The organism is Saccharothrix sabaoui (assembly GCF_051756985.1).
GTDB lineage: Bacteria > Actinomycetota > Actinomycetes > Mycobacteriales > Pseudonocardiaceae > Actinosynnema.
On the sequence record NZ_JBPKJK010000051.1, the window covers coordinates 1 to 54,906 of the forward strand.

Here is a 54,906-nt window from a genome sequence, read left to right on the forward strand (position 1 = left end):
GTGCCGAACGCCGGCACGGTCTCGCGCGGCGGTGTGGTGCGACGCTGGCCCTCCGGTCGCGGACCCGACCGGAGGGGGAGGTGGCCGGCGTGGTGACGCCCGAGCCGACCGGGGCCGACGAGCCCCGGTCCGCCGACCGGGACGGCCGACCGGGGGCGCGCAACACCGCCTCCGGGACCGTGGCCGGGGTGGTGCAGGCCGGTGTCGTCCACGGTGACGTGCACCTGCACGCGCCACCGCCGTCCGCGCCGGTGGTGCCGCGCCAGCTGCCCGCCGCGCCGGTGTCGTTCGCCGGGCGCGAGGCGGAGCTGACCGCGCTGGACCGCGCCCTGGCCGCCGATCCGGGCGCGGGCGCGGCGATGGTGATCTCGGCGATCGGCGGCGCGGGCGGGATCGGCAAGACCTGCCTGGCGCTGGCCTGGGCGCACCGCAACCTGCACCGGTTCCCCGACGGGCAGCTGTTCGTCGACCTGCGCGGGTTCAGCCCCACCGGGCGGCCCACCGCGCCGGGCGACGCGGTGCGCGGCTTCCTCGCCGCCCTCGGCGTCGCCCCCGACCGCCTGCCGCCGAACCTGGCCGCGCAGGCGGCGCTGTACCGGGGGCTGGTCGCGGGCAGGCGGGTGCTGGTCGTGCTGGACAACGCCGCCACGAGCGAGCAGGTCGTGCCGCTGCTGCCCGGCAGCCCGACCTGCACCGTGCTGGTCACCGGGCGCACCGGCCTGGCCTCCCTGGTCGACCGGCACGGGGCCCGCCACCTGCCGCTGGGCGTCCTCGACCGCGACGAGGCCCACGCCCTGCTGGCCCACCGCCTCGGCGACCGGCGGGTGGACGCCGAACCCGACGCGGTCGACGCGCTGATCGGGCTGTGCGGCCGGCACCCGCTGGCGCTGGCGATCACCGCCCGGCACGCCGCCGGCCGCCCGCACGTCCCGCTGGCCGAGTTCGCGGACGAGCTGCGCGAGTTCGGCCTGGAGGTGCTCGACCACGACACCGACCCCGCCGCCAGCCTGCCCGCCGTCCTCTCGTGGTCCCTGCGCCGCCTCACCGAGCCCCAGCGCCGGGTGTTCGCGCTGCTCGGGGTCGCCCCCGGCCCGGACGTCGACCTGACCGCCGCCGCCGGCCTCACCGGCCTGTCCCGGGCCGAGGCGCGCAAGGCCCTGCACGCCCTGGCGGACGCCTCCCTGCTCGACCGGCACCCGCGCGGGCGCCACTCGATGCACGACCTGGTCCGCGCCTACGCCGCCGGCCTCGCCCACGACCTGCCCGAGCCGGTGCGGCGGGCGGCGCTGGACCGGGTGGTCGACTCCTACCTGCACACCGCGTTCGCCGCCGCCCGCCTGCTCAAGCCGCAGCGCACGCCGATCCGGCTCGACCCGCCCGTCCCCGGCGCCCACCCGCACCCGCTGCCGGACCACGCCGCCGCGCTGCACTGGCTGGACGCCCACCACGCCCACCTGCTGGCCGCCCAGCGCACCGCCGCCGCCCTGCACCGGCACGCGGCGGTGTGGCAGATCGCCTGGACCCTGCACACCTTCCACCGGCGGCGCGGGCACCGGCACGACGCGCTGGCCGCGTGGTCGGCCGCGGCGGACGCCGCCGACCACCTGCCCGACCCCGCCGGGCGCGCCCTCGCCCACCGGCTCCTCGGCGGCGCCCACGCCGACCTGGGGCAGCACGAGCAGGCCGTCGTCCACCTGCACCGGGCCCTCGCGCAGACCGAACAGGACGGCACCCCCGCCCAGCGGGCCCACGCCCACCACGCCCTCGCCCGGGTCTGGGAGCAGCGGGGCGACGACCACCGGGCGCTGGAGCACGCCCGCCGCGCCCTGGACCTCTTCCGCGCCCTCGGCCAGTCGGTGTGGGAAGCCGACGCGGGCACCGCCGTGGGCTGGTGCGCCGCCCGCCTGGGCGACCACGACACCGCCCGCGAGCACTGCCTCGCCTCCCTCGCGCTGCACCGCCGGCACCACAACCCCGAGGGCGAGGCGGACGCGCTGGACGGCCTGGGCTTCATCGACCACCGCACCGGCCACCACGACCGGGCCGCCGACCACCACGAGCAGGCCCTCGCCCGGTACCGCGCCCTCGGCCACACCGCGGCCGCCGCCGACACCCTCGACCGCCTCGCCCGCGCCCGCGCCGCCCTCGGCCACCGCGCCCGCGCCCGCGCGGCGTGGGAGGAGGCGCTGGAGCTCTACCGGCGACTGGGCCGCGACGGCGGGGCCGACGGCGTCCGGCGGCGGCTCGCCGACCTCGACCCGGCGCCGGGGGCCGAGGGGGCTCAGAACGGCAGGCCCGCGTAGTTCTCCGCCAGGCCGGTGGCCGCCGCGGTGGACGAGCACACGTACCGCAGTTGGCTGAGCTGCAGCTCCCGGTCCAGCGGGTCGCCGGTGGTGTGCAGCATCGTGGTCATCCACCAGGAGAAGTGCGTGCACCGCCACACCCGGTGCAGCGCCCGCTCCTCGTAGCCGTCGAGCAGGTCCGTGCGGCCGTCGCCGAAGAACGCCTCCAGCGCCCGCGCCAGCACGGCGACGTCCGCGACGGCCAGGTTGAGGCCCTTCGCGCCGGTCGGCGGCACGATGTGCGCGGCGTCGCCCACCAGGAACAGCCGACCGTGCCGCATCGGCGTGCTGACGAAGCTGCGCATCGGCGTGATGCCCTTGTCCACCACCGGGCCGTGCTCCAGCGACCACCCGTCCAGGCCCAGCCGGGTGTCCAGCGCGGACCAGATCCGCTCGTCCGACCAGTCCTCGATCCGCTCGCCCGGGTCGACCTGGAGGTAGAGCCTGCTCAGCACGGGCGACCTCATGCTGTGCATGGCGAACCCGTCCGGGTGCCAGGCGTAGATCAGCTCGTCGGTCGACGGCGGCACCTCGGCCAGGACGCCCAGCCACGCGAACGGGTAGTGCCGCTCCCACTGGGTGCGCAGCGCCACCGGGATCGTCTCCCGGCTCACGCCGCGGAAGCCGTCCGCGCCCACCACCACGTCGGCGGTGACGCGCCGCGGCGTGCCGGAGGCGTCCACGTAGGACACCGAGGGGTGGTCGGTGTCGAGGTCGTGCAGCGCGGTGCCGCTCACCTCGAAGCGCACGTGCTCGTGCCGCGCGGCCAGCAGGTCCTTCACGACCTCGGTCTGCCCGTACACCCACACCGAGCGCCCGGTCAGCTCGTGCAGGTCGAGGCGGTGGCGCGTCCCGGGCCACTGGAGGTGGAGGCCGTCGTGCCGCAGCCCCTCGGTCTTGAGCCGGTCGCCGAGACCGGCGTCGGTGAGCAGGTCGACGGTGCCCTGCTCCAGCACGCCGGCCCGGACGCGGGCCTCGACGTAGGCGCGGGAGCGGCTCTCCAGCACGACCGAGTCCACGCCGTGCAGGGAGAGCAGGTGGGAGAGCAACAACCCGGCGGGACCGGCACCGACGATGGCTACCTGTGTGCGCATGGCGGCCAAGCCTGCTCCGCGCCCCCGCCGCGGCCAAGGCGCGGCTTCCGCTCAGCGGCAGTCGGGGCGGGGGAGGGTTTTCACGGTCGGGCGAGCACCCGCGAGATGCCGCCCGCGGCGACGCGCAGCGCCGTGACGTGCCGCTCGGGGTCGCGGTGGGTCGCCACGACCAGGCCGAGCGCGGCCACCACCGCGCCCGCCGGGCCGGCCACCGGGACCGCCACCGAGCAGGAGCCCAGCGTCATCTCCTGCGCGGTGCGCGCGTGCCCGCGGCGGCGCACCTCGGCCAGCTCGCGCAGCAGCCGGCCCGGCTCGGTGATCGTGTACGGCGTGCACCGCTCCGGCCCGGCGACGACCTGGGCGACGACCTCCCGCGGCGCGTGCGCCAGGAGCACCTTGCCGACGCCGGTGGCGTGCAGCGGCAACCGGCCGCCGGGCCGGCTCACCACCGGCACCGAGCCGTGGCCGTGGATGCGCTCCAGGTAGAGGGCGGAGGTGTCGTCGCGCACGGCGAGGTGCACGTTCTCCCTGGTCGCCTCGTACAGGTCCTGCATGAACGGCAGCGCCGCCTCGCGCAGCTCGACCTGCACGCGGGCCAGCAGCCCGAGCTGCCACAGCCGCCGGCCGACGACGTACCGGCGGTCGGGGAGGCGTTCCAGCACCTGCTGCGCGACCAGGTCGCGGACCAGCCGGTGCGCGGTGGACAGCGGCAGGCCGCCGCGCCGGGCCAGCTCGGCCAGCGGCAACCCGTCCGGGTGCCCGTCGAGGGCGCCCAGCACGGCGAGCGCGCGGGCCACCACGCTCCTGCCCGAGGACCCACCCGCCACCGGCCGAACGTAGGGGCCGCCCGGGCGCGCGTCAACGCCGGAGGGGCCGGCGGGCGCACCCGCCGGCCCCCGGACTAGCGGGTCACGCCGCGGTGACCGAGACGTCGTCCAGCACGAACGAGGTCTGGTAGGACCAGTCCTCCGCGCCGGTGAAGCTCAGCGCCACGCTCTGGCCCGCGAAGGCGCCGAGGCTGAAGGTGCGCACCTCGTAGCCCGACGGGGTCAGGTTGGTGTAGGTCGCCAGGGTGGTCGAACCGGCCTTGACGGTGAAGGTGTCGAACACCTCCGGCTCGTACTCCGACGTGCTGACCTTCAGCCAGATCGACAGCGTCGTGGCGGTGCACCCGGCCGGGACGGTGACGGTCTGGCTGAGCGTCTCCGTGGCCGTGTAGCCGTAGCCGCCGATCCAGGACGACTGACCGCCGGTGCGCGGCGCGCCGGCCCCGGTCCACGGGCCGATCGTCCAGGTGGCGTTGGACCAGCCCGCCGTGCCGCTCTCGAAGCCGCCGTTGGCGACCTTCTCACCGGGCGCGGAGCAGGAGCCCCCCGTCGGGGTGACCGTCCAGGTGAACGACGCCGAGCCGGTGCCGCCCGCCGAGTCGGTGGCGGTCGCGGTCACCGGGTAGGTGCCCGCGGTGGTGGGGGTGCCGGAGACCAGGCCGGTCGAGGTGTTGACCGACAGGCCGGGCGGCAGGCCGGTGGCCGACCAGGTGTACGGCGGGGTGCCGCCGCTGGCCTTGAGCTGGAGGCTCGTGGCGGTACCGACGGTGCCGGTCTGGTTGCCGGGCGGGGTGACGGACGGGTTGCCCGGGCCGGGGCCGCCGCCGGTGTTGGTGAACAGCAGCCGGTTCGGCGAACCGGTGCCCGGCGAGGTGATCTTGTTGGGGGTGGAGTTGGTGACCATCGTGCTCGCGACCTGCGCGGGCGTCAGCGACGGCGTGGCGCCGAGCAGCAGGGCCGCGCCGCCCGCGACGTGCGGGGCGGCCATCGACGTGCCGCTGATGGTGTTGGTCGCGGTGTCGTTGGTGTTCCAGGTCGAGGTGATGTTCTGGCCGGGCGCGAAGATGTCGCTGCACGTGCCGTAGTTGGAGAACGAGGCGCGGGCGTCGGCGTTGGTCGAGGCGTTGACCGTGATCGCCTCGGCGACGCGCGCCGGGGTGAAGTTGCAGGCGTCGGCGTTGGAGTTGCCCGAGGCGATGGCGTAGGTGACGCCGTCGGCGATCGAGTTGCGCACCGCGGTCTCGCCGGTCACGTCGCTGCCCTGGCCGCCGAGGCTCATGTTCGCCACGGCCGGGCCGGAGGTGTGGTGGCCGGTGACCCAGTCGATGCCCGCGGCGACGCCCGCGAACGAGCCGGAGCCGGCGCAGTTGAGCACCTTCACGGCGATGAGCGTGACGCCCTTGGCGACGCCGTGGGCGGTGCCGCCGACCGTGCCGGCGACGTGCGTGCCGTGGCCGTTGCAGTCGGTGTTGTTGGTGTCGACGGTGTTGGTGCCCCAGGTCGCCCGCCCGCCGAAGTCGGAGTGGGTCGTCCGGATGCCCGTGTCGATGATGTAGGCGGTGACGCCGGAACCGGTGTTCGGGTAGGTGTAGGACGAGTCCAGCGGCAGGTCGCGCTGGTCGAGTCGGTCCAGGCCCCACGACGGCGGGTTGGGCTGGGTGTCGGTCGCCCGGACCTCGCCGTTCTGCTGGACGTAGGCGACGCCGGGTTCGGCGGCGAGCGCCCGGGCGTCCTTCTCGGACAGCGCGCCCGCGAAGCCCTTGAGCGCGTGGCGGTAGGTGAAGTCGACCCGCGCGTCGTACTTGGCGCTCAGGTCGGCGGTGAGCGCGTCGGCGCTCTGGGCGGACAGCTGGTCGTAGACGACGATGTAGCTGTCCGGGATCGCGGTCGGGTTGTTCGCGCCGAGGATCTCTCCCTCGGCGGCGGCGGGTGTGGCGCCGGTGGTCAGGGCCAGTGCCGTGAGGGCCGCTGTGCCTAACGAGACCAGGGCGCGCCTGGGTGCGCGAACGTCTCCCATCGCAGGGTTCTCCCTCGTGCAGGGGTTCCGGCTGACCCGATGCGGCTCGGGCCCGCCGGGATCGGGGTGGTTCCCGGTCACGTTCGCGCGGACGTGGTCGGGAACGTTAGAGGAGCCCTCCTACCTGGACAATCGGCCGCACGTGGGAACACCGTGCGGGGTGCCGAACCCCGGTCGGGTGAACGCCGCCGGCTTGGTACCACTGGTCCCTATTACTTCAGTGTTGACAAAAAGAAATCCTCGGTGTCACGCAGGTCAGGGCGGTCAACCACAGCCGCGAACTGAAGGACGCCCGAGAAGAACCGGGGCCACGGGGGCGAGGTGGGCGGGGGCCGGTGCGGGCCCCCGCCCACGGGCGTCACCGGCCGACGTAGGCGCGGAGGTGTCGGGCGGTGAGGGTGTCGGCGGTGTCGACGAGGGCGGTGGGGGTGCCTTCGAAGACGACGCGCCCGCCGTCGTGGCCGGCTCCCGGGCCGAGGTCGACGATCCAGTCGGCGTGGGCCATGACGGCCTGGTGGTGCTCGATGACGATGACGGTGTCGCCGTTGTCGACGAGGCGGTCGAGCAGGGCGAGGAGCTGGTCGACGTCGGCGAGGTGCAGGCCGGTGGTGGGTTCGTCGAGGATGTAGGTGGACGCCTTCTCGGCCATGTGGATGGCGAGCTTGAGGCGTTGGCGCTCGCCGCCGGAGAGGGTGGTGAGGGGTTGGCCGAGGGAGAGGTAGCCGAGGCCGACGTCGACGAGCCGTTCGAGGACGGCGTGGACCTGCTTCTCGGTGAAGAAGGCGCGGGCTTCGGTGACGGACATGGCGAGGACGTCGCTGATGTCCTTGCCGCGCAGGGTGTAGGTGAGGACCTCGGGGGTGAACCGCTTGCCGGCGCACTCCTCGCAGGTGGTGGCGACGCCGGCCATCATGGCGAGGTCGGTGTAGACGAGGCCGATGCCCTTGCACTTGGGGCAGGCGCCTTCGCTGTTGGCGCTGAAGAGGGCGGGTTTGACGCCGTTGGCCTTGGCGAAGGCGGTGCGGACGGGGTCGAGGAGCCCGGTGTAGGTGGCGGGGTTGGAGCGGCGGGAGCCGCGGATGGGGGACTGGTCGACGGTGACGACGCCGGGGCGGCCGGCGAGTGAGCCGTGGACGAGGCTGGACTTGCCGGAGCCGGCGACGCCGGTGACGACGGTGAGGACGCCGAGGGGGATGTCGACGGAGACGTCCTGGAGGTTGTGCAGGGTGGCGCCGGTGATGGGGAGGTGGCCGGTGGGGGTGCGGACGTGGTCGCGGAGTCGGGCGCGGTGGTCGAGGTGGCGTCCGGTGAGGGTGTCGGAGGCGCGGAGTTCGGCGACGGTGCCGGTGAAGGTGATGTGCCCGCCGCGGGTGCCGGCGCCGGGGCCGAGGTCGACGACGTGGTCGGCGATGGAGATGGTCTCGGGTTTGTGCTCGACGACGAGGACGGTGTTGCCCTTGTCGCGCAGGAGGAGCAGGAGGTCGTTCATGCGCTGGATGTCGTGGGGGTGCAGGCCGACGGTGGGTTCGTCGAAGACGTAGGTGACGTCGGTGAGGGCGCTGCCGAGGTGGCGGACCATCTTGACGCGTTGGGCCTCGCCGCCGGAGAGGGTGGCGGAGGGGCGGTCGAGGCTGAGGTAGCCGAGGCCGATGCCGACGAGGGAGTCGAGGAGTTCGCGCAGGGTGGTGAGCACGGGGCCGACGGAGTGGTCGGTGATCTTGTCGATCCAGGCGGCGAGGTCGCTGATCTGCATGGCGGAGCAGTCGGCGATGGTGGTGCCGTTGATGGTGCTGGAGAGGGCGGCGGCGTTGAGGCGGGCGCCGCGGCAGTCGGGGCAGCGGGTGAAGGTGACGGCGCGGTCGACGAAGGCGCGGATGTGGGGTTGCATGTTCTCGCGGTCCTTGGCGAGGTAGAGGCGTTGGACCTTGGGGAGGAGGCCTTCGTAGGTGACGTTGGTCTTGCCGAGCTTGACCTTGGTGGGTTCGCGGTGGAGGAGGGCGTCGCGCTCGTCGGGGGTGAAGTCGGCGATCTTCTTGTCGGGGTCGAGGAAGCCGGACTGGATGTAGGTCTGGACGTACCAGTTGTCGACGGTGAAGCCGGGGACGGTGATGGCGCCGTCGTTGAGGGACTTGGTGTGGTCGACGAGTTGGTCGACGTCGATGGTGGAGACGCGGCCGAGTCCTTCGCAGCGGGGGCACATGCCTTCGGGGAGGTTGAAGCTGAAGGCGCCGCTGGTGCCGATGCGGGGTGTGCCGAGGCGGCTGAAGAGGATGCGGAGCGCGGTGTTGGCGTCGGTGGCGGTGCCGACGGTGGAGCGGGAGTTGGCGCCCATGCGTTCCTGGTCGACGATGATGGCGGCGCTGAGGTTGCGCAGGGCGTCGACGTCGGGGCGGCCGAGGTTGGGCATGAAGGACTGGATGAACGCGGTGTAGGTCTCGTTGATGAGGCGTTGTGATTCGGCGGCGATGGTGCCGAAGACGAGGCTGGACTTGCCGGAGCCGGAGACGCCGGTGAAGACGGTGAGTCGTCGTTTGGGGATGTCGAGGGAGATGTCGGCGAGGTTGTTCTCGCGTGCGCCGCGTACTTCGATGACGTCGTGGCTGTCGGCGGGCATGCCCATGGCTGTCTTCCCCCAGGTTTGTTTATGGCGTAAAGTGATCCCGGGAACAGTACTTTACGTTGTAAGGAGTCGCAAGTGGTGGTGTACGCCGGGCAGGGTGACCCGCGTCGGTCGATGCGGCTGCTGTGGCGGGCCGCCGAGGGCGGTGGTGAGGGCGGGGCGGACGGGGGCGGGACGCGGCCGGGGCCGAAGCAGGGCCTGAGCGTGGACGCGGTGGTGCGCGCGGCGGTGGAGGTCGCCGACGGCGGGGGGATGGCGGCGCTGTCGATGCGGGCGGTGGGGGAGCGGCTGGGGCGCACGGCGATGGCGCTCTACACCTACGTGCCGAACAAGGCCGAGCTGGTCGACCTGATGTACGACCAGGTGCTGCGGGAGCTGCCCGCGCGCTACCCGTCGGACGGCGGGTGGCGCGCGGCGCTGGAGGCGTGGGCGGCGGACACCCGGGCGTTCTACCTGCGCCACCCGTGGGTGTTGCAGGTGTCGCAGGCCCGGCCGGTGCTGGGGCCGGGGGAGTTCGGGGCGCTGGAGGCGTTGGTGGGGGTGCTGCGGGGGACGGGCCTGCCGCGGCGGGAGCTGCGGGGTGTGGTGGCCGCGTTGACGCAGTTCGTGCGGGGCGCGGCGGCGGGGGTGTCGGACGCGCGGCGGGCGGCGGCGGAGACCGGGGTGTCGGACGAGGAGTGGTGGTACGCGCGGTCGCCGCTGCTCGACGAGGTGGCGGCGGACTTCGCCGACCGGTTCCCGCTGGCGACGTGGGTCGGGGAGGAGGAGCCGCCGCCGGTGCCGGACGACCCGTGCGCGTCCTACCCGGAGCGGGGGGCGCTGGAGGGCTTCACCACGGGGTTGGCGGTGCTGCTGGACGGCATCGGGGTCGCGGTGGCCCGCCACCGAGACCGGCCGCCGGCGGGTTCCGGGCGGGAGGCGCTCCGCCCGTGATCGTCACCGATGTCGTCGCCCGGCTGCGCGCCGCCGGGTGCGTGTTCGCCGAGGACGAGGCGCGGTTGCTCGTCGAGGCCGCCGCGGACGAGGCGGAGCTGCGGTCGTTGACCGAGCGGCGCGTCGCCGGCCTCCCGCTGGAGCACGTGCTCGGCTGGGCCGAGTTCGACGGGCTGCGCGTCGCGGTGGACCCCGGCGTGTTCGTGCCGCGCCGCCGCACGGGGCACCTGGTGCGGCTGGCCGTGGCCGCGGCGCGGCCGGGCGCGGTCGTGCTCGACCTGTGCTGCGGTTCGGGCGCGGTGGCCGCCGCGGTGGCGCGCCGGCTGCCCGGCGCGGAGGTGCACGCGGCCGACGTCGACCCGGCCGCGGTGGCCTGCGCGCGCCGCAACCTGCCGTCCGGGCAGGTGCACCTGGGCGACCTGTACGGGGCGCTGCCCGGGTCGTTGCTGGGGCGGGTGGACGTGCTGGTGGCCAACGCGCCGTACGTGCCGACCGACGCGGTGGCGCTGATGCCGCCCGAGGCGCGCGACCACGAGCCGCTGGTGGCGCTGGACGGCGGCGCCGACGGGCTGGACGTGCAGCGGCGCGTGGTCGCCGACGCGCGGCGGTGGTTGGCGCCGGGCGGGACGCTGGTGGTGGAGACCGGGCGTCGCCAGGCGCCGGCGACGGCGGCGGCGTTCACCGGGGTCGGGCTGGAGGCGCGGGTCGTCGTGGACGACGACCTGGACGCCACCGCGGTGGTCGGCCGCGCCGCCCGCTGACCCGGTGCCGGGCACGCGGTCCGGTCAGGTGCCGAGCACGCCGTCGCTCAGCTCGCGCGCGACGTCGAGGTGCCCGGCGTGGCGCGCGTACTCCTGGAGCAGGTGGAACAGCACCCAGGCCAGGGTGGGGCGCGGCGCGCCGGTCGACTCCCAGCGGGCGACCCGGTCGGTGAGCGCGGCCCCGGCGGCGATCTCGCGGGAGCGGGCGCACTCCTCGAGGTAGGAGGCGCGGATGCCCTCGGTGGTGTCGCCGTCCTCGACGACCCACTCGGCGTGCGGCACGCGGGGGTCGCCGTACGGGTGGACGACGTCCTCGCCGCGGAAGCAGTGGCGCAGCCAGCGCCGTTCGACGTGCGTGAGGTGCTTGAGCATCGCCAGCGGCGCCCAGCCCGAGGGCAGGCGGCTGGTGCGCAGCTCCTCCTCGGACATGCCCTGCAGCTTGCGCAGCACCGTGTCGCGGTGGAAGTCGAGGTAGGCGTGGAGGAGCTCGGCGGGGTCGGCCAGGTCGGGGGAGGGTTCGGCGGGCACCCGCAGCCGCGCCGAGACCCGGTCGCCGGTGGTCTCCAGCTCCGCGCCGGCCTTGGTCAGCAGCGCCAGCGCCGCGGCGTTGTCCGCGGTGGTCTCGGCGACGACGGTGGGCACGCCCCGGCCGGGCGCCCGCTCCAGGAGGCGGTGCAGGGCGGCCAGGCCCACGCCGGCGCCCCGTGCGCGCCGCGCCACCCAGATGCCGGTCTCGCCCGCGTCGGTCAGCCGGATCATGCCCACCGTGCGGTCGTCGTCGAGGATCTCGTAGGCGTCGCGCCGGAAGCCGCGGTAGAACTCGCGGAACTCGTCGGGCCGGTCCGGTGCCCAGCCGGCCGGCATGACGTCGGCGGGGTCGGCGTCCTCGACGGCCAGGGCGAGCAGCCGTTCCACGCCCGCGTCGTCCACCTGCCGCAACCTGATCACGTCGTCGACCCCTCCTCCGGGTGCGTGCGGGAGCGCGGCGCGCGTGCCGCCGGCCGTCGCCGGCACCCATCCTGCGCGATCTACCCTGTGCGCGGGAACGGGATTACGCGGCGACCTCGGGCACCGCGGGACGAGGACGCGATGTCGGCGACGCGGTTGCTGGTGCTCGGGGTGGTGCGCGGTTACGGGCGCGCCCACGGCTACCTGATCGGCAACGACCTGATGGCGTGGGGCGCGGGCGAGTGGGCCAACGTCAAGTGGGGCTCGATCTACCACGCGCTCAAGCAGCTCACCAAGGACGGCCACCTGATCGACTCCACCGTGCCGCCGGGGCGCACCGACTACGAGATCACGCCGCGCGGCGACGCCGAGCACGGGCGGCTGCTGCGCGACGCGCTGCGCCGCCCCGAGACCCGTCCCGACCTGCTGGCCGCCGGGCTGGCGCTGCTGCCGTCGCTGCCGCGCGCGGACGCGGTCGAGCTGCTCGGGCAGCGCCTCGCCGCCCTGGAGGCGCGCCGCGACGCCGCCCGCGAGCAGGCCGCCGGGTGGCGCGAACCCGCCCACGTCGCCGAGCTGTACCGGCTGTGGGAGCACGCGGCGGCCGGTGGCGCGGAGTGGACCAGGGGGCTGCTCGACCGGTTGCGGGGCGGCGCCTACCCCATGGCGGGCGAGCCGGGTTCGCCCGGTGAACCCGGCAGCTGGGGTAGACTCAAACTTGAATAGCCAGGGGGAGCGCTGAACACAGGGTTGGAGCGGTACGCGGCCGTCTTCGAGGCCGCCGACCCGCCGCGGACGTCCACGATCGCCTTCTACACCCACCCCGACCAGGGGCCGCCCGACCCGTCCGCGCCCGCCGACCCGCCCGTGGACGGGAACCCGCCCGCGCACGGTGACGTGCCCGTGGACGGGGGCCTGCCGGCGGACGCCGAGGTGGTCGTGGCCACCGCGGACGGTTCCCGCCGCACCGCGCCCGCCGCGCGCGTGCCGCTGACCGAGGCCATCCCCCTGCTCGGCCGGGCCCGCCGCACCGGCCGCGCGCACCCCGCCACCGCCTTCTGGGGCGCCGCCGTCGTGCTCGCCCTCGGCCTGGTGGCCCGCGGCCGGGTGCGGCCCGCCGTCACCGACGGCGACTTCGACGCCTGGCGGCTCGGCCCGCTCGACGCCGCCGACCACGCCCGCGTGCGCGACCTCGCCCGCGCCATGCCGCCGCACGCCCGCGCCGTCCCGCTGACGGGACGCGACCCCGCCGAGCTGCCCGACGCCGAACCCCTCCTGCGGGCCTTCCTCGACGCCGTCGCCGACACCGTGCCGCGCGGCGCGGCGGCCGCGCGCGCCGCCGGAGCGCCCGCGTTCGCCTCGCCCGAACCCCAGCGCGTGCCGCACCTGCGCGGCTGGGCCGACCAGGGCGTCCGCATCTCCCTGCGGGTGGAGGGCGCGGAGGCGTTCCGCGTCGTCGTGCAGGTCCACGACCTCGCCGACCCCAGCCTCGTCGTGGACGCCGCCGAGCTGTGGGCGGGCGCCGGCCACCGCCTGCGCGCCGACGCCACGGTCGCCCTGCGCCGCGCCGCCCGCGCCTACCCGCCGCTGGAACCGCTGCTCGACCGGCCCGTGCCCGACGCGACCGCCCTCACCGACGGCGACGTCGAGCTGCTGCTCACCACCGGCGCCGTGCGCCTGGCCGGCGCGGGCGTCGACGTGCACTGGCCCAAGGACCTGGTGCGCGACCTCACCTCCCGGGTCGTGCTCGGCGGCGACCGCGCCGACCGGCCGTCGTTCTTCGGACCGGACCGGCTCACCGCGGTGAACTGGCAGCTCGCCCTGGGCGAGGACCCCCTCACCCCCGAGGAGCTGGACCTGCTCGCCGAGGCGCACCGGCCCGTCGTGCGGCTGCGCGACCGCTGGACCCTCGTCGACCCCGAACTGGCCCGCCGCGCCCGCGACCGTGTCCTCAAGCCCGTCACCGCCCTCGACGCGCTCGGCGCCGCCCTCACCGGCACCACCGAGGTCGACGGCGTCGAGGTCCCCGTCACCACCACCGGCTGGCTCGACGACCTCAGGGCCGACCTGGCCCGCGACGAGCCGATCGGCCGGCCCGCCGCGCTGGCCGCCACCCTGCGCGACTACCAGCTGCGCGGCCTGCGGTGGCTGCACCGCATGACCTCCCTCGGCCTGGGCGGCTGCCTGGCCGACGACATGGGCCTGGGCAAGACCGTCACCCTCATCGCCCTGCACCTGCACCGCCGCGCGCACCTGCCGGACGCGGACGGCCCCACCCTCGTGGTGTGCCCGACGTCGCTGCTGGGCAACTGGCAGCGCGAGGTCGAGCGCTTCGCGCCCGGCGTGCCCGTGCGCCGCTACCACGGCCCCGGCCGCGACCTGGCCCGCGACGCCGACCACACCGGGTTCGTCCTGACCACCTACACCACCATGCGGCTCGACGCCGACGCGCTCGCCGGGCACGGGTGGGACCTGGTCGTCGCCGACGAGGCCCAGCACGTCAAGAACCCCGCCTCCGACACCGCCAAGGCCCTGCGCCGCGTCCCCGCCCGCGCCCGCGTCGCCCTCACCGGCACCCCGGTGGAGAACACCCTCTCCGAGCTGTGGGCCGTGCTCGACTGGACCACCCCCGGCCTGCTCGGCACGCTGCCGCGCTTCCGCGCCCGCTGGGCCAAGCCCGTCGAGGTCGACCGCGACGCCGCCACCGCCGCCCGCCTCGGCCGGCTCGTCGCGCCGTTCCTGCTGCGCCGCCGCAAGTCCGACCCCGGCATCGCGCCCGAACTGCCCGCCAAGACCGAGACCGACCACCCGGTGGCGCTCACCCGCGAGCAGGCCGCCCTCTACGAGGCCGTCGTCCGCGAACTCATGGCCGACATCGCCGGCTCCGACGGCATCGCCCGCCGCGGCAAGGTCGTGCGCCTGCTCACCGCCCTCAAGCAGGTGTGCAACCACCCCGCCCAGTACCTCAAGGAGGGCTCGCCGGTCCTGGCCGGGCGCTCCGGCAAGCTCGAACTGCTCGACGAGCTGCTCGACACCATCCTCGCCGAGGACGGCTCCGTGCTCGTGTTCACCCAGTACGTCGCCATGGCCCGTCTGCTCGAACGCCACCTCGCCGCCCGCGGCACCACCACCGCGTTCCTGCACGGCGGCACGCCCGTCGCCGCCCGCGAGGAGATGGTCCGCCGCTTCCAGGACGGCGGGGTGCCGGTGTTCCTGCTCTCCCTCAAGGCCGCCGGCACCGGCCTCAACCTCACCCGCGCCGACCACGTCGTGCACTACGACCGGTGGTGGAACCCCGCCGTGGAGGACCAGGCCACCGACCGCGCCCACCGCATCGGCCAGACCCGGCCCGTGCAGGTGCACCGGCTCGTCGCGGAGGGCACCGTCGAGGACCGGATCGCCGCCATGCTGCGCGCCAAGCGCGACCTCGCCGACTCCGTGCTGGCCCGCGGCGAGGCCGCGCTGACCGAGCTGACCGACGCCGAGCTGGCCGACCTCGTCGCGCTGCGCGGCCCGGAGCGGGGGAGCGGCCGGTGACCGAGCGCGTGAAGGGCTTCCCCGCGTTCGGCAAGGGCGTGCGCCACGCCCGCAGCTGGTGGGGCCGGGCCTGGCTCCAGGCCCTGGAGGACACCTCCCTGGACCAGGCGCCGCTGCGCCAGGGCCGCAAGTACGCCCACGCCGGGCTGGTCGGCACCATCACCGTCAGCCCCGGCCGGCTCGACGCCGTCGTGCACGACCCCGACGACACCTACCGCACCACCGTGCGCCTCACCCCGCTCACCGACGCCGAGTGGCGGCGCTTCCTCGACCGCGTCGCCGGCAAGGCGGGCCACCTGGCCGCGCTGCTCGACCACGAGGTGCCCCGCGACCTCGTCGACACCGCCGCCGACGCGGGCGTGCCGCTGCTGCCCGGCATCGGCGACCTCGACCCCGAGTGCACCTGCCCCGGCTGGGAACTGCCCTGCCGCCACGCCGCCGCCCTGTGCCACCAGGCCGCGTGGCTGCTCGACGCCGACCCGTGGGTGCTGCTCCTGCTGCGCGGGCGCGACCGCGACGAGGTCGTCGCCGGCGCCCGGCCCGCCACCACCGGCACCCCCGCCACGACCGCCTACGCCGCGCCGCCGGTCGCCCTGCCCGACGACCCGCCGGCCGCCGACCCGGACCCGCCGCCCGACTTCGACCCCGCGCCCGGCGTGGAGCCCGCCGTGCTGCGCCTGCTCGTCGCCGACGCCGCCGCCAAGGCCCGCGACCTGCTGGCCACCGGCCGGTGGCCGGCCGACGACGAGCGCCGCGACCGGGTCCGCCTGGTCGCCGCCCACCCCGCGCTGCGCGACCTGCCCGGGGCGCTCGACCGGCTCGACGCCGACCCGCGCGCCGTCCGCGCGTGGCGCCAGGGCGGCCCGGCCGCGCTCGACGTGCTGGAACGGCCCTGGACGCCCGACCGCGCCGAGACCAACCGCGCCCGCGCCGCCTGGGACCGCGCCGAGCTGCCCGCCCCGACCGTCCGCGCCAACCGGTGGACGGTGCGCGCACCGGGCGGCGACCGGCAGCTGCGCTACGGCCGCGACGGCCTGTGGTACCCGTACCGCGCCCGCGCCGGCCGCTGGTGGCCCACCGGCACCCCGACCCGCGACCCGGCCGCCGCGTACACCGCGTTCACCGACCACGACTGACCGTCGACACCCGGGAGCCCGTGGACCGGGAAACTGTCGACGCACGCCCGTACCACCACAGGTGTGGTACCACACCTGTGGTGGAAAAGCGGGGGCCCGCCCGCACGACCCCGGCGGCACTGGGGGTTGCCGCGGACGCCGTGCGGGCGGGGGAGGCGCGCGGGACCGGCCGGGGTTCCGAGCCGACGGCCGCTCCGGGACGCGCCCCTGGACCGCACGGGGCGAGGCGCTCACCCCGTGCGGGAGAACGAACGCGCGACGCCCCGCCGCGCGGTGCGATCGGCCCTCCCCGGCGACCCCGCACCACGATGCAGGGAGTCTTGTCCCGCCCCCGGTGAGGGTTCAACGGACGCATCGGACCGATAACACTCACCCCGGTGTGCGAACGCTCCCCCGGCGGGTGAGTGTGCAATACCGTGATCGCCACGGCGGGTATGCGCCGTGGGTCGGGGACACGCCGAGGGGGGAGTGCCCACGTGGTACCGGTACGGGAACGGCTGCTCGACGCAGGGGTGGCGCTGCTGTTCGACGACGGGTTCAAGGTCCTCAACCGGGGGCTCAACGTCGCCGAGATCGCCGCCCGCGCCGAGGTCAGCGAGAAGACGTTCTTCGCGACCTTCGGCGACAAGGCCCGCTACGTCGACGAACTGCTGCTGCGGTTCAACCGCCCGGTCGCCCCGACCGCGCCGGGGACGCTCGTCGACGTCATCGACCACGCCCTCGCCGAGACCAAGGGCGACCCGAGGCGGATGCTGCGCGCGGTGTCCACCTGGAACTACGAGCAGGTCCGCGGCGACCCCGCCACCCTCATGCAGTTCGCCACGGTCGTCCTGGCCCGCAACCACCAGGGCGCCATGCGGCGCCTGCGCCAGACCTACGCCGCCTACGACCGGGCGAGCGTCCAGGCGTACCGGTCGATGCTCGCCCGCTGGAGCGCGTCGCTGCGCGCCCCGTTCACCCTCGACCAGCTCGCCGTCGTGCTCACCGCCCTCGTCGAGGGGCTGTCGCTGCGCCACCTCGCCGACCCCGACGCCGTGCCCGACACCCTGCTCGGCGACACCGTCATCGCCCTCGTCGGCACCCTGCTCGACCCCGAGCAGGGCCACAGCCACATCGACGACGTCATCGCGCCCCTGGCCGACGAGGTCGTGCGCGCTTACCGCGCCGACCGCCTCGACGGCCTGCCCGAGCACCCCCGCAACGCGGTCGTCGCCGCCGCCCGCCAGGAGTTCGCCGCCCGCGGCTACTACGCCACCACGCCCGCCCACATCGCCGCGCGCGCCGGCGTGCCCCTCGTCGTGCTCCGGCAGCTGTTCCCGGTGAAGGCGTCGATCGTCGTGGGCGCGCTGCGCCCGGAGTACGCGGAGCTGCGCTCGCTGCTCGACGACGACCTCGCCCTGGGCGTCGCGCCGCGCCGGCTGCTGCGCCGCCACCTCGAACGCCTGGCCGCCTTCACCCTGCGCAACCGCGAGTTCGCCGAGGCCCTGCTGATGGCCGTCGTGCAGGACACCGACGCCGCCGCGGCCGACGCGGTCCACCGCGAGATCGACCTGGCGGCCCTGCTCGTCCCGGTCCTCGACGCCGGGCGCGCCGGCGGCGACTTCAGCGCCGACCACGACCCCGCCGCCCTGGCGGGCACGCTCACCCACGGCACCCTGCTGCGCTGCCTCACCCACCGCGGCGGCACGCCCGCGCAGCACGTCGACGCCGTCGAGGCCCTCGTCCTGCACGGCCTGCTGACCCGCGCCTGACCCCGACCCCGCGAAGCACCGACCCCGCGAAGCCCCGGTCCGGCGAAGCCCGGTCCCGCGGCGACCGGGAGGGCTAGGTGATCAGCCCGGGCACGACGGCGGCGGTCCGCTTGCGGCGCAGCCAGACCTTGCGCGAACCGTCGCCGAACAGCAGCGTCCGCGACAGCTCCCACCCGGCGAACTCGGCGTGGATCGTCAACTGCGTCGTCGCCGTGCGGCGGGAGACCCCGGCCGGCAGCCGCAGCGGCCGGTACTCCCAGTCCCCGTCGACCACCGCTTCGTCCATCACCCGATCACCTGCATCCCTTGGCCGTCCCCGGACGCGACGAACACGCGCCCGCTGGCTGGATCAACCGCCACGGAGTCCGGCTGGCGGACCGCGGCGTACCGGTGGCGCTCCACCGGCTCGCCCCCGGCGACGTCGAGGGCCACGACCTCGTTGCGCGCGGTGAGGGTCACCCAGAGCAGGTCGCGCTCGGCGTCGTAGGCCATCCCGTACGGCGCGCCCGGCAGGGGGTGGCGCATCCGCATGATCAACGGCGAGGTGGAGAACGCCATCAGCTCGCCGCCCCGGGTGTCCACGACGAACACCCGGCCGAACCGGTCGGCCACCGCGTTCGTCGCGCCGTCGCCCGCGCGCAGCCCCGCGCCGGGGCGCTCGGCGGTCGGGTCCAGGTCGAACACCGCGCTGCGCGGCCGGTCCAGCACCACGGCCGCGTCACCCGCCACCACCAGCCGGTCGGGGCTGGAGATGCCGCCCACCACGTGCTCGCCGCCCGAACCGTCCCGCACCGACACCTGCCCGGCGTCGCGCCGGGCCACCAGCTCCCGGTCACCGAGCCGCGCCACGTCCACCGGCCCGCCGGTCACCGGCCGCGACGACGTCGAGCCGTCCGGCCGCACGGTCACCACGGCGCCGGCCGACGGCACGGTGGCCTCCACCGAGCCGTCCGCCGCGACCAGCCGCTCCGCCGGCCCCGGCAGCACCGCCGTCACCGGGGCCGCCGTCGCCGGGTCGGCCGGGGACGACGGGTAGAGCAGCACCGAGGGCGGTTCGGCCACGGCCACCGCGACCAGGTCCCCGACCACCGCCACCGACGTCGCGCGCCCCAGCGGCAGCACGACGCCCTCGGGCGCGGCGGTCCGGGCGGGGGAGACGGCGGGACGGGCGGGTTCCAGCGTGGCGGCCACCTGGAGCGGGTCGGCCGGGTTCTCCTCGGACGCACACCCGGACACCACCAGGGTCCCGGCGAGCACTGCCGCGGCCACTCGGCGCAACGTCTGACCTCCTACGCGTAACCCGTTCGCTCACTGCCCTCCCAGCATCCATCACCGAACCACCATCGTCACGCAGGGGGGCGGGTGTTGTCGTTGGTCCGCGAAGGTGATAGTCGGACCCCGCCCGCGGCCCGCGGCCGGCGGCGACGACCATCGCGGGTGACACGGGAGGAGCCGGATGACCGTCGAGGAACTGCGCGACCGCCACGTCGCGCTGCTGCGCGACCGGCGCGTCGTCGACCACCTCGACCCGCCCGTCGCGCCCGGCGACCACGTCGACCGCTACCGCACGTGGACCCAGGTCGCCTCCGACCCGCTGACCCGCAGGTTGGGGCGGCTCGTCGACGCCCGCGTCCGCCCCGCCCCCTACCGGTCCGCGCACCTGCACGAGCAGCAGCGCACCCTCGACGCCCTGCAACCCGAGGTGCTGCACCTGGCCCGCGCCGCCGGGTGGCGGCCCACCACGCCGGTGCTGGCCGGGGTGTTCCCCACCGGCGCGCTGAACGCGCTGAGCGTGCCCGTGCCGGGGCGCGGCGTCCTCGTGCTGGTCAACACCGCCGCGCTGGACCTGCTCGGCGGTGTGCTCAAGATCATGACGGGGGCGTTGCCGCACTACGGCACGCCGCCGCTGCTGAGCACCTCCCAGACCTCCTACGCCCTGGCCGAGGCGGTCAACGCCTACCTCTACGGCAACGGCGCGGTCGAGGCCCGCCGGCTGCCCGAGCTGTCCGGCCAGCGGCAGGCGCTGGTGGGGCTGATGACGCGGCGCGCCACCCAGTTCCTCGTCGCCCACGAGGTCGGGCACGTCCTGGCGGGGCACCTGGTGCACGCCCGCCGCCGCACCGACCCCGACACGCCCGTGGGCGCCCTCGACGCCCAGGAGGTGGGCTGGTCGCGCGAGCACGAGGCCGACCGGCTGGCCGCGTCGATGCTGCTGCACAGCCTCGACGGCCTCGCCCCGCGCGAGCTGGACGTGCGCGAGCCGTACCTGGTCGCCGCCGTGCTGCTCGTGCTGTTCCTGCACGAGGTCACCGACCGGCTCGCCGACGAGCGCGGCCTGGCCGTGCCGTTCGCGGGCACCCACCCGCCGCCGGTGCGGCGCGTGCAGAGCCTCGTGGGGCACCTCGCGGCCCACGTCCGCTCCCCGCGCGCCCTCGACCTGGCCGCCGACGTCGCCACCTGGCTGGAGGACCAGCTCGGCGGCGTGCGCGAGTGGCTCCGCCGCGTCGACGAGGTCATGGTCTGACCCCTCGTGGTCCGGCCCCGCGCGGGGTCAGACCAGCGGGCGCTCCGGGTAGCCGAACACCACCGCGCTCACGTCGTCCAGGGCCGAGCGGATCGCGGTCGGCAGCACCAGGTCCTCCGCCGCCAGGGAACCCAGCAGCTGCGACGTGTCGCGCGCGCCCACCACCGGGGCCACCACGCCCGGCCGGTCGCGCACCCACGCCAGCGCCACGCACAGCGCGTTGGTGCCCAGCCCGTCCGCCGCGGTGGCCACCGCCTGGGTGATCCGCGCCGCCCGCTCCGTGCGGTGCTGCTCCACGTACCCGGCGAAGTGCGGCGACGCGCCGCGCGAGTCCGACGGCGTGCCGTTGCGGTACTTGCCGGTCAGCACGCCCCGGCCCAGCGGCGCCCACGGCAGCAGGCCGATGCCGTGGTGCTGCGCGGCGGGCACGACCTCGCGCTCCACGCCGCGCTCCAGCAGCGAGTACTCCACCTGCGTGGACACCAGCGGGGTGTGCCCCGGCAGCGCCGCCGCGGTGCCCAGCTGCCAGCCCGAGTAGTTCGACACGCCCGCGTAGCGCACCTTGCCCGAGGACACCGCGGCGTCCAGCGCCGACAGGGTCTCCTCCAGCGGCACGTTCGCGTCCCAGGCGTGCAGCTGCCACAGGTCGACGTGCTCCACCCGCAGCCGGCGCAGCGAGCCGTCCAGCGCGTGCAGCAGCGCGCCCCGCGACGCGCCGCCGCCGAACGGGCCGTCGTTGCGCCGCGCGACCGCCTTGGTCGCGATCACGAGCTCCTCGCGCGGCACGACCTCGCCGATCAGGCCGCCCAGGATGCGCTCGCTCTCGCCCTCCACGTACACGTCGGCGGTGTCCACGAGCGTGCCGCCCGCCTCGGTGAAGGCCATGAGCTGGGTGGCCGCCTCGTCGGCGTCGGTGTCCCGGCCCCAGGTCATCGTGCCCAGGGCCATCCGGGAGACCCGCAAGCCGCTGCGCCCCAGGTATCGCTGTTCCACGCGGCGCAGCCTAAGGGGTGATCGACATTCCGGCGGGCCGTGGCGCGCGTTTGTCAAGGGCGAATTCCGCCGGGCCGCGCCGCCCCGGCCTGGCGAAGGGGGTTACCGACCGGTACGGTCCGCGTGTGCGACTGGGACTGAACCTCGGGTACTGGGGCGCGGGCAACGACGCCGCGAACCTCGAACTGGCCAAGGAAGCCGACCGCCTCGGCTTCTCGGTGGTGTGGGCCGCGGAGGCGTACGGCTCCGACGCGCCCACCGTGCTGGCCTGGGTGGCGGCCCAGACCGAGCGGGTGGACGTCGGCAGCGCGATCCTCCAGATCCCCGCGCGCACGCCCGCGATGACCGCGATGACCGCCGCCACCCTGGACACCCTCTCCGGCGGCCGGTTCCGGCTGGGCCTGGGCGTCTCCGGGCCGCAGGTGTCCGAGGGCTGGCACGGCGTGCGGTTCGACAAGCCGCTGGCCCGCACCCGCGAGTACGTCGACGTCGTGCGCTCCGCCCTGCGCCGCGAGCGGCTGCGCTACGACGGCGAGCACTACGTGCTGCCGCTGCCCGACGGCCCCGGCAAGGCGCTCACCCTCACCGTGCACCCGGTGCGCGAGCACCTGCCCGTCTACCTGGCCGCCGTCGGCCCGAAGAACGTCGAGCTGGCCGGCGAGATCGCCGACGGGTGGCTCGCGATCTTCTTCTCCCCGGAGCACTCCGCCGGGTCGGTCGCCGCGCTCCGGGCGGGTCGGGAGAAGGCCGGCAAGACCCTCGACGGGTTCGACGTCGTGCCCACCGTGCCGATGTCCGTCGGCGACGACTGGCGCGCGTGCGCCGACCACGTCCGCCCCTACGCCGCGCTCTACGTCGGCGGCATGGGCAGCAGGCAGAAGAACTTCTACAACGACCTCGCCGTGCGCATGGGCTTCGCCGCCGAGGCCGCCGAGGTGCAGGACCGGTACCTGTCGCGCGACTACGCCGGCGCCCAGGCCGCGCTGCCCGTGGAGTTCCTCGACTCCACCTCGCTGCTGGGCCCGAAGGAGCGCATAGCAGACCGCATGAGGGCCTACGCCGAGGCGGGGGTCACCACTCTCACGCTCTCGCCCATGCTGCAAGATCTCGAGCAGGGGATCGCCGCGCTCCGCACGGCGACCGAAGCTCTGGATCTGGCAGGAGTGGGTAGTTGAGCTGGTTGCAGGCCATCGTCCTCGGCCTCGTGCAAGGTCTCACCGAGTTCCTGCCCATCTCCTCGTCGGGTCACATCAGGATCGTCTCCACGCTGTTCTTCGGCAACGACGCGGGCGCGTCGTTCACCGCGGTCATCCAGCTGGGCACCGAGGTCGCGGTGCTGATCTACTTCGCCAAGGACATCGGCAACTTCCTCGCGGCGTGGTTCAAGGGCCTGTTCAGCAAGGCCGCCCGCGCCTCCGAGGACTACCGGATGGCCTGGTACGTGATCATCGGGTCGATCCCGATCAGCGTGCTGGGCTACCTGTTCAAGGACGAGATCCGCTCGTCGCTGCGGAACCTGTGGATCACCGCGACGACGCTGATCGTGTTCGGCCTGCTGCTCGGCCTGGCCGACCACTTCGCCTCGCACATCCGCAACAAGCTCCAGCTCAAGGACGCCGTCGGCATGGGCCTGGCGCAGGCCATGGCGCTGATCCCCGGCGTGTCCCGCTCCGGTGGGACGCTCACCGCCGGCCTGTTCCTGGGCCTGGACCGCGCCTCGGCGGCCCGCTACTCCTTCCTGCTGGCGCTGCCCGCCGTGTTCGGCGCCGGCATCTTCAGCATCCCGGACGTGCTGGAGCGCTCCGAGCCCAACGCGGCGTCCGTGCCGCAGATGGTCGTGGCCACGATCGTGTCGTTCGTCGTCGGCTACGCCACGATCGCGTGGCTGCTGCGGTACGTCTCCAAGCACAGCTACTCGGTGTTCGTGTGGTACCGGCTGCTGCTGGGCATCGTCCTGATGGGGCTGCTGTCGATGAACCTCATCAGCGCCACGTAGGGAGCGCCGCATAGGGTGGCCCCCGTGGCTACCGTGATCTTGCTGCGACACGCCCGCTCCACCGCGAACGGGGCGGGCGTGCTCGCCGGCCGACAGCCCGGTGTGCGGCTGTCCGAGAAGGGCGAGGAGCAGGCGCTCGCGCTCGTGGACCGGCTCGCCGGGGTACCGGTGCGGTCGGTCGTGACCTCACCGCTGGAGCGCTGCCGGCAGACCCTCGCGCCGCTGCTGGCCGACCGCGGCCTGGAACCCGCGGTCGAACCGGAGCTCGCCGAGGTCGAGTACGGCGAGTGGACCGGGCGCGAGATCAGGGAGCTGCTCGACGAGCCGCTGTGGAAGGTCGTGCAGCAGCACCCGTCCGCGGCCGTGTTCCCCGGCGGCGAGGGCCTGGCGACCGTGCAGGCGCGCGCGGTGGCCGCCATCAGGGCGCACGACGCCCGGATCACCGCCGAGCACGGGCCGCGCGCCGTGTGGGTCGCGTGCAGCCACGGCGACGTCATCAAGGCCGTCCTGGCCGACGCGCTGGGCGTGCACCTGGACGGGTTCCAGCGCATCGTCGTGGACCCGGCGTCGCTGTCGGTCGTGCAGTACACCGAGACGCGGCCGTTCGTGCTGCGGGTCAACGACAACGGCGGTGACCTGTCCGGCGTGGTGCCCCCGCCGGAGAAGGAGGCGGAGGCGCCGTCCTCCGACGCCGTCGTGGGCGGTACGACCGGCCCCTGACGGGGAGGACCTCGACCAGCGCGTGGCCCCCGGACAGTGCAGGGTAGTCCGGGGGCCACGGGTGTGTCGGCCGGGGCGGTCGGCCTCGTGGTGACGATCGTATTGCTGTTAATGCGCAGGTAAATGCCCTCTTGCGGGGTGGACCGCGGCGGGCCCCGCGGGCGAGCCGGGCGCCGGATCGCCGCCCGGGCACCGGAAACGGGCTAAAACCGCAGCTCAAACCATGTGGAAACAAGCGTGAAACACAGCGTGGCAAGCCTGCCCGCGCCGTAACCCGCTGGACCGTTCGGCCCGCGCCGATGGTCTGGCCGGTGTTTACAGTTAACAACGGACCGTGCGCCCTTGATCACAGTCCGAGGCGGGTGACGGCGTTGTCCTCCAGCGGGTTGGCCGTCCGGATGTAGCGGTGCACGGTGCGCGGGTTGGTCCAGCGGCCCTGCCGCATGATCTCCCGGTCGCTCGCGCCGCCCAGCGCGGCCTGCGTGGCGAAGCCGGCGCGCAGCGAGTGCCCGCCGAACAGCGCCGGGTCCAGGCCGGCCTTGAGCGCGTACCGCTTCACCAGGTCGGACACGGCCCGGTCCGACATCGGGCGGGTGCCGAGCGCGCCGTGGCGGCTCACCGAGGGGAACAGCGGCCCGCTCAGCGGACCCGGCCGGTAGGTGTGGCAGCGGTGCGTCGGCCCGGCCTCGGGCTCGTCCTGGAGCAGGGCCCGCCGGTCGACGGCGGTGAGCACGTCGACCCAGTCGGCGAACGCGCACACCGGGCACGTCGGCCGCCGCGCGCCCCGGGGCAGCACGACCCGCTGCCGGTGCGCGCCGGTCTGGTCGGTCTTGGTCACGCCCAGCTCGACCAGCAGCAGCGGCTCCTGGGTGCGCGGGTCGACGTCGACCGCGACGTCGTCGAGGTGGAGCGCGGCCAGCTCGCTGCGGCGCAGCGCGCCGGCGAAGCCCACGAGCAGCAGCAGCGCGTCGCGGCGGCGGGCCGCGCCGGTCGGCCAGCCCGGGGCGGGGCGTTCGGCGAGCAGGGCCTCCAGCGTGCCCAGCAGCACGGGCCGCTTGCGCCGCGGCGGCGCCTGCCGGGTGCGGCGGATGCCGCGCAGCGTCAAGCGCACCACGTCGGACCTGGTGGGGGAGGGGAGGCCGCCCGCGGCGTGCACGGCGGCGATGGCGGCGGCCTTGCGCTCCAGCGTGGAGGGCCGGAAGGCGGGGGAGCCGTCGTCCTTCGTCGTGTCCGCGGCGACCGCCAGGTACACCGCGACGTCCACCGGGTCCGCGGGCAGCGCCTGGCGGCCCTCGGCCTGGCACCACGCCGCCCACGCCACCCAGTCGGAGCGGTAGGCGCGCAGCGTGTTGGGGGACTGGGCGGCGTGCAGGTAGCCCGCCAGGGCGGCGGCCTGCTCGTCGTCGAAGCGCCGCCTGACCTGCTCCAGGGCGGCGAAGTCCACCAGGACCGCGTGGGTGACGCGGTCCAGCTCGGCGCGCACCGGTTCCGGCAGGGTCACCCGGCCACCCTAACACTCTTGATCACTTCGATGCTTTCAGCGTGAGATGAGGAGGCATCTTGCGGCGGCCGTTACTATGCGAGACCGTGCGCGCCCTACAACACCCGGACGTGGAAGACGTTGAGCTGGCCACCGTGCTGACCGCGCTGGCAGACCCCGTCCGGTTGCGGATCGTGGCGGAACTGGCCCGTTCGGGTGGCATCGTGTGCGGCCAGTTCGACGTGCCGGTCAGCATGTCGACGCTGTCGCACCACCTGAAGGTGTTGCGCGAGGCGGGCGTGCTGCGGGTGACGCCGCAGGGCAGCTACCGCACGCACGAGCTGCGGCGCGCCGAGATGGAGACCCGCTTCCCGGGCGTGCTGGAGTCGATCACGCGCGCCATCCCGCCGCGGGGCCCGGCCGCCTGACGGCGGGCCGGCGCGGCGGTGCCGCTCAGGGGTTGACGTAGAGGCAGAACGGGTGGCCGGCGGGGTCCAGCAGCACCCGGACGTCCTCCTGGGGCTGGAACTCGGCCGTCGTCGCGCCCAGGGCCTCGGCCCGGGCGGTGGCGGCGGGCAGGTCGTCGACCTCGATGTCGAGGTGCGCCATCATCCGCTGGTCGCCCTCCCCGGCGGGCCAGGTGGGCCGGCGGTACCGGTCCTCGGTCTGGAAGGCCAGGCCCGCGCCGCCGTCGGGGGCGCGGAGGGTCACCCAGTGGGGTTCGTCGGTGTCGATCGGCCAGCCGAGCAGTTCGCCGTAGAAGCCCGCGAGGGCGCGCGGGTCGGGTGCGTCGAGGACGGTCGCGGTCAGCTTGATCACCACTCCAGTTTCACGCTTCCGGGTGAGCGTCGCATCCGCTGCCGAGTTGGTACCAGTGGTCTCGATAACTTCAGTGTCAACCAAAAGAGTGAATCACCTGGTAGCAGCTCAAGAGAGGAACTCCCGATCGACAACAAAACGCCCCGAGTCGAAGGGGCGCGTCACGCGGCGGTGTGGCGCAGGACGTGGACGCCCGCCGCGGTCTTGAGGTAGGCCCAGGTGGTCGTGCCGGTGGTGGTGAGGCCGACGTGGGAGGCGGAGGTGCGGTGGAGGTCGCCGGGGAGGTCGACGGCGGCCCACCGCTCGCCGGTCCAGCGGTGGAAGGCGGGCCTGGTCTCGAAGGTGTCGCGGGTGGCGCGGGTGCCCCAGGTCCAGCCGGCGGCGACGCCGTGGAGGCTGAGCCGGTCGGGGGTCTCCTCGGGTGGGGGTACGGCGGTCCAGCGGGTGCCGTCCCAGTGGTGGATGCGCAGGCCGTCGGTGTCGCGGACGTGGCCGAGCCAGAGGTCGTCGGGTGCGGTGGCGGCGAGGCGGGCGATGTGGCCGCGTTCGGTGCGGGGGCCGGGGTGCTCGGTCCAGCGGGTGCCGTCCCAGTGGACGAGGACGGGGTACTCGTAGCTGGCGGGTCCGGCGCCGGCGAGGCCGCCTCCTCCCGCCCAGATGTCGTGGGGGCCGGTGGAGGTGAGGGTGTTGAGCCCTTCGCGGGTGGAGTTGAGGACGCGGCGGAGGTGCCAGGTGGTGCCGTCGTAGTGGAGGGCGTCGCGTCCGGTGCCGACGACGTGGACGTCGTGGGGGTGGGCGGTGACGGCTTTGGCCCAGGGGATGGGTGGGGTGGTGACGGTGTGCCAGGTGGTGCCGTCGTAGTGCAGGACGAGGGGGCGTCCGGCGGTGTTGCCGACGGCCCAGACGTCGTCGGGTGCGGTGGCGGTGATGCCGGAGAGGCTGGCGGCGGTGGGGAGGGTGGGGAGGGGTTCGCGTCGCCAGGTGGTGCCGGTCCAGCCGAGGACGAGGGGTGCGGAGGGGCGGCTGGTGAACACGCCGGTGGTGCCGGCGAGCCAGGCGTGGTCGTCGCCCGCGGTCGCCAGGTCGGCCAGTGCGGTGCTGGGCGGCAGTGCGGGCACCGGCACGGGTCGGAACAAGCCATCCCCCCCTCGATGGGTCCCCCGACTCGTCGTGGGGTTCAGCAGATCGGGCGCGGGGGCGGTGCGCCAGCCGCCGAACGGTGGTTTGTGGTTAGTGCGGGTGTGGGTGGGTGAGGACGTGGTGGAGGGTGTCGACGGCGGCGGGGTAGGCGTGGTCGGTGGGGGTGGCGTAGCCGATGACGAGGCCGTGGGCGGTGGTGGGGCCGGGGGTGTGCCAGTGGTGGCGCAGGCCGCTGAGGCGCAGGCCGTGGTGGGTGGCGTGGGTGAGGGCGGTGTCTTCGTCGGGGACGTGGAGGAGGAGGTGGAGGCCGGCGGGGATGCCGTGGGGGGTGTGGTGGTGGAGTCGGTGCAGGAGGTGGTCGCGGCGGCGGCGGTAGTGGCGGCGGCGGGCGCGGACGTGGCGGTCGTAGGCGTGGGTGGTGATGAGGTCGGTGAGGGTGAGTTGGTTGATGACGCCGGTGTGGTGGTCGGTGTGGAGCTTGGCGTCGACGACGGGGTCCAGCCAGCGGGGTGGGAGGACGAGCCAGCCGAGTCGGAGGCCGGGGGCGAGGGTGGTGGTGGTGCTGCCGGCGTAGGCGACGTGGTCGGGTGCGGTGCCCTGGAGTGCGCCGAGGGGTTGGCGGTCGTAGCGGAATTCGCCGTCGTAGTCGTTCTCGACGAGGAGGCCGCCGGTGGTGCGGGCCCAGGTGGTGAGGGCGTGGCGGCGGGTGGGGTGGAGGGGGACGCCGGTGGGGTACTGGTGGGCGGGGGTGAGGACGGCGGCGGTGGCGTGGTCGTGGGGGGTGCGTGCGCCGAGTTCGTCGACGGGGAGGGGGATGACGGGGCGGCCGGCGTGGGTGATGACGTCGCGGTGGTGGGGGAGGCAGGGGTCTTCGACGGCGATGGGGCCGGGGAGGACGGTGGCGAGCAGGGCGAGGGCTTGGGTGTAGCCGGTGGTGATGACGATGTGGTCGGGGTGGGCTTGGACGCCGCGGGTGCGGCCGAGGTGGTCGGCGAGGGCGGTGCGGAGTTGGGGGAGGCCGCGGGGGTCGGTGTGGCCGTGGACGGTGGTGGGGGTGGTGGTGAGGGCGCGGCGGGTGGCGCGGAGCCAGGCGGTGGTGGGGAAGGCGGTGGGGTCGGGGTTGCCGGGGGCGAGGTCGTGGGTGGGGTCGGGTGGGTGGCCGGCGGGTGCGGGTGCCGCGGGTTCTGTGGGTGCGGGTGCTGTGGTGCGGGGTAGGGGTGCGACCTGGGTGCCGGCGCCGCGGCGGGCGGTGAGGTAGCCCTCGGCGACGAGTTGGTCGTAGGCGGCGGCGACGGTGTTGCGGGCGAGGCCGAGTTCGACGGCGAGGGTGCGGGTGGCGGGCAGGCGGGCGCCGGGGGCGAGGCGTCCGGCGCGGATGGCGTCGCGGAGGGCGCGTTCGAGTCCGCTGCGGCGTCCGGTGGCGGGGTCGAGGTCGAGGTGCAGGTCCACCCCCGTGGTGGCCCAGGATGGTGACACGGTGTTGGACCTTAGCGCGGGCCAAAGCCGCCGGTGGGGGGTTGTGCGGGGTGGGGTTCGGCGGGTGTCGGGGGTGGTGGGGGGCGGGGTTGGGCGGGTGTGGTGCGGTGGGTGGGGCGTGGGTGCCGGGGTGGGGTGCCGGGGGGTGGGCGGGCCGGTCGGGCGGTACCGGTTCCGGGGGTGGTGGGTGTGGTGTGCCGGATAATCGGCGGCCCCGTTTCGCGGGCCCGGATATCCTTGGTCCAAATGAGTACCACCTCCCACGCTGACCTGCGTCAACGCCTGTCCGAACTCATGTCGCGGGATCGGCGGCGATTGGGGCGGAGGCTCGACGGTGCGCGCAAGGTGCGCGACGAGAAGGCCCGGGCCGCCGTGCACGCGGAGATCGAGGCGGAGATCGAGGCCGCCGAGCTGCGCGTGGCGTTGCGCCGCGAGGCCGTGCCGAAGATCACGTACCCGGCGGAGCTGCCGGTCAGTGCCCGCAAGGACGACATCGCCGAGCTGATCCGCGAGCACCAGGTGGTGATCGTGGCGGGGGAGACGGGGTCGGGCAAGACGACGCAGCTGCCGAAGATCTGCCTGGAGCTGGGGCGCGGGGTGCTGGGGCAGATCGGGCACACGCAGCCGCGGCGGTTGGCGGCGCGGACGGTGGCCGAGCGGGTGGCGCAGGAGCTGGGCACGCCGCTGGGCAGCGCGGTGGGCTACAAGGTGCGGTTCTCGGACCAGTCGGGTGACGAGACGCTGGTCAAGCTGATGACCGACGGCATCCTGCTGGCGGAGTTGCAGACCGACCGGATGTTGAGCCGCTACGACACGATCATCATCGACGAGGCGCACGAGCGCAGCCTGAACGTGGACTTCCTGCTGGGGTACCTGGCGCAGCTGCTGCCGCGGCGGCCGGACCTGAAGGTGGTGATCACGTCCGCGACGATCGACCCGGAGCGGTTCTCGCGGCACTTCGGGGACGCGCCGATCATCGAGGTGTCGGGGCGGACGTACCCGGTGGAGGTGCGGTACCGGCCGGTGGTGGACCCGGACGACCCGGAGGCGGACCCGGAGCGGGACCAGACGCAGGCGATCTGCGACGCGGTGCGGGAGCTGCAGGCCGAGGGGCCGGGTGACGTGCTGGTGTTCCTGTCGGGTGAGCGGGAGATCCGGGACACCGCGGACGCGCTGGCGGCGTTGGAGCTGCGCGACACGGAGGTGTTGCCGCTGTACGCGCGGTTGTCGTTCGGGGAGCAGCACCGGGTGTTCCAGCCGCACCGGGGGCGGCGGGTGGTGTTGGCGACGAACGTGGCGGAGACGTCGTTGACGGTGCCGGGCATCAAGTACGTGGTGGACCCGGGTACGGCGCGGATCTCGCGCTACAGCCACCGGTTGAAGGTGCAGCGGTTGCCGATCGAGCCGATCTCGCAGGCGTCGGCGAACCAGCGCAAGGGTCGGTGCGGGCGGGTGTCGGAGGGCATCTGCATCCGGCTCTACAGCGAGGACGACTTCGAGGCGCGGCCGGAGTTCACGGACCCGGAGATCCTGCGCACGAACCTGGCGTCGGTGATCCTGCAGATGACGGCGATCGGGTTGGGCGACATCGCGGCGTTCCCGTTCATCGACCCGCCGGAGGCGCGCAACGTCAACGACGGCGTGCAGTTGTTGCAGGAGCTGGGGGCGATCGTCCCGGGGGAGCAGAGGCTGACGCCGCTGGGGCGCAAGCTGGCGCAGTTGCCGGTGGACCCGCGGTTGGCGCGGATGGTGGTGGAGGCGGACGCCAACGGGTGCGTGCGCGAGGTGATGGTGATCGCGGCGGCGTTGTCGATCCAGGACCCGCGGGAGCGGCCGAGCGACAAGCAGCAGGCGGCGGACGAGCAGCACGCGCGGTTCAGGGACCCGGAGTCGGATTTCGTGGCGTACCTGAACCTGTGGGGGTACGTGCGGGAGAAGCAGAAGGAGCTGTCGTCGAACCAGTTCCGCAAGCTGTGCCGCGCGGAGTTCCTGAACTACCTGCGGGTGCGCGAGTGGCAGGACGTGTACCAGCAGTTGCGGCAGGTGGCCAAGACGTTGGGCGTGCACGTGAACGAGGAGCCGGCGGACCCGCGCAACGTGCACATCTCGCTGTTGTCGGGGTTGTTGTCGCACATCGGGCTCAAGGACGTGCCGAAGCGGGACCCGGGCAAGCGGGCGTCGACGGAGTACCTGGGTGCGCGCAGCGCGAAGTTCGCGATCTTCCCGGGGTCGGCGTTGTTCCGCAAGCCGCCGCAGTGGGTGATGGCGGCGGAGCTGGTGGAGACGTCGCGGCTGTGGGGCCGGATCGTGGCGAGGATCGAGCCGGAGTGGGCGGAGAAGCTCGGCGGGCACCTGGTCAAGCGCAGCTACAGCGAGCCGCACTGGGAGATGCGGCGCGGGTCGGTGGTGGCGTTGGAGAAGGTGACGCTCTACGGGGTGCCGCTGGTGGCGGCGCGGAAGGTCGACTACGGGCGGATCGACCCGGGGTTGTCGCGGGAGCTGTTCATCCGGCACGCCCTGGTGCAGGGGGAGTGGAGCACGCACCACGCGTTCTACGAGCGCAACCGGCGGTTGCTGGCCGAGGTGGGGGAGCTGGAGAACCGGGCGCGGCGGCGGGACATCGTCGTGGACGACGAGACGCTGTTCGACTTCTACGACCAGCGGGTGCCGGCGGACGTGGTGTCGGTGCGGCACTTCGACTCGTGGTGGAAGAAGGCCGGGCGCGCCACGCCGGAGCTGTTGGTGTTCGACAGGTCGATGCTGGTCAACTCCACGGCCGAGGTGACGCCCGAGGCGTACCCGGACCGGTTGACGCGGGGTGGGTTGAGCCTGCCGTTGACCTACCGGTTCGAGCCGGGCGCGGCGGTGGACGGTGTGACCGTGGACCTGCCGCTGCCCGCGTTGACGGCGGTGCCGGACGATTCGTTGTCGTGGCAGGTGCCGGGGTTGCGCACGGAGCTGGTGGTGGCGTTGATCCGGTCGTTGCCCAAGCCGGTGCGGCGCAACTTCGTGCCGGTGCCCGACGTGGCCGCGGCGGCGTTGGCGGCGATCAAGGACGACGAGCCGCTGCTGCCGGCGCTGGAGCGCGAGCTGCGGGCGTTGACGGGGGTGGTGGTGCCGCGGCAGGAGTGGCGGCTCGACCAGGTGCCCGAGCACCTGAAGCTGACCTTCCGGGTGGTGGACGAGGAGCAGCGCGAGCTGGCGCAGGGCAAGGACCTGGCCGCGTTGAAGGCGAAGTTGCAGGGGCAGCTGCGGGAGACGCTGGCCGCGGCGGCGAGCAACCTGGCCCGTACGGGCCTGACGACGTGGGGTGATGTCGGCGACCTGCCGCGCACCGTGCAGCGCCGCCGGTCGGGCATCGTGGTGACCGCCTACCCGGCGCTGGTCGACAAGGGCGACAGCGTCGCGGTGGAGATCCTGGACACGCCGGGTCGGCAGCGGCAGGCGATGTGGCGGGGCACGCGGCGGTTGTTGCTGCTCAACGTGCCGTCGCCGGTGAAGGCGTTGCAGCGGGGGTTGACCAACGCCGAGAAGCTGGCCCTGACGCGCAACCCGCACGGCGGGGTGGCGCCGCTGCTGGCGGACTGCATCTCGGCGGCGGTGGACAAGCTGCTGCGCGACGCGGGTGGCCCGGTGTGGGACGAGAGGTCGTTCGCCGCGCTGGTGGAGAAGGTCCGCAAGGGCCTGGGCGAGGCGGTGTTCGACGTGGTCGGCGCGGTGCGCAGGGTGTTGGAGGCGGCGCAGGACGTGGAGCTGCGGATCAACGCGGTGCGCGGCGCGGTGTTCGAGGAGTCGCTCAACGACGTGCGGGCCCAGCTGCACGGCCTGGTGCACAAGGGTTTCGTCACGGAGGCGGGTGCCGAGCGGCTGGCGGACGTGCACCGCTACCTGTCGGGGATCGCGCGGCGGTTGGAGAAGCTCACCGAGAACGTGCGGCGTGACCAGGAGTGGATGGACCGGGTGCACGAGGTGCACGCCGAGTACCGGGAGCTGCGGGCGAGCCTGCCCGCCGACGAGCCGCACCCGGAGCTGGACGAGGTGCGGTGGATGATCGAGGAGCTGCGGTTGAGCTACTTCGCGCAGACCATCGGCACCCGTTACACGGTGTCGGACAAGCGGATCTTCAAGGCCCTCGACGCCGTGCCCCGCTGACCCGGACCCCGCTGACCCGGACCCCGTCGGACCTCGCCGCCGGACCCGCCGCCCGGGTTCACCAGGCGGCGAGGTCGGCCACCCGGGCGGCGAGGTCGACGACCGCGAGGCCGTCGGTGGCGATCCGGGTGGTGTGCGGCGGGGCGTCCCGGTCGAGCGTGCGCGCGGCGGCCAGGCTGCGCCGCACGTGGGGCTCGAACCCGGAGCCGACCTCGCGGCCGGCCAGCCGGGCCCGCACGGTGTCCTCGGTGGCGGTGAGCAGCACCGACGTCACCCGGACGGGGTGGCCCGGGCCGAGGGCGCGCACGACCATCGGCTCCTCCAGCACGCTGACCGTGTTCGTGTAGACCAGTCGGGTCTGGCCGAGCGCGGCGTAGTTCGCCCAGATCGCGGCGAGGTTGCGCTCGGTGATCGCGGTGCGGTGCGGGTCGTCGTGCGGGGCGGGGTGGACCTGGTCGAGGAAGTCGCCCTCGACGTGGCAGTGGGCGGTGCCGCGCGCCTGCCACAGCGCCGAGACCTCCCAGCCGAGGGACGACTTGCCCACGCCCGCGCCGCCGCCGATCAGCAGCAGCTCGCGCACGGTCACTCGCACGCCTCCAGCAGCGAGCGCAGCGCGTCGGCGACCGCGGTCCGGGTGCCGGCGTCCAGCGGCTCCAGCAGCCGCGCGTAGTGCCGCATGTGCTCGGCGAGCATCCCGTCCACCAGGTGCCTGCCCCGTTCGGTCAGCGTGATGCGCACGACGCGGCGGTCCGTGCCGTCGGGCACCCGCTCGACCAGGCCCTTGGCCTCCATGCGGTCGATGCGGTTGGTGATCGCGCCGGCGGTGACCAGCGACGCGGACAGGAACGCCCCCGCCGTCATGCCCTGCGCGGAGCCCGCCCGGCGCAGCGTCGCCAGCACGTCGAACTCGCCGGGCTCCAGCTCGAAGCGGCCCACGAACTCGCGCAGCTCCCGCTCCAGCAGCCGCGACAGGCGCATCACCCGGGCCAGCACCGCCATCGGTGAGGTGTCCACGTCCGGGCGCTGCTGCGCCCACTGCGCCAGCACCAGGTCGACCGCGTCCGCCATCCGCCCCTCCAGGAACTCGACACCGCCCACACCCCTCCGCCGCGACTCCCGCCTCAGGACGGCCCGGGCGGCTCCCGGCGCGCGCCGGGAGCGACGCGGGGCGCGGGCGCGGTGGGTGCCCGGCGCGACCGCGTCGGCACCGGGACCGGGACCGCGAACACCGCCGGGCCCGCCCCCGCGACGGCGGTTCCCCCCTTGATCGGCACCGCACCACCGTAGGCGGGTGATCGACTCGCCGGCCGCTGTTCCGGCGGAAAACCCGGGATCAGGGCCGTCCGGCCCCGGCCGTTCGGGCTAGTCGGGGCCGCCGGGGCGACGCCCCGGGCGCGGCGGCGGTCAGGCGGCGGTCAGGCGCCGCGCAGCTGGACGACGACCACGGTGATGTTGTCGTGCCCGCCGGCGCGCAACGCCACCTCCACCAGCTCCCGCGCCACCTCCACCGGCGGCAGCCGCCGCGAGATCGCCTCCGGCGGCAGCGCCGCCAGCAGGTCCTCCGGTTCCGGCACGTAGTTCCACAGCCCGTCGCTGCACAGCACCAGCAGCCCCGGTGTCCGCGCCGCGAACGTCACCGTCCGCGGCCCGGTCACCCCCGAGTCCGCGCCCAGCCACCGCGACAGCACGTGCGCGCGGCGGTCGGTCAGCGCCTCCTCCTCGGTCAGCACCCCCTCGGCGACCAGCTGCGCCGCCCACGTGTCGTCCGTGGTCAGCCGCGCCGCGCCGCCCTCGGCGACCAGGTAGGCGCGGCTGTCGCCGACCCAGCCCACCGTCACGGACCCGTCGGTGACCACCGCGGAGACGAACGTGCAGGACGGGGCCACCTCCGCCGCCTCCGGCCGGGCCAGCCCGCCCACCGCGGCGTTGGCCGCCACCACCGCCTCCGCGGTGGCCCGCTCCGCGTCGGACGCCGCCTGCACCGTGCCCGACTGCAACCCGGTCAGCAGCACGTCCGCCGCCGTGTCCACGGCCAGCTGCGACGCCTGCTCGGCGCGTTCGGACGACGCCACCCCGTCGCACACCACCACCGCGACCCCGCGCCCGCGCACCCGGCCGAACGCCATCGAGTCCTCGTTGCGCTGCCGCCGCCTGCCCCGGTCGCTGACCCCCGCCACGGCGGGCAGCACGAACTCCACCCGGTCGCGCGCCGAGGGCCGCGCCCGCCCGCACTGGTCGCAGAAGCCGTCCTCGTCGAACTCCGCGCCGCCGCACGCGCACAGCGGCGGCCACTGCGAGCCCGGCCCGCCCACGGGGGTGCGCTGCACCCGCAGGTTGCGGCCGCACGCCTCGCAGAACCGGTCCTTGGGCGACACCGGCGACGAGCACTCGGGGCACACCTCGCCGGCCATCAGAGCAGCGTCCTGGGCCGGACCGCGTTCGCGCGGTCGACGAGCGCGATGCGCTCCTCCGGGGTGTCGGCCAGCCGCGCGAGCTGCCGGTAGCAGCGTTCCAGGCCCAGCCGCAGGCCCGTCGCGGTCAGCTCGCAGCCCAGCAGCCGCTGCGCGGGCACCCCGCCACCGGGGGAGGCCCCCGACTGCGGCCCCGGCAGCGATCCCAGCGCCGCGCGCAGCAGCTCCGCCGTCAACCCGGCCCGCCTCGCCACGTCCAACCCCAACCCCGACAGCCTCGTCCCGGCCGCCAGCAGGTCCGGCAGCCCCCCACCGCCCGCCTGCGCCCGCACCGCGGCGACCTGCGCCGACACGTGGTGGCTCGACGTCTCCGGCACCGAGTGCAGCACCCGCACCGCCCCCTCCCGGTCGCCGCCCGCGAGCAGCACCCGCGCCAGGCCGAACGCCGCCGACACGTGGGCCCGGTCGGTGCGCCACACCACCTCGTAGCCGGCCCGCGCCGCCTCCGCGTCGCCGCCCAGCTCCGCGCACACCGCGGTCGCCAGCTTGGGCGCCGCCTCCCCCGGCAGCAGGTCGCGCACCCGCGCGAACGCCGCACGGGCCTCGTCGAACCGCTCCCGCAGCAACGCCGCCACCCCCCGGTACCAGCCGGGCCGCCAGTCGTCCTCGGCCGGCGCGCACGGCGCCCGCGGGTCCAGCGCCGCCACCGCCACCAGCTCGTCCAGCTCGGCCACCGCCCCGTCGACCCGGTCGGCCTCCAGCAGCGCCCGCACCACCTGCAGCCGCACCTCCACCGTCTGCACCGGCGCCGCCCGCAGCGACGTCACCAGCTGGCCCGGGTCGCCCGACGCCGCCGTGGCCAGGAACCCCGCCGCCTCGTCGGAGGTGTCCACCTGCGGCACCGGCAACCCCGAGGCCGCCGCCCGCGCCACCACCGGCCCCTCCACGCCGAACGCCCGCCGCTCCGGCGTGAACTGCCGCGACAGGCCCGGCCGCGGCACGCCGTCCTGCTGCGCCAGCACCTCCCGCAGCACGCCGGTCAGCTGCTCGGCCATCTCCTCGGCCGAGCCGAACCGCTGCTCGGGGTCGCGGTGCGTCGCCCGCAGCAGGAACCGGTGCAACGAGTCGTGGCGGCGCAGCAGCGGCTGCTCCTCCGGCCCCGGCAGCGACCGCGTGAACGCGCCCCGGAAGTCGAACGGGAAACTCATCACCGCCAGCGCGCGACCCACCGTGTAGAGGTCGGAGGCCACCGAGGGCCCCACCGAGCCGATCTCGGGGGCCTGGTAGCCGATGGTGCCGTAGAGGGGGGAGTGGCGGTCGTCGACGCGGCGCACCGCCCCCAGGTCGATCAGCTTCAACTGCTCCTCGGTCTGGATCACGTTGTCGGGTTTGAAGTCGCAGTACAGCAGACCCACGCCGTGCAGGTAGCCCAGGGCGGGCAGCACCTCCAGGGCGTAGGCGATGGCCTGCGGCACGGGCAGCGCCTCCTGGCCGGTGCCGCCCGCACGCAGATTCTTGATCATGTCCTTGACGGAGGTGCCGCCGACGTACTCCATCACGATGTAGTCGACCAGCTCCCCGCACGCCCGGTCGGCGTGCCGCACGAAGTTGTGGATCTTGACGATGGTGGGGTGCTCCACCTCGGCGAGGAACCGCCGCTCGGCGGTCGCCGCGGCCGCCGCGTCGGCGTCACCGGAGTCCAGCAGGCCCTTGAGCACCACCCACCGGTCGCTCACCGCGTGGTCGGCGGCCAGGTAGATCCAGCCCAACCCGCCGTGCGCCAGGCAGCCCAGCACCTCGTACTGGTCGTGCAGCACCTCGCCGGGCGCGAGCTTCGGGGTGAACGAGTAGCGGTGCCCGCAGTGCGCGCAGAACCCCTCCACCCGGCCCGGCCGGCCGTCGCGGCCCCGGCCCACGCCCTTGCCGCACGCCGAGCAGAACCGCTTGGCCTCGGGCACCTCGGGGTCGGTCAGCACCGCCGTCTTCGGATCCCGGTAGGGCACCCGCGGCACCTCCACCAGCCCCGCGCCCAACCGGCCGCGCCCCGAGGACCCGGCCGAGGAGCGCCGCGTGCGCGCCCCCGACGGAGCCGTGACACCCGCCCACGGCGCCGTGCCCGGACCGCTGTCCCGGCCGGTCGCCGGCCCGGTGACCGCGCCCGTCGCCACCTGGACCGACACCGCCGGGACCGTTCCGGCCGGAGCCGTCGCCACCGACCGCGCCGTCGCCGTCGCCGAGGTCGGGGCCGGGGCTGGGGCCGGGGTTACCGCCGGCGGCGCCTCCAGCCCGCACGCCTCGCAGAACCCGTCGTCCTCGACCGCCCCGCCGCACCCCGACCGCGAACACGCCCTCATCGGACCCCCGTCCTCGCCGGCACCGCGCGCCGGCGGCGCGCCACCGCCACCGTGCCCCCGAACGGGCCGCACGGCACGGCGAAGTCCCCGGCGCGCACGTCAGTCCCGGTAGACCGCGGCCGGCGGGGCGGGCGGCGGACCCAGCCAGCGGGCGTGGATCGCCGCCCACGTGCCGTCCGCGCGCAGCCGCTCCAGCACCCCGTTGGTGAAGCGCACCAGGTCCTCCGCGCCCTTCGGGAACGCCATGCCGTACGGCTCGGCCGTGAACTGCGGCCCCACCACCTTCGTGTAGGGGTCCTGCGCGGCGAACCCGGCCAGGATCGTGTCGTCGGTGGAGATGGCCGCCACCTGGCCCTGCTGGAGCATCACCAGGCAGTCCGTCCAGTCCGGCACCGACACCGCCACCGCGCCCGCCCGCGCCACCTCCACCAGCGAGCTGGAGCCCTTCGTGGCGCACACCCGCTCCCCGCGCAGCGACCCGATGCCCGTCGCCGCCGAGCCCACCGGCACCAGCACCCGCTGCCCGGCCTGGTGGTAGACGGTGGAGAAGTCGACCCGGCGCCACCGCTCGCAGGTCGCCGTCATCGTGCGCACCACCACGTCCACCTCGCCGCGCTCCAGGGCCGGGATGCGCTCGTCGGAGGTGAGGACCTTGAACTGGATCGCCGCCGGGTCGCCCAGCACCGCCCGCGCCACCTCGCGGGCCATGTCCACGTCGAAGCCCTCCAGCTCGCCGGTCGCCGGGTTGCGGAACCCCATCAGGTAGGTGTTCTGGTCCACGCCCGCCACGAGCCGCCCGTGCGCCCGGACGCGGTCCAGGGTGGGGCCCCCGGCCGGGGTCGCCGGGCGCAGGCTCGCCGTCGGGTCGCACGACCCGGGCGCCACCGCCGCCGGTCCGGGCGGCGCGGTCAGCTCCACCGCCCCCGCCGGCGTGGGCACCTCCGCCGACGCGCCGCCGATGGGCGGCGCGGCGCTGGGCACCGGCGCGCACGCCGCCAGCAGCAGGGCCACCAGCAGCGCCGCCGGCAGGGCCGCGACCGCCCGCCGCCGCCTCACCGGTACTCCTTCAACCGCTGCCACAACCCCCACGTGGAGGCCACCGCCGCCAGCAGCGCGAGCGCCGCCACCGCGGTCACCGCCCCGCGCAGCGCGCCGCGCGCCGTGCCGATGGCCAGCGTCAGCTCCGCGCGCCGCGCGCCGATCGCGTCGCGCAGGTCCGCGTCCAGCTCGTCGAACGCGGTCGCCGCGCCCGCCGCGTCCTGCCCCAGCGCCACCGCCACCGCCGCCGTGTGGTCGCCGCGCCCGTCGGCCTCGCGCACCAGCCGGTGCGCCTCCCGCCACCGGTCGTGGTGCTCGACGGCCTCCGCCACCTGTCCCGACGGCTCCAGCCGGTGCGCCCTGGCCAGCAGGTCGGTCAGCGTCCGGTCGGCCTCGGCGTAGGCGTCCTCGTACACCGCGCCGCCGCCGCGCGCCACCAGCGTCAACGTCTCGTCGCCGCGCGCGGTCAGCGTCGCGATCCGGGCCCGCGCCAGCACGTCCACCAGGGTCGCCGCGTCCTTGCTGGTCGAGACGTGCGACACCACCAGCAGGCTCGCCGCCAGCACCCACAGCAGCGAGATCGCCGTCAACGCGGTCGCCACCACCAGACCGGGGTTGAGCAGCCGGTTCGTCCGGCGGGTCAGGAAGCGCTGCGCGAGCACCAGCGCCGTCAGCGCCGACGCGCCCAGCAGCAGCTCACCCCACGGCAGCGAGCCCGCGCCGTCCAGGTCGCGCACCACGTTCGCGTTCTCCACCCGGTACAGCTCCCGCGCCGCCGGCAGCAGCCGCGTGCGCATCAGCGTGGACGCCTCCCGCAGGTAGGCCGCGCCGACCGGGTTGCCCTGCCGGTTGTGCGTGCGGGCGGTCTCCACCAGTCCCGTGTAGACCGGCAGCTGCCCGGACAGCGTCGCCAGCGCCCCGCCCACCTGCGGGGACCGGGCGTTCTCGCTGGTCGCGGCGGACAGCGCGGCCGCCGCCTTCGCCACGTCGTCCTCGTAGCGGCCGCGCAGCGCCGCCGACTCCACCCCGCCCGAGAGGAACGCGCTGGCCGCCGTCGCGTCCGCGTCCGCCATCGCCCGGTAGACCTCCTGCGCGGCGAACGCGAGGGGCTCGCTGCGGTCGGCCAACGCCTCCAGCGCCGCCGAGCGCCGCTGCACCGACAGCGCCGTCACCGCGCCCACCAGCAGGCTCAGCACGATCAGCAGCAGCGCCAGCAGCGTCAACCGGCCCGGCGTGCTGCGCGCCAGACCGGTCAGCCGGCGCAGCACGTCCCGGTTCAGGCCGCCCCGGTTCGCCCCACCCCGGGGACGCGGTACCTCGACCAGCACGACCGCCCCCTTCCCGGAGTGATCGGCGCCACCCGCCGCCCTGACAGGGTAGATCGCGGCCGGTCGGGGCGGGACGCGATCGACCCACCCCGACCCGCGCCCACCCCGGCTGACCGGCCCGGCCCCGCCCCACCCCCGGGACGCGCCCCGGCCGGTCAGCCGGCGCGCAGCCGTTCCCGCACGGTCATCAGCGCCTCGCCGAGCAGGTTCAGGCCGCGCCACGCCGTCGGGTCGGCGGCGCGCTCGTCGTCCTCGGCCAGCCCGATGCCCCACACCCGGTCCACCGGGCTGGCCTCCACCAGCACCCGGTCGCCGGTCGCCAGCAGGAACGCCCGCAGGTCGTCGTGCGCCCCGAACTTGCCCAGGTTCGCGCGCACGACGACGTCGAGCCGGTGCTCGACCCACCGCTCGTCGTCGAAGTCCCGGACCTGCCGGCCCAGCGCCTTCGCCTCGGCGGGCGTGCGGGCCCGCAGCACCCGCTGCGCGACGTGCTCGTCACCGAACAGCAGCGCCTTGCCGACCATCATGTAGTGCTCGGCGGTCGGGTACGTGCGGCCGTCCTCGGTGAACGGCGCCTCGTACCACTGGCTCAGGCACTGCTTGCCGACCGGCGCGCCCGGCCGCGTCCGGTGTCCCCAGAAGAACAGGTAGTCAGCCACGGGCGCGAACACTGCCACAGCACCGGCGTCCCCGGCGCGCCCTTATCCGCCATCCGCCATCCGCCGCCCGCCACCGGGGTCCGCCCCGGGGCTAGCGCGGCGGCAGCGGCAGGGGCAGCGCGGGCAGGCCGTCGATGCTGGCCACGTTGTGGGCCTTGCCCTCGCAGTAGGCTGCGAACTCCTCGTCGGACTTGCGGCCGAAGTACTCCGCGTGCAGCGTCCGCTCGCCCCGGTAGTCCATCAGCGGCACCGCGAAGCCGCACGTGTCGCTGATCAGCTTCGCCGTCACCACCACGACCGCGCGCAGCGCCGGGCCGTCCGCCTCGCCGAACCCCGCCACCAGCTCGGCGAAGCGCGGGTCGTCGCGGAACACCGGCTCGCCCGTGCCGTGCACCCGCACGATGTTCGGCGGACCGTCGAACGCGCACCACATGAGTGTGATCCGGCCGTTCTCGCGCAGGTGGGAGATGGTCTCGGCGTGGCTGCCGCCGAAGTCGAGGTACGCCACGCGGTGCTCGTCGAGCACCCGCCACGTGCCGGCGCGGCCCTTGGGCGAGACGTTCACGTGCCCGTCGGCGGCCAGCGGGGCGGAGGCCGTGAAGAACACGGGCTGCGCCTCGATGAACTCCCGGAGACGTCCTTCGATGCGGTCATAGGTCTTTCCCATGGGGCGAGTATCGCCGGGACAGCACGCGATGACGACGGACTTCGCTCCCCGTGAGACCGGTGAACGACCGCACACGCCGCCACGGTTCGCCCACCCCCACCGAGCCGTCGCCGCGCGCCATCGCGTCGCGGTGGTGCGCGGCGGTGACCCACTCGGCGTAGTTGAGCACCCGCGTGCCGTCCAGGCTCACGTGGAAGCGCGCCGACACGCCGCCGGGCACCGGGTCGTCCCCGGCCAGCGCCTCCAGCACCAGGTCCACCCACGGCTCGGCGACGCCGGGCCGGTCGAACGCGATCTCCACCAGCACCACGCACCCCGCCTCCCGCTCCGCGCCCAGGCCCGCGGAGCGGTAGCGGCGGTAGGCCACCGCGCCGGGCGGCTCGACGGGCGCCGACCACTGCGACAGGGTGGTGACGCGCCCCTCCTCGTCCTCCAGCCACCGCACGTCGAGCAGCCCCGCGGGGCGCGGGTCGAACGGAACTCGGTCGTGGTGCAGCACGACTGCCGCGGCGTCTTCCCGGTCCAGGTCCATGACCCCATGCTCCGGGCCGGTCGACCGGGCCCGAATCCGTCACCCGACCGGAATTTATTGCACATTGTGTGCAACAAGGTCAGACTCCGGTCATGGCACCCGAGATCCGACGCTCCCTGGTCGTCCACTCCCGCTGGCTGCGCCGCGACCCGCACACCGTGCTCCGCGCCCTGCTCGACCGGCTGCCGCCGGGCACCGACCCGGACGCGGTGACCGGGGAGCTGGAGCGCCGCGTCGCCGACCTGCTCGGCAAACCCGCCGCCCTGTTCTTCCCCACCGGCACCATGGCCCAGCAGACCGCGCTGCGCGTGCACGCCGACCGCACCAACCGGCGCACGTTCGCCGCCCACCCCCGGTGCCACCTCGCCCTGTGGGAGGAGAGCGGCTACAACGCCGTGCACGGGCTGCGGCACAAGGCCGTGGGCGACCCGCAGCGGCTGCTCGCCACCGCCGACCTCGCCGAGGTCCGCGAACCGGTCGCCGCGCTGCTGCTGGAGCTGCCGCAGCGCGAGATCGGCGGCGTGCTGCCCGAGTGGGACGACCTGGTCGCGCAGACCGGGTGGGCGCGCGACCGCGGCGCCGCCGCCCACCTCGACGGCGCGCGCCTGTGGGAGGCCCAGACCTACTACGAACGCCCGCACGCCGAGATCGCCGCCCTGTTCGACACCGTCTACGTCTCCCTCTACAAGGGACTGGAGGGCGTGCGCGGCGCGGTCCTGGCCGGCGACCGGGAGACCGTCGACACCGCGTCGGTGTGGCGCAGTCGGCTCGGCGGGGCCGTGCCCGACGCGTGGCCGCTGACCGCCGCCGCCCTGATCGGCCTCGACGAGATGCTGCCGAGGATGGCCGAGTTCCGCGACCACGCCCGCGCCGTCGCCGCCGCGATCAACGCCGACGGCTACGCCCGCACCCACCCCGAGGTGCCGCAGACCCCGATGTTCCACGTCCACCTGCCCGCGTCGAAGGAGGCCGTCGTCGCCGCCGCCGAACGCGTCCTGGCCGAGACCGGCGTCGAGATGCCCGCCCACCCCCGGGCCGCGGCCGACCCGTCCCGGTGCAGCATCGAGCTGACCGTCGGCGTGGTGACGCTGGAGTTCACGCCCCGGGAGGTCGCGGAGCTGGTCCGGCGACTGCGCTGAGCCCCCGGCGCAGCAGGTCGCGCTCGGCGTCGTTGCCGGCCAGCCCCAGCGCCAGCCGGTAGGCGTCCGCCGCCGCCCCCGGCCGGCCCAGGCGGCGCAGCAGGTCCGCGCGCACCGCGTGGAACAGGTGGTAGCCGGCCAGCGGCAGCCCGTCCACCAGCGCCAACGCCGCCCCCGGCCCGGCCGCCTCCGCCACCGCCACCGCCCGGTTCAGCGCCACCACCGGCGACGGCGTCAGCACCATCAGGTGGTCGTAGAGCGCCACCACCTGCGCCCAGTCCGTCGGGGGCGGGTCGCTGTGCACCGCGTTGATCGCCGCCTGCACCTGGTACGGGCCCGGCCGGCCGCGCCGCAGGCACCGGCGCACCAGCGCGCGGCCCTCGTCGAGCAGCGCCCCGTCCCACCGCGACCGGTCCTGCCCGGCCAGCCGCACCAGGCCGCCGTCCGGGCCCGTGCGCGCCGCGCGGCGGGCGTGCAGCAGCAGCATCAGCGCGAGCAGCCCGAGCACCTCGGGCTCGTCGGGCATCAGCTCCGCCAGCACCCGGCCCAGCCGCACCGCCTCCGCGCACAGTTCGTCGCGCACCAGCACCTCGCCCGAGGCGGCCGAGTAGCCCTCGTTGAACACCAGGTACACCACCGCCAGCACCGCGCCCAGCCGGTCGGGCAGCTCCGCTTCCCCCGGCACCCGGTAGGGGATGCGGGCGTCGCGGATCTTGGCCTTCGCCCGCACCAGCCGCTGCGCCATGGTCGCCTCCGGCACCAGGAACGCCCGCGCGATCGCCGCCGTGGACAGCCCGCCCAGCAGCCGCAGCGTCAACGCCACCCGCGACGCCGGGGCGAGCGCCGGGTGGCAGCACGTGAAGATCAACCGCAGCCGGTCGTCGGCCACCGCCCCCACCTCCTCCGACGCATCCCGCTCGTCGCGCTCGCGCAGCAGCGCGGCCCGGGCGTGCCGGTCCGCGCGCGAGGACTCCCGGCGCAGCCGGTCCACCGCCCGGTTGCGGGCCGTGGTGATGATCCAGCCGGCCGGGCTGGGCGGCACGCCGTGCTCCGGCCAGCGACGCACCGCCTCGGCGAACGCGTCCTGGACCGCCTCCTCGGCGACGTCGAGGTCGCCGAAGACGCGGGCCAGGACCGCCACCGCCCGGCCGTGCTCGGCCCGGAACACCCGCTCGACCGCGGACCCGGCCCCGTCGACCGGCACCACTAGCCCTCCTGGAACGGCCGGACCTCGATCGGCAGCGTGGTGGCCAGGCTCAACCGGCGGCCCCACCCCAGCGCCGCGTCCAGGTCCGCCACCTCCACCACCGTGAACCCGCCCAGGTGCTCCTTGGTCTCCACGTACGGCCCGTCGGTGACCAGCACGTCGCCGCTGCCGGTGGGGCGCAGCGTGGTGGCGGTGTCGGGGGAGTGCAGCCCCGCGCCGAACACCCACACCCCCGCCCGCTGCATGGCGTCGTTCACGGCGTCGACGTCGGTCATGATCCGGTCGAGCACCTCGGGCCCGGGCACGCCGCCGGTCGGCTGCACCACGCTGAGCAGGTACTTCGCCATGTCGTCCTCCTCGAAGGGGTCGGTTCCCGCCCACTACACGAACGGACCCCGCCCGGATCGACACCCGGCGCGGAAAACCCGCGAGAAAATCCCGGCGGGTCCGGCGGCGGTGCTCAGCGGTGTTCGGCGGCGGTGGTGCTCAGCGGCAGTGGTGCTCGGCGGTGGTGCTCAGCGGTGGTGCTCCAGCACGACGCCGAGCACGCGCACCAGCTCGGCCCGCTCCGCCGCCGACAGCGGCGCGAGCAGCGCGTCCTGCGCCCCCGTCAGCACCCCGTCCAGCTCCCGCAGGTGCGCCGCCCCGGCGGGGGTGAGGCTGACGGTGTTGCGCCGCCCGTCCTGCGGGTCGGGCGCGCGCACCACGAAACCCTTGCCCGCCAGCTCGTTCACGGTGGCCACCACGTCGCTGCGGTCCAGCCCGCCGCGCCGCCCCAGGTCCGCCTGGCTGGCCGGCCCGAACTGCTCCAGCGCGGCCAGCAGCGAGTAGTGGTAGCGGCGCGCGCCGACCGCGCCGAGCCCGTCGCCGACCAGCCGCGAGGCCAGCGTCGCGGTCTGGGTCAGCAACCAGCTCGGCGCGCCGCGCAACCGGTCGGGCGCACCCCTGCTCTCCATGGCCGGGCAGTCTACCGGCTCGTTGGCCGCGCCAACGGTGACCGACGGTGGCCGACGAGGCAGGCGGTACCGGGGCGTCAGGCGGCGTCAGGCGGTACCCCGAGGCGTCAGGCGATGCCGGGGTGCCCGAACTGCGCGACCCGCAGCCCGCCCTCGACCACCACCGTGTCCACCACCCGGAACCCCAGGCCCTCGTACAGCGCGATGGCGGGCGCGTTGTCCGCACCCGTCGACACGATCGCCGGACCGCCCTCGGCCAGCACCTGCTCCACCAGCCGCCGCGCGAACCCCAGCCGGAAGTGGCTCGGCGCCACGCACAGCCGGTCGATGTCCAGCACGTCGTCGACCCTGGAGAAACCCACGAACGCCACCAGCTCGTTGTCGACGAACCCGCCGAGCCACCGCAGCGGCAGCGCCCGCACCTCCTCCACCGTCTCGACCAGCGCCGGGATCGCGGCCGACCCGATCAGCTCGGCCTCCACCGCGTAGGACTGCTTGGCGAGCCGGTGCACCGCCTCCACCGTCGCGTCGTCGGTCATGTCGAGGGGGACGATCATGCGGCCACCGCCTTCCGGGGGACTGGGGGAGTGAGCCGAAGGTAACCACTGGCCGAACCCTTCAACCACGATTGCGCCGTTCGCCCGATCAGGCCCCTTGACGACGGCGCGACCATGGGTTCGGGGGTGGGGGCGTGGAATTCGGCAGAAGAACGTTCATGCAGGCCACCGGGCTCGCGGCGCTGGGGGCGTGGGACCACGACTGGCACCGGCTGCGCCGGGCGCTCACCGGCCGGCTGGTGCTGCCCGGCGACGACGACTACGACCGGGCGCGCCGGCCGTTCAACACCGTCTACGCGCACCGCAGGCCCGCCGCGGTCGCGCTGTGCGCCGACGAGCCCGACGTCGCCCGCTGCCTGGAGTTCGCCGCCCGCCACCGGGTGCCCGTGGCCGCGCGCAGCGGCGGGCACAGCTACGGCGGCTACTCCACCCCCGAAGGCGGCCTCGTCGTCGACCTCGGCGCGCTGTCCGCCATCCGCGTCGACGAGGGCGGCACGCTGCGCGTCGGGGCGGGCACCCGCATGATCGACCTGTACCGGGAGCTGGGCCGCGCCGGGCGGCTGCTGCCCGCCGGGTCCTGCCCGACCGTGGGCATCGGCGGCCTCGCCCTGGGCGGCGGCATCAGCGTCGTGGCCCGCAAGCACGGCCTGACCTGCGACCACCTGCTCGGCGCGCGGGTCGTCACCCCCGACGGCACGCTCCGCCGCGCCGACGAGCAGGCCGAACCCGACCTGTTCTGGGCGCTGCGCGGCGGCGGTGGCGGCAACTTCGGCGTCGTCACCTCCTTCACCTTCGACACCGCGCCCGCGCACGACCTCGTCGCGTTCGACCTGAAGTTCCCGGCCGAGGCCACCACCGACGCGTTCGGCGCGTGGCAGGAGTGGATGGTCGACACCCCCGAGGACCTGTGGACGGCGTGCAACGTGCAGTCGGGCACCCCGCCCACGTTCAGCTGCGGCGGCGCCTGGGCCGGCACCCCGGACACCCTCGCGCCGCTGCTGGACCGGCTCACCGCGAAGGTGCGGCCCAGCAGCCTCACCGTGCTGCCCCTCGACTACCTCTCGGCGATGCTCCACTTCGCCGGCTGCCTGCCCGCGTGCACCCCCACCGGCGGCGAGGCGTTCGTCGCCTCCTCCCGCATGCTGCACCGCCCCGTCGACCCGGCGCGCGTCGTCGCCCTGCTGCACGGCAGGCGCTCGGGCCGCGCCCAGTTCGACTCCTTCGGTGGCGCCGTCGCCCGCGTGCGGCCCGACGCGACCCCGTTCCCGCACCGCGGCGCGATCGCCAGTGCGCAGGCGTACGTCACCGTCGACGGCGTCACCGTGCCCGAGGCCCGCGCCGTCCTCGCCGACCTGCGCGACGGCCTCGGCCACGGCACCGGCTACGTCAACTACATCGATCCCGACATGCCCGAGTGGCGCACCGCCTACTACGGCCGCAACCTGCCGCGCCTGCGCCGCACGGCCCGCCGCTACGACCCCGACCGCGTGCTGGCCTTCCCGCAGGGCCTGGCCTGACCCCCGCGCCGACGCCGAGGGCGGTCACCGGACGCGCGGGAGGCCCAGCTCGTCGAACAGGGCCGGGTCCTGGTGGGAGGTGATCCGGGCGATGCCTGCCCCGGTGACCGTCAACGCCTCCACCGAGTACGCGTGCTCGGCACCGTCCCCGGCGCGCAGGTACGTCGCGAACGCGGGCATCCCCCGGTAGGTCACCCGCTCCATCGAGCAGGTGCCGAACGCCGGGCACCCGGTGGACATGAACCGCGTGATCGCCTCGCGGCCGACCAGCGGCGCCGGGTCCGGCGGCAGCTCGCACACCGCGTCGTCGGTGAGCAGGTGCGTCAGGGTCGTCAGGTCGGCGTTCTCGAACGCCGACACGTACCGGTCGAGGAGGTCCCGCCGGCACGGGTCGTCGGGTTCCGGCACGTCGTCCGCCGACGTGGTCAGCTCCGAGAGCTGCGCCCTGGCCCGCTGGAGCATGCTGTTGACCGCCGCGCTCGTGGTGCCCAGCAGCTGCGCCACCTCGGCGGCCCGCCAGTGCAGCACCTCGCGCAGAATCAGCACGGCCCGCTGCCTCGGCGGCAGGTGGCGCCACGCGGTGGCCAGCGCCAGGCGCACGGCGGCGCGGGTCTCGACCACGGCCGCCGGGTCGGCGGGCTCGGTGCCGAACAGCAGCCGCGCGACCGGCTCCAACCAGCCGGTGTCCCGGTCCTGGGCCGCCGCGACCCGCCCCGGCCCGCCCAGCCCGGTCGGGAGCGGACGGCGGCCCCGCGTCTCGATCGCGGTCAGGCACGCGTTGGTGGCGATGCGGTACAGCCAGCTGCGCAGCGAGGAGCGGCCCTCGAACTCCGTGCAGGAGCGCCACGCCCGCAGGTACGTCTCCTGCACCAGGTCCTCGGCGTCCTGCGACGACCCCAGCATGCGCGAGCAGTGCGCCAGCAGTTCCCGCCGGAACGGGTCGGTGAGCCGGGCGAAGTCGCCGCGGGCCACCACCGTGTTCGTGTCGCTCATCCGGTGTTCTTCTCCTCGACCGGTCGGACCGTGCACAGGTGGAGACCGGCGACGGGGCGCGAAGTCATCGCGACCGCGCCGATGAATTCCCGGAGGGGGTCCGGTCAACACCGGCATGACCCAGTCACGACACGACCTCCCCGCGAACGGGGCGGGCGACACCGACCCCACCAGGCCCGACCCGCGCCGCTGGAAGGCGCTCGGACTGCTCTGCACCGCCTTCTTCATGGTGGCCCTCGACGGCCAGATCGTCATCCTCGCGCTGCCGTCCGTCCAGACGGACCTCGGCTTCACCGTGACCGGCCTCCAGTGGGTGCTCAGCGGCTACCTGCTCAGCTTCGGCGGCCTGCTGCTGCTGGGCGGCCGGGTCGCCGACGTGCTCGGCCACCGCAAGCTGTTCACCGCCGGCGTCGTCCTGTTCCTGGTGTCCTCGCTGCTGTGCGGCCTCGCCTGGTCCGGCGAGGTGCTGATCACCGCCCGCGTGCTCCAGGGCGTGTCCGCGGCCGTCATGTCGCCCACCGCGCTGGCCCTGCTGACGACCACGTTCGACGAGGGGCCCGAGCGCAACCGCGCGCTGGCCGTCTGGACCGGCACCGGCGCGTTCGGCGCCACGGCGGCGCTGCTCGTCGGCGGCGTGCTCACCGACGTGCTCGGCTGGGAGTGGATCTTCTTCATCAACGTGCCGGTCGCGCTCGTCATGCTCGCGCTGACCCCGCGCCTGCTGCGCGAGAGCACCGCCCCCGTCGGCGGCGGCAAGTTCGACATCGGCGGCGCGATCACCAGCACCGCGGCGGTGGTGCTGCTCATCTTCGCCGTGGTCGAGGCGCCCGCGGTCGGCTGGGGCAGCGCGCGCACCATCACCCTGATCGCGGTCTCCGTCGTGCTGGCCGCGGCGTTCGTGTTCATCGAGAAGCGCTCGCCCTCGCCACTGGTGCCACCGCACATCTTCCGCTCCAGCGCGCTGACCGGCGGCAACCTGATGATGATCCTGGTCGGCATGCTGCTGCTCGGCTTCAACGTCGTCGTCTCGCTCTACGGCCAGCAGGTCCTGCTCCTCACCCCGGTGATCTTCGGCCTCGGCACCCTGGCCTACGCGCTGACGGACGTCCTGTCGGCCAACGGCGCCGGGGCGCTGGTCAGCAGGTTCGGCTACCGGCCCGTCGCGCTGGTGGGCATGCTGCTGTTCGGCCTGGGCTCGCTGCTGATGACGCGGGTGTCGGCGGACGGCAGCTACTTCGGCGACCTGTTCTGGGGCCTGCTGGCGTTCGGCGCCGCGGTCGGCACGAGCTTCGTCGCGGTCACCGTCGCGGCGCTCGCCGGCGTCCCCGACGAGGAGGCGGGCCTGGCGTCGGGCATCAACAACGCGGCGTTCTGGATCGGCGGCGCGCTGGGCACCGCCGTCGTCTCGACGGTCGCCGTGTCGTTCACGACCGGCAGCGACGCGCAGGGGCTCACCGACGGCTTCTCGGCCGCCTTCCGGGCCTGCGCGGCCTTCGCCGCCACCGGCGTGGTCGTCGCCCTCGTCCTGCCGGCCAAGCGCGGCGCGAGCGAGTCGGTCGAGGTCCGCTGACCCGCGCCGACACCACCACCGGCCCCGTCGTGAAGGGGGAGAAAACACGAAAGGCAAGGAGGTCGCCCACTCCTTGCCACCTTTAACGTATAGCGCACAGGGGGTCTTGCCGCAAGACCCCGGTGAGGCCCCAGAATCCCCGCTCGACACGCACACCTTTGTCCAACGGGGGAGAAGTCCTTGATCGACGTCGTCGTGGTCGGCGCAGGGCCGACCGGCGTGATGCTGGCCGCCGAACTGGGGTTGCACGGCGTGCGCGCGCTCGTGCTGGACAAGGACGCGGAGCCGAACGGGATGATCCGCGCCCTCGGCCTGCACGCGCGCAGCGTCGAGGTGCTCGACCAGCGCGGCCTGCTGGACCGGCTCCTCCCGCTCGGGCAGCGCCACCCCCTCGGCGGGTTCTTCGCCGGCATCGCCACACCCGCCCCGGCGGACCTCGACACCGCCCACCCCTACGTCCTCGGCATCCCGCAGCCCACCGTCGAACGCGTGCTCACCGAGCACGCCACCGAGGTCGGCGTCGAGATCCGCCGCGGCCGGGAACTCGTCGGCCTCGACCAGGACGACGAGGGCGTGACCGCCGAACTCGCCGACGGCACGCGGCTGCGCTCCCGCTACCTCGTCGGCTGCGACGGCGGCCGCAGCGCGGTGCGCGGGCTGCTCGGCGTCGGCTTCCCCGGCGAACCCGCCCGGCACGAGTGGCTGCTCGGCGAGGTGGAGCTGACCACGCCGCCGGAGGAGGTGGCGGCCGTGGTCGCCGAGGCCCGCAAGACCCACCGGGGCTTCGGCGCCGGCCCCCTCGGCGACGGGGCGCACCGGATCGTCGCCCCCGCACCCGGGGTGGCCGAGGACCGCACCGTCCCGCCGACCCTGGACGAGCTCGCGCAGGCGGTGCGGGCGGTCGCCGGCACCGACTTCGGCGCGCACTCCCCCCGCCGGATCTCCCGCTTCGGCGACGCCACCAGGCTGGCGGAGCGCTACCGGGTCGGCCGGGTGCTGCTGGCCGGCGACGCGGCGCACGTCCACCCCCCGATGGGCGGTCAGGGCCTCAACCTCGGCCTGCAGGACGCGTTCAACCTCGCCTGGAAACTGGCCGCCGAGGTCCGCGGCTGGGCCCCGGACGGGCTCCTGGACAGCTACGAGGCCGAACGCCGCCCCGTCGCCGCCGACGTGCTCGACACCACCCGCGTGCAGGCCGAGCTGATCTCCCCCGAGCCGGGACCGCGCGCCGTGCGCGCCCTGCTGGCCGAGCTGATGGACTTCGAGGAGGTCAACCGGTACCTGATCGAGAAGATCAGCGCGATCGGCATCCGCTACGACTTCGGCGACGGGCACCACCTGCTCGGCAGGCGGCTGCGCGACGTCGCCCTCGGGCGCGGCCGGCTCTACGCGCTGACCCACGCGGGCCGCGGCCTGCTGCTCGACCAGACCGGCCGGCTCTCGGTCGAGGGCTGGGCCGACCGGGTCGACCACGTCGTCGACGTCAGCGGGGAACTCGACGCGCCCGCCGTGCTGCTGCGACCGGACGGCCACGTGGCGTGGGTCGGCGAGGACCAGCGCAGCCTGCGCGACCGGCTGCCCACCTGGTTCGGCGCCCCCACCGGCTGAGCACCCCGTGGTGGTGGCCGCCGCGCACACCACTGCGCCCACCACCACTGCGCCCACCACCACTGCGCCCACCACCACGGCGTCCACGAACGGCGAAGCCCTTCCGCGCCGCCGACCCCGGCGAGCACACCCGCCGCCGTGCTCGGGTTGCAGCAGACCGCCGGCAACGGCGCGGTCGCCGCCGCGCTCACCCTCCCGACGCCCCCGACGGGTTCGGGCAGCAGGTCGACGACGGGCGTCCGGCTCGACGCGCCCGTCCCCGAGCGGTGACGCCCAGGCGCGCGTCGACCACCAGACCGGCCACCCCCACCGCGCCGAGCACCGCGGACACCGCGAGCAGCACCGGATCGACGTCCCCGGTGAGCGCGTCACCGAGGAACGTCACGGCGACCGTGCCTGGCAGCACACCGACGACCGTGGCGACCAGGAACGGCGCGAACCGGATCGACGACACCCCCGCGCAGTAGTTGACCAGCGGGAACGGCACCGGCGCGATCAGCCGCAACGAGCCCACCGCCAGCCACCCGCGCCGCGCCAACCGCCGGTCCACCGCCGCCACCGCCGGGTGCGTCAACCGGGCGGCCACCGCGTCCCGCCCCAGCGCCCGCGCGAGCAGGAACGCCAGCGCCGCGCTCACCGCCGTGGCCGACACCGCGACCACCACCCCCGTGACAGGTCCGAACAACAACCCCGCGCCGAGCGTGAACGGCGTGCGCGGAACGGCCACCGTCGCCAGCGCGTGCGCCACGAAGAACGCGAGCGGCAACCACGGCCCGGCCGCCACCGCCCACTCCCGCACCTGATCGGCCCCGGGCCGCGGCCCGACCACCGCGAGCACCACCAGCCCCACGAGGAGCACCGCCGCCCCGACCAACCGGGGATCGCGGAACCACCGGGTCCGCTGCCCACCGGACGCTCGATCGCCGGGTCGGGGCACAGGGCGACGCGTCAGCACGGACCGACCTCTCAGCGGTGCGCCGGTACGGGTCCGGCGGGAACGGTCCGACCAGGTTATCGGGCTGCGACCAGGCACGAAGTCGACAGCGACCCGCAGGCACGGAGTTGTCAGCAGATCGGACAGGCGTGATGACATTCGGTGACCAGGCGAGAGCGCTGCTCGGTAACCTGACGCGGGGGGCGGGAACGTGGGAATCCAGACGCAGGACCAGGGCGCGTTACGCGACATGATCACGGTGTTGTCGAGCCTCGGCACCCGGCTGTCGGACACCTTCGCCGCCGGCTTCACCGACCTCGTAGAACCACCGCCCGCACTTGGCGACCCGCACTCCGGCCACCCCGCCACCCCGGCCGAGATCGCCGAGTTCCGCACCGCGTGCGAGCGGGAACTGGTGGTCACGACCCGCGCGCTGGACGTCGAGTTGGCTCACACCACCCTGCTGGACTGCCTGTGCCTGGCCGTCCTGTTCGGGCAGGGGAAGAACGACGGGCAGCTGGGCACGGCCAACCCGTTCACCCACGAGATGGAGTTCCTGGCCTCCTGCCAGCCGCGGATCGGCTCGCCGAACCTGTTCAGCCGCGGCAACCTCGAAGCCGCGCTGCGCGCACTCACCCTGGCCCGGCGGCATGGCGTGCTGGACGGTCAACTGACGCTCACCAATGGCTGGGCCGACGGTGGGATCACCCCGGCCGTGCTGGACGAGTCGTGGCAGGTGCACGACCAACTGGCCTGGGCCTGGCGGTCCGGGCACGGCGCGTTCCCGACCCGCTACGACTGGGAGTACTCGCTGCGCCTGGCCCGGCGGATCCGCGACCGCGGCGGCGATCACCCGGACCTGACCCTCCTGTTGCGGGCCCACATGTTCGTGCTGTCCGGCTGGGCCGGCTCGCTCCGGGAGTTCCACGGCACGATCACCGATCCCGCGCTGCAGACCCTGCTGCGCGAGCGCACCCTGCTGCACCTGCCTGCCGACCTCACCCTGTCCGAGTCGACGACGAACGACCTGGCGGCGGCAGGGATCAGGCTCCTGCTGCCCTGGTCGGTGCTGACCGGCGCGCTGGCGGAACCGCAGCGGCGGGAAGCCGAGCGCTGGCGCGCACTGCTCACCGCGGACGCGGCGACGCTGGGCCGCAACACCGACCGCAGACACGTGTTCGATTCGCCGTTGGCCACCACCCCACTGGTCGGGGTCGAAGACCTCGTGCTGTTCAGCCTGCCGCACGTGTTCAGCTCGGATCTCTCCCGGCTGGTCGAGCGGGTCTTCGCCCGGCTGCCCAACCTGCCGTACTACCGGGCCCGTGGCGAGATGGTGGAGGAGGCCGCGCTGGACCACCTGTCCGGGGTGTTCCCCGGCGCCCGGGTGCTGTGCGGCGGCAAGTACCCCGGCACGCGGCCCGGCGAGCTGATCGAGGTGGACGGTGTCCTGGTGTGGCAGGACGTGGTGCTGGTGATCGAGGGCAAGGGCGGGTACCTCAGCACCCGGTCCCGGCACGGCGACCCGGAGGCCGCCGTCACCGAACTGCGGCGTACCGTCGGCGACGGCTTCTTCCAGGTGGCCCGCCTGGTCCGCGCGCTGGACCGGGACGGCCGCGTCGTGCTGACCGGCGAACGCGACGAGTCGTTGACGCTGGAGCGCAGGACGATCCGTCGGGTCTTCGCCGTCGTGCCGACCGCGGACACCTTCGATTCGCTGCCTACCGTGCTCGGCCTGCTGTGGCAGCGAGAGGTGTTGCCGGACGGAGCGTTTCCGGCGATCCTCGCCGTGCCGGTCCTGCACCTGCTCACCGACCTGCTGCCCACCCCGCTGGAGCTGCTGGCCTACCTCGAGTACCGGGAGGAGGCGCTGGCCGCGCGGGGACTGCGGATCAGCGACGAACTCGAACTGCTGGCCGCGTTCGCCGCGACGATGGACGTCGTCGGCACGTTCCGCGCGTTGGACGTGCCCAGCGGGACGCTCGGCACCGACCACCAGGAGAAGTACCTCGACCCGTGGTTGCAGGACTCCTTCCACGCCTGGCTCAACGACCTCCCGCCGGTCCCGCCCCCGCGGCGGCACGCCGAGGAGCACCACGCGAAGATCGGGCGGTTCCTGGCCGCCACGCACGACACCGCGGCGGCCACCGTCCTGCACCAGCTCACCGGGGCCCAG

General features: G+C 74.9%; 45 protein-coding genes. 18 read left to right on the forward strand and 27 right to left on the reverse strand.

Annotated elements, in window-relative coordinates:
* The coding region (locus tag ACR807_RS17935) for an ATP-binding protein (protein WP_438922471.1) at positions 1-2,303 on the forward strand (2,303 nt) is incomplete at its 5' end.
* Here ACR807_RS17935 and ACR807_RS17940 read toward each other — a convergent pair.
* From ACR807_RS17940 to ACR807_RS17955, 4 genes are all read right to left on the reverse strand, one after another.
* Positions 2,282-3,436 carry a 4-hydroxybenzoate 3-monooxygenase gene (locus ACR807_RS17940; RefSeq protein ID WP_438922472.1) on the reverse strand — a complete coding sequence of 385 codons (1,155 nt, stop codon included), beginning with the start codon at positions 3,434-3,436 and terminating at the stop codon, positions 2,282-2,284. The genes ACR807_RS17935 and ACR807_RS17940 overlap by 22 nt on opposite strands.
* 80 nt (positions 3,437-3,516) lie before the next feature.
* Positions 3,517-4,263, reverse strand: a complete 747-nt coding sequence (locus ACR807_RS17945; protein WP_438922473.1) for an IclR family transcriptional regulator — start codon at positions 4,261-4,263, stop codon at positions 3,517-3,519.
* A gap of 82 nt (positions 4,264-4,345) precedes the next feature.
* Complete coding sequence (locus ACR807_RS17950; protein WP_438922474.1) at positions 4,346-6,280, reverse strand: S8 family peptidase; 1,935 nt, start codon at positions 6,278-6,280, stop codon at positions 4,346-4,348.
* A gap of 358 nt (positions 6,281-6,638) precedes the next feature.
* On the reverse strand, positions 6,639-8,900 hold the full coding sequence (locus ACR807_RS17955; RefSeq protein WP_438922475.1) for an ATP-binding cassette domain-containing protein: 2,262 nt from the start codon (positions 8,898-8,900) through the stop codon (positions 6,639-6,641).
* A 75-nt stretch (positions 8,901-8,975) separates the two neighbouring features.
* Here ACR807_RS17955 and ACR807_RS17960 point away from each other — a divergent pair, with 75 nt between their 5' ends.
* Together ACR807_RS17960 and ACR807_RS17965 are read left to right on the forward strand one after the other, a co-directional pair.
* On the forward strand, positions 8,976-9,833 hold the full coding sequence (locus ACR807_RS17960; RefSeq protein ID WP_438922476.1) for a TetR/AcrR family transcriptional regulator C-terminal domain-containing protein: 858 nt from the start codon (positions 8,976-8,978) through the stop codon (positions 9,831-9,833).
* Positions 9,830-10,594, forward strand: coding sequence for a putative protein N(5)-glutamine methyltransferase (locus ACR807_RS17965; protein WP_438922477.1), 765 nt, complete (start codon positions 9,830-9,832; stop codon positions 10,592-10,594). The genes ACR807_RS17960 and ACR807_RS17965 overlap by 4 nt, the downstream gene beginning before the upstream one ends.
* A 24-nt stretch (positions 10,595-10,618) precedes the next feature.
* Here the strand turns inward: ACR807_RS17965 and ACR807_RS17970 are convergent, their stop codons facing one another.
* A complete protein-coding gene (locus ACR807_RS17970; RefSeq protein ID WP_438922478.1) occupies positions 10,619-11,542 on the reverse strand; it encodes a GNAT family N-acetyltransferase in 924 nt (307 codons plus the stop codon).
* A 141-nt stretch (positions 11,543-11,683) separates the two neighbouring features.
* Here ACR807_RS17970 and ACR807_RS17975 point away from each other — a divergent pair, with 141 nt between their 5' ends.
* From ACR807_RS17975 to ACR807_RS17990, 4 genes are all read left to right on the forward strand, one after another.
* Positions 11,684-12,265, forward strand: coding sequence for a PadR family transcriptional regulator (locus tag ACR807_RS17975; protein WP_438922479.1), 582 nt, complete (start codon positions 11,684-11,686; stop codon positions 12,263-12,265).
* 24 nt (positions 12,266-12,289) lie between these two features.
* Positions 12,290-15,076, forward strand: coding sequence for an SCO1167/SCO6262 family helicase (locus tag ACR807_RS17980; protein ID WP_498371971.1), 2,787 nt, complete (start codon positions 12,290-12,292; stop codon positions 15,074-15,076).
* The gene (locus ACR807_RS17985) at positions 15,073-16,212 is read left to right on the forward strand and encodes an SWIM zinc finger family protein (RefSeq protein ID WP_438922480.1); all 1,140 of its coding nucleotides are present in this window, start codon (positions 15,073-15,075) and stop codon (positions 16,210-16,212) included. The genes ACR807_RS17980 and ACR807_RS17985 overlap by 4 nt, the downstream gene beginning before the upstream one ends.
* 476 nt (positions 16,213-16,688) lie before the next feature.
* Positions 16,689-17,963, forward strand: a complete 1,275-nt coding sequence (locus ACR807_RS17990) for a TetR/AcrR family transcriptional regulator (protein ID WP_438922481.1) — start codon at positions 16,689-16,691, stop codon at positions 17,961-17,963.
* 73 nt (positions 17,964-18,036) lie between these two features.
* Here ACR807_RS17990 and ACR807_RS17995 read toward each other — a convergent pair whose 3' ends face one another.
* Positions 18,037-18,249 (reverse strand): DUF5703 family protein, encoded by a 213-nt coding sequence (locus ACR807_RS17995; protein WP_438922482.1) that lies wholly within the window; start codon positions 18,247-18,249, stop codon positions 18,037-18,039.
* Complete coding sequence (locus ACR807_RS18000) at positions 18,249-19,232, reverse strand: YncE family protein (protein ID WP_438922483.1); 984 nt, start codon at positions 19,230-19,232, stop codon at positions 18,249-18,251. Before ACR807_RS18000 ends, ACR807_RS17995 begins: the two co-directional genes overlap by 1 nt.
* Positions 19,233-19,419: 187 nt before the next feature.
* Between ACR807_RS18000 and ACR807_RS18005 the strand changes: the two genes are divergently transcribed.
* Entirely contained in the window at positions 19,420-20,487 is a 1,068-nt protein-coding gene (locus ACR807_RS18005) for a M48 family metalloprotease (RefSeq protein WP_438922484.1), read from the forward strand.
* A 27-nt stretch (positions 20,488-20,514) separates the two neighbouring features.
* On the opposite strand, the gene ACR807_RS18010 is transcribed toward ACR807_RS18005, so the two are convergent.
* The gene (locus ACR807_RS18010; protein WP_438922485.1) at positions 20,515-21,480 is read right to left on the reverse strand and encodes an aldo/keto reductase; all 966 of its coding nucleotides are present in this window, start codon (positions 21,478-21,480) and stop codon (positions 20,515-20,517) included.
* Between the two features lie 125 nt (positions 21,481-21,605).
* Between ACR807_RS18010 and ACR807_RS18015 the strand changes: the two genes are divergently transcribed.
* From ACR807_RS18015 to ACR807_RS18025, 3 genes are read left to right on the forward strand one after another with little or no spacing between them, the layout of a single operon-like run.
* On the forward strand, positions 21,606-22,655 hold the full coding sequence (locus tag ACR807_RS18015) for an LLM class F420-dependent oxidoreductase (protein ID WP_438922486.1): 1,050 nt from the start codon (positions 21,606-21,608) through the stop codon (positions 22,653-22,655).
* On the forward strand, positions 22,652-23,476 hold the full coding sequence (locus tag ACR807_RS18020) for an undecaprenyl-diphosphate phosphatase (protein WP_438922487.1): 825 nt from the start codon (positions 22,652-22,654) through the stop codon (positions 23,474-23,476). Before ACR807_RS18015 ends, ACR807_RS18020 begins: the two co-directional genes overlap by 4 nt.
* Before the next feature lie 24 nt (positions 23,477-23,500).
* Positions 23,501-24,196 carry a histidine phosphatase family protein gene (locus ACR807_RS18025; protein ID WP_438922488.1) on the forward strand — a complete coding sequence of 232 codons (696 nt, stop codon included), beginning with the start codon at positions 23,501-23,503 and terminating at the stop codon, positions 24,194-24,196.
* Positions 24,197-24,542: 346 nt separating this feature from the next.
* On the opposite strand, the gene ACR807_RS18030 is transcribed toward ACR807_RS18025, so the two are convergent.
* Complete coding sequence (locus tag ACR807_RS18030) at positions 24,543-25,697, reverse strand: site-specific integrase (RefSeq protein ID WP_438922489.1); 1,155 nt, start codon at positions 25,695-25,697, stop codon at positions 24,543-24,545.
* A gap of 110 nt (positions 25,698-25,807) precedes the next feature.
* Between ACR807_RS18030 and ACR807_RS18035 the strand changes: the two genes are divergently transcribed.
* Positions 25,808-26,104, forward strand: coding sequence for an ArsR/SmtB family transcription factor (locus tag ACR807_RS18035; protein ID WP_438922490.1), 297 nt, complete (start codon positions 25,808-25,810; stop codon positions 26,102-26,104).
* A 25-nt stretch (positions 26,105-26,129) separates the two neighbouring features.
* On the opposite strand, the gene ACR807_RS18040 is transcribed toward ACR807_RS18035, so the two are convergent.
* The 3 genes from ACR807_RS18040 to pdxR all read right to left on the reverse strand — a co-directional run bounded on the left by ACR807_RS18040 (position 26,130) and on the right by pdxR (position 29,111).
* Positions 26,130-26,492 carry a VOC family protein gene (locus tag ACR807_RS18040; RefSeq protein ID WP_438922515.1) on the reverse strand — a complete coding sequence of 121 codons (363 nt, stop codon included), beginning with the start codon at positions 26,490-26,492 and terminating at the stop codon, positions 26,130-26,132.
* Between the two features lie 164 nt (positions 26,493-26,656).
* Entirely contained in the window at positions 26,657-27,631 is a 975-nt protein-coding gene (locus ACR807_RS18045) for a hypothetical protein (RefSeq protein ID WP_438922491.1), read from the reverse strand.
* Positions 27,632-27,725: 94 nt separating this feature from the next.
* Positions 27,726-29,111 carry a MocR-like pyridoxine biosynthesis transcription factor PdxR gene (gene pdxR / locus ACR807_RS18050; RefSeq protein ID WP_438922492.1) on the reverse strand — a complete coding sequence of 462 codons (1,386 nt, stop codon included), beginning with the start codon at positions 29,109-29,111 and terminating at the stop codon, positions 27,726-27,728.
* A 246-nt stretch (positions 29,112-29,357) separates the two neighbouring features.
* Between pdxR and hrpA the strand changes: the two genes are divergently transcribed.
* A complete protein-coding gene (gene hrpA, locus ACR807_RS18055) occupies positions 29,358-33,263 on the forward strand; it encodes an ATP-dependent RNA helicase HrpA (RefSeq protein ID WP_438922493.1) in 3,906 nt (1,301 codons plus the stop codon).
* Positions 33,264-33,321: 58 nt separating this feature from the next.
* Here the strand turns inward: hrpA and ACR807_RS18060 are convergent, their stop codons facing one another.
* The 9 genes from ACR807_RS18060 to ACR807_RS18100 all read right to left on the reverse strand — a co-directional run bounded on the left by ACR807_RS18060 (position 33,322) and on the right by ACR807_RS18100 (position 42,252).
* Positions 33,322-33,855, reverse strand: coding sequence for a hypothetical protein (locus ACR807_RS18060; RefSeq protein WP_438922494.1), 534 nt, complete (start codon positions 33,853-33,855; stop codon positions 33,322-33,324).
* On the reverse strand, positions 33,846-34,361 hold the full coding sequence (locus ACR807_RS18065) for a MarR family winged helix-turn-helix transcriptional regulator (protein ID WP_438922495.1): 516 nt from the start codon (positions 34,359-34,361) through the stop codon (positions 33,846-33,848). Before ACR807_RS18065 ends, ACR807_RS18060 begins: the two co-directional genes overlap by 10 nt.
* A 317-nt stretch (positions 34,362-34,678) precedes the next feature.
* Complete coding sequence (locus ACR807_RS18070) at positions 34,679-35,674, reverse strand: PP2C family protein-serine/threonine phosphatase (protein WP_438922496.1); 996 nt, start codon at positions 35,672-35,674, stop codon at positions 34,679-34,681.
* Positions 35,674-37,854 (reverse strand): serine/threonine-protein kinase, encoded by a 2,181-nt coding sequence (locus ACR807_RS18075; RefSeq protein ID WP_438922497.1) that lies wholly within the window; start codon positions 37,852-37,854, stop codon positions 35,674-35,676. The genes ACR807_RS18070 and ACR807_RS18075 overlap by 1 nt, the downstream gene beginning before the upstream one ends.
* A 273-nt stretch (positions 37,855-38,127) precedes the next feature.
* A complete protein-coding gene (locus ACR807_RS18080; protein ID WP_438922498.1) occupies positions 38,128-39,084 on the reverse strand; it encodes a glutamate ABC transporter substrate-binding protein in 957 nt (318 codons plus the stop codon).
* Positions 39,081-40,394, reverse strand: coding sequence for a GlnX family signal transduction membrane protein (locus tag ACR807_RS18085; RefSeq protein ID WP_438922499.1), 1,314 nt, complete (start codon positions 40,392-40,394; stop codon positions 39,081-39,083). The genes ACR807_RS18080 and ACR807_RS18085 overlap by 4 nt, the downstream gene beginning before the upstream one ends.
* A gap of 155 nt (positions 40,395-40,549) precedes the next feature.
* Positions 40,550-41,053: a riboflavin biosynthesis intermediates N-glycosidase gene (gene ybiA / locus ACR807_RS18090; RefSeq protein ID WP_438922500.1), complete on the reverse strand. Its 504-nt coding sequence runs from the start codon at positions 41,051-41,053 to the stop codon at positions 40,550-40,552.
* 91 nt (positions 41,054-41,144) lie between these two features.
* Positions 41,145-41,720 (reverse strand): pyridoxamine 5'-phosphate oxidase family protein, encoded by a 576-nt coding sequence (locus ACR807_RS18095; RefSeq protein WP_438922501.1) that lies wholly within the window; start codon positions 41,718-41,720, stop codon positions 41,145-41,147.
* The gene (locus ACR807_RS18100) at positions 41,704-42,252 is read right to left on the reverse strand and encodes a hypothetical protein (protein WP_438922502.1); all 549 of its coding nucleotides are present in this window, start codon (positions 42,250-42,252) and stop codon (positions 41,704-41,706) included. The genes ACR807_RS18095 and ACR807_RS18100 overlap by 17 nt, the downstream gene beginning before the upstream one ends.
* Before the next feature lie 92 nt (positions 42,253-42,344).
* Between ACR807_RS18100 and ACR807_RS18105 the strand changes: the two genes are divergently transcribed.
* A complete protein-coding gene (locus ACR807_RS18105; protein ID WP_438922503.1) occupies positions 42,345-43,391 on the forward strand; it encodes a threonine aldolase family protein in 1,047 nt (348 codons plus the stop codon).
* On the opposite strand, the gene ACR807_RS18110 is transcribed toward ACR807_RS18105, so the two are convergent.
* From ACR807_RS18110 to ACR807_RS18125, 4 genes are all read right to left on the reverse strand, one after another.
* Complete coding sequence (locus ACR807_RS18110; RefSeq protein ID WP_438922504.1) at positions 43,348-44,595, reverse strand: RNA polymerase sigma factor; 1,248 nt, start codon at positions 44,593-44,595, stop codon at positions 43,348-43,350. The genes ACR807_RS18105 and ACR807_RS18110 overlap by 44 nt on opposite strands.
* Before the next feature lie 2 nt (positions 44,596-44,597).
* Positions 44,598-44,945, reverse strand: coding sequence for a YciI family protein (locus tag ACR807_RS18115; RefSeq protein WP_438922505.1), 348 nt, complete (start codon positions 44,943-44,945; stop codon positions 44,598-44,600).
* 168 nt (positions 44,946-45,113) lie between these two features.
* Positions 45,114-45,554 carry a MarR family winged helix-turn-helix transcriptional regulator gene (locus ACR807_RS18120; RefSeq protein ID WP_438922506.1) on the reverse strand — a complete coding sequence of 147 codons (441 nt, stop codon included), beginning with the start codon at positions 45,552-45,554 and terminating at the stop codon, positions 45,114-45,116.
* A gap of 107 nt (positions 45,555-45,661) precedes the next feature.
* The gene (locus ACR807_RS18125; RefSeq protein ID WP_438922507.1) at positions 45,662-46,111 is read right to left on the reverse strand and encodes a GNAT family N-acetyltransferase; all 450 of its coding nucleotides are present in this window, start codon (positions 46,109-46,111) and stop codon (positions 45,662-45,664) included.
* A 134-nt stretch (positions 46,112-46,245) separates the two neighbouring features.
* Here ACR807_RS18125 and ACR807_RS18130 point away from each other — a divergent pair, with 134 nt between their 5' ends.
* Positions 46,246-47,628 (forward strand): FAD-binding oxidoreductase, encoded by a 1,383-nt coding sequence (locus ACR807_RS18130; protein WP_438922508.1) that lies wholly within the window; start codon positions 46,246-46,248, stop codon positions 47,626-47,628.
* A gap of 24 nt (positions 47,629-47,652) precedes the next feature.
* On the opposite strand, the gene ACR807_RS18135 is transcribed toward ACR807_RS18130, so the two are convergent.
* Positions 47,653-48,621 carry an RNA polymerase subunit sigma-70 gene (locus ACR807_RS18135; protein ID WP_438922509.1) on the reverse strand — a complete coding sequence of 323 codons (969 nt, stop codon included), beginning with the start codon at positions 48,619-48,621 and terminating at the stop codon, positions 47,653-47,655.
* Between the two features lie 115 nt (positions 48,622-48,736).
* Here ACR807_RS18135 and ACR807_RS18140 point away from each other — a divergent pair, with 115 nt between their 5' ends.
* Complete coding sequence (locus ACR807_RS18140) at positions 48,737-50,191, forward strand: MFS transporter (RefSeq protein WP_438922510.1); 1,455 nt, start codon at positions 48,737-48,739, stop codon at positions 50,189-50,191.
* Between the two features lie 180 nt (positions 50,192-50,371).
* Positions 50,372-51,799: a rifampin monooxygenase gene (rox, locus tag ACR807_RS18145; RefSeq protein WP_438922511.1), complete on the forward strand. Its 1,428-nt coding sequence runs from the start codon at positions 50,372-50,374 to the stop codon at positions 51,797-51,799.
* Positions 51,800-51,986: 187 nt separating this feature from the next.
* Here the strand turns inward: rox and ACR807_RS18150 are convergent, their stop codons facing one another.
* Positions 51,987-52,649 carry a TVP38/TMEM64 family protein gene (locus tag ACR807_RS18150; protein WP_438922512.1) on the reverse strand — a complete coding sequence of 221 codons (663 nt, stop codon included), beginning with the start codon at positions 52,647-52,649 and terminating at the stop codon, positions 51,987-51,989.
* Between the two features lie 295 nt (positions 52,650-52,944).
* Between ACR807_RS18150 and ACR807_RS18155 the strand changes: the two genes are divergently transcribed.
* A partial coding sequence (locus ACR807_RS18155; protein ID WP_438922513.1) for a hypothetical protein occupies positions 52,945-54,906 on the forward strand: 1,962 nt, incomplete at its 3' end.

Excerpts from the sequence above, each read along its gene's own strand:
- ACR807_RS17940 (WP_438922472.1), bottom strand. The coding sequence starts at position 3,436 with ATGCGCACACAGGTAGCCATCGTCGGTGCCGGTCCCGCCGGGTTGTTG.
- ACR807_RS17950 (WP_438922474.1), bottom strand. The coding sequence starts at position 6,280 with ATGGGAGACGTTCGCGCACCCAGGCGCGCCCTGGTCTCGTTAGGCACA.
- ACR807_RS17955 (WP_438922475.1), bottom strand. The coding sequence starts at position 8,900 with ATGGGCATGCCCGCCGACAGCCACGACGTCATCGAAGTACGCGGCGCA.
- ACR807_RS17975 (WP_438922479.1), top strand. The coding sequence starts at position 11,684 with ATGTCGGCGACGCGGTTGCTGGTGCTCGGGGTGGTGCGCGGTTACGGG.
- ACR807_RS17995 (WP_438922482.1), bottom strand. The coding sequence starts at position 18,249 with ATGGACGAAGCGGTGGTCGACGGGGACTGGGAGTACCGGCCGCTGCGG.
- ACR807_RS18005 (WP_438922484.1), top strand. The coding sequence starts at position 19,420 with ATGACCGTCGAGGAACTGCGCGACCGCCACGTCGCGCTGCTGCGCGAC.
- hrpA (WP_438922493.1), top strand. The coding sequence starts at position 29,358 with ATGAGTACCACCTCCCACGCTGACCTGCGTCAACGCCTGTCCGAACTC.
- ACR807_RS18070 (WP_438922496.1), bottom strand. The coding sequence starts at position 35,674 with ATGGCCGGCGAGGTGTGCCCCGAGTGCTCGTCGCCGGTGTCGCCCAAG.
- ACR807_RS18095 (WP_438922501.1), bottom strand. The coding sequence starts at position 41,720 with ATGGGAAAGACCTATGACCGCATCGAAGGACGTCTCCGGGAGTTCATC.
- ACR807_RS18100 (WP_438922502.1), bottom strand. The coding sequence starts at position 42,252 with ATGGACCTGGACCGGGAAGACGCCGCGGCAGTCGTGCTGCACCACGAC.
- ACR807_RS18105 (WP_438922503.1), top strand. The coding sequence starts at position 42,345 with ATGGCACCCGAGATCCGACGCTCCCTGGTCGTCCACTCCCGCTGGCTG.
- ACR807_RS18115 (WP_438922505.1), bottom strand. The coding sequence starts at position 44,945 with ATGGCGAAGTACCTGCTCAGCGTGGTGCAGCCGACCGGCGGCGTGCCC.
- ACR807_RS18120 (WP_438922506.1), bottom strand. The coding sequence starts at position 45,554 with ATGGAGAGCAGGGGTGCGCCCGACCGGTTGCGCGGCGCGCCGAGCTGG.
- ACR807_RS18125 (WP_438922507.1), bottom strand. The coding sequence starts at position 46,111 with ATGATCGTCCCCCTCGACATGACCGACGACGCGACGGTGGAGGCGGTG.
- ACR807_RS18135 (WP_438922509.1), bottom strand. The coding sequence starts at position 48,621 with ATGAGCGACACGAACACGGTGGTGGCCCGCGGCGACTTCGCCCGGCTC.
- ACR807_RS18140 (WP_438922510.1), top strand. The coding sequence starts at position 48,737 with ATGACCCAGTCACGACACGACCTCCCCGCGAACGGGGCGGGCGACACC.